48 protein-coding genes (1 of these 48 running past the window's edge) are annotated in these 57671 nt (G+C 45.7%); 23 read left to right on the top strand and 25 right to left on the bottom strand.

Features of this window, described 5'->3' with window-relative positions:
* Window positions 1–158 precede the first annotated feature (158 nt).
* Both DKW60_RS15895 and DKW60_RS15900 read right to left on the bottom strand, forming a co-directional pair.
* Entirely contained in the window at window positions 159–905 is a 747-nt protein-coding gene (locus DKW60_RS15895; RefSeq protein WP_109838650.1) for an SDR family oxidoreductase, read from the bottom strand.
* Window positions 906–1028: 123 nt separating this feature from the next.
* Entirely contained in the window at window positions 1029–2138 is a 1110-nt protein-coding gene (locus tag DKW60_RS15900; RefSeq protein ID WP_109838651.1) for a flavin monoamine oxidase family protein, read from the bottom strand.
* A gap of 134 nt (window positions 2139–2272) precedes the next feature.
* On the opposite strand from DKW60_RS15900, the gene DKW60_RS15905 reads away from it, so the two are divergent.
* On the top strand, window positions 2273–2935 hold the full coding sequence (locus tag DKW60_RS15905; RefSeq protein WP_109838652.1) for a cupin domain-containing protein: 663 nt from the start codon (window positions 2273–2275) through the stop codon (window positions 2933–2935).
* Between the two features lie 145 nt (window positions 2936–3080).
* Here DKW60_RS15905 and DKW60_RS15910 read toward each other — a convergent pair whose 3' ends face one another.
* From DKW60_RS15910 to DKW60_RS15930, 5 genes are all read right to left on the bottom strand, one after another.
* Window positions 3081–5300, bottom strand: coding sequence for a YgiQ family radical SAM protein (locus tag DKW60_RS15910; protein WP_109838653.1), 2220 nt, complete (start codon window positions 5298–5300; stop codon window positions 3081–3083).
* A gap of 28 nt (window positions 5301–5328) precedes the next feature.
* A complete protein-coding gene (locus DKW60_RS15915; protein ID WP_109838737.1) occupies window positions 5329–6552 on the bottom strand; it encodes an APC family permease in 1224 nt (407 codons plus the stop codon).
* 120 nt (window positions 6553–6672) lie between these two features.
* Window positions 6673–8847: a sensor domain-containing protein gene (locus tag DKW60_RS15920; protein WP_181389741.1), complete on the bottom strand. Its 2175-nt coding sequence runs from the start codon at window positions 8845–8847 to the stop codon at window positions 6673–6675.
* Window positions 8848–8849: 2 nt separating this feature from the next.
* Window positions 8850–9986: an FIST C-terminal domain-containing protein gene (locus DKW60_RS15925; protein ID WP_109838655.1), complete on the bottom strand. Its 1137-nt coding sequence runs from the start codon at window positions 9984–9986 to the stop codon at window positions 8850–8852.
* Window positions 9987–10131: 145 nt separating this feature from the next.
* Window positions 10132–11712, bottom strand: a complete 1581-nt coding sequence (locus tag DKW60_RS15930; RefSeq protein ID WP_109838656.1) for a SulP family inorganic anion transporter — start codon at window positions 11710–11712, stop codon at window positions 10132–10134.
* Window positions 11713–11932: 220 nt separating this feature from the next.
* On the opposite strand from DKW60_RS15930, the gene DKW60_RS15935 reads away from it, so the two are divergent.
* From DKW60_RS15935 to DKW60_RS15945, 3 genes are all read left to right on the top strand, one after another.
* Complete coding sequence (locus tag DKW60_RS15935; protein ID WP_181389742.1) at window positions 11933–12865, top strand: metal-dependent hydrolase; 933 nt, start codon at window positions 11933–11935, stop codon at window positions 12863–12865.
* A gap of 227 nt (window positions 12866–13092) precedes the next feature.
* A complete protein-coding gene (locus DKW60_RS15940; protein ID WP_181389743.1) occupies window positions 13093–14991 on the top strand; it encodes a hypothetical protein in 1899 nt (632 codons plus the stop codon).
* A 3-nt stretch (window positions 14992–14994) separates the two neighbouring features.
* Entirely contained in the window at window positions 14995–15342 is a 348-nt protein-coding gene (locus DKW60_RS15945) for an MGMT family protein (protein ID WP_219988789.1), read from the top strand.
* A 7-nt stretch (window positions 15343–15349) separates the two neighbouring features.
* On the opposite strand, the gene DKW60_RS15950 is transcribed toward DKW60_RS15945, so the two are convergent.
* The 8 genes from DKW60_RS15950 to fabD all read right to left on the bottom strand — a co-directional run bounded on the left by DKW60_RS15950 (window position 15350) and on the right by fabD (window position 21789).
* On the bottom strand, window positions 15350–15691 hold the full coding sequence (locus DKW60_RS15950) for a PilZ domain-containing protein (protein WP_109838658.1): 342 nt from the start codon (window positions 15689–15691) through the stop codon (window positions 15350–15352).
* 33 nt (window positions 15692–15724) lie between these two features.
* Complete coding sequence (gene holB / locus DKW60_RS15955; protein WP_109838659.1) at window positions 15725–16696, bottom strand: DNA polymerase III subunit delta'; 972 nt, start codon at window positions 16694–16696, stop codon at window positions 15725–15727.
* The gene (gene tmk / locus DKW60_RS15960) at window positions 16693–17334 is read right to left on the bottom strand and encodes a dTMP kinase (protein ID WP_109838660.1); all 642 of its coding nucleotides are present in this window, start codon (window positions 17332–17334) and stop codon (window positions 16693–16695) included. The genes holB and tmk overlap by 4 nt, the downstream gene beginning before the upstream one ends.
* A complete protein-coding gene (gene mltG, locus DKW60_RS15965; RefSeq protein WP_109838661.1) occupies window positions 17331–18368 on the bottom strand; it encodes an endolytic transglycosylase MltG in 1038 nt (345 codons plus the stop codon). The genes tmk and mltG overlap by 4 nt, the downstream gene beginning before the upstream one ends.
* A 33-nt stretch (window positions 18369–18401) precedes the next feature.
* Window positions 18402–19646, bottom strand: coding sequence for a beta-ketoacyl-ACP synthase II (gene fabF, locus DKW60_RS15970; protein WP_219988790.1), 1245 nt, complete (start codon window positions 19644–19646; stop codon window positions 18402–18404).
* Between the two features lie 127 nt (window positions 19647–19773).
* The gene (gene acpP / locus DKW60_RS15975) at window positions 19774–20010 is read right to left on the bottom strand and encodes an acyl carrier protein (RefSeq protein WP_109838662.1); all 237 of its coding nucleotides are present in this window, start codon (window positions 20008–20010) and stop codon (window positions 19774–19776) included.
* Between the two features lie 84 nt (window positions 20011–20094).
* A complete protein-coding gene (fabG, locus tag DKW60_RS15980; protein WP_146203501.1) occupies window positions 20095–20835 on the bottom strand; it encodes a 3-oxoacyl-ACP reductase FabG in 741 nt (246 codons plus the stop codon).
* 18 nt (window positions 20836–20853) lie between these two features.
* A complete protein-coding gene (gene fabD / locus DKW60_RS15985; RefSeq protein ID WP_109838664.1) occupies window positions 20854–21789 on the bottom strand; it encodes an ACP S-malonyltransferase in 936 nt (311 codons plus the stop codon).
* 231 nt (window positions 21790–22020) lie between these two features.
* Between fabD and infA the strand changes: the two genes are divergently transcribed.
* Window positions 22021–22239, top strand: coding sequence for a translation initiation factor IF-1 (infA, locus tag DKW60_RS15990; RefSeq protein WP_109838665.1), 219 nt, complete (start codon window positions 22021–22023; stop codon window positions 22237–22239).
* Window positions 22240–22350: 111 nt separating this feature from the next.
* Here the strand turns inward: infA and clpA are convergent, their stop codons facing one another.
* Genes clpA through icd form a run of 3 tightly spaced genes read right to left on the bottom strand, consistent with a single transcriptional unit; the run spans window position 22351 to window position 26256 of the window.
* Window positions 22351–24639, bottom strand: a complete 2289-nt coding sequence (gene clpA / locus DKW60_RS15995; RefSeq protein WP_109838666.1) for an ATP-dependent Clp protease ATP-binding subunit ClpA — start codon at window positions 24637–24639, stop codon at window positions 22351–22353.
* Between the two features lie 12 nt (window positions 24640–24651).
* The gene (gene clpS / locus DKW60_RS16000; protein ID WP_109838667.1) at window positions 24652–24972 is read right to left on the bottom strand and encodes an ATP-dependent Clp protease adapter ClpS; all 321 of its coding nucleotides are present in this window, start codon (window positions 24970–24972) and stop codon (window positions 24652–24654) included.
* A 27-nt stretch (window positions 24973–24999) separates the two neighbouring features.
* A complete protein-coding gene (gene icd, locus DKW60_RS16005) occupies window positions 25000–26256 on the bottom strand; it encodes an NADP-dependent isocitrate dehydrogenase (RefSeq protein ID WP_109838668.1) in 1257 nt (418 codons plus the stop codon).
* 218 nt (window positions 26257–26474) lie between these two features.
* Between icd and DKW60_RS16010 the strand changes: the two genes are divergently transcribed.
* Window positions 26475–27470, top strand: coding sequence for an adenosine kinase (locus tag DKW60_RS16010; protein ID WP_109838669.1), 996 nt, complete (start codon window positions 26475–26477; stop codon window positions 27468–27470).
* Window positions 27471–27486: 16 nt separating this feature from the next.
* Entirely contained in the window at window positions 27487–29520 is a 2034-nt protein-coding gene (gene metG / locus DKW60_RS16015; RefSeq protein WP_109838670.1) for a methionine--tRNA ligase, read from the top strand.
* A gap of 20 nt (window positions 29521–29540) precedes the next feature.
* Here metG and DKW60_RS16020 read toward each other — a convergent pair whose 3' ends face one another.
* On the bottom strand, window positions 29541–30176 hold the full coding sequence (locus DKW60_RS16020) for a DUF4124 domain-containing protein (RefSeq protein WP_109838671.1): 636 nt from the start codon (window positions 30174–30176) through the stop codon (window positions 29541–29543).
* 29 nt (window positions 30177–30205) lie between these two features.
* Window positions 30206–30799 carry a DUF4124 domain-containing protein gene (locus DKW60_RS16025; RefSeq protein ID WP_181389744.1) on the bottom strand — a complete coding sequence of 198 codons (594 nt, stop codon included), beginning with the start codon at window positions 30797–30799 and terminating at the stop codon, window positions 30206–30208.
* A 130-nt stretch (window positions 30800–30929) separates the two neighbouring features.
* Between DKW60_RS16025 and uvrB the strand changes: the two genes are divergently transcribed.
* The 11 genes from uvrB to DKW60_RS16080 all read left to right on the top strand — a co-directional run bounded on the left by uvrB (window position 30930) and on the right by DKW60_RS16080 (window position 43092).
* Window positions 30930–32942 (top strand): excinuclease ABC subunit UvrB, encoded by a 2013-nt coding sequence (uvrB, locus tag DKW60_RS16030; protein ID WP_109838673.1) that lies wholly within the window; start codon window positions 30930–30932, stop codon window positions 32940–32942.
* A gap of 141 nt (window positions 32943–33083) precedes the next feature.
* Window positions 33084–33674 (top strand): outer membrane beta-barrel protein, encoded by a 591-nt coding sequence (locus DKW60_RS16035; protein ID WP_109838674.1) that lies wholly within the window; start codon window positions 33084–33086, stop codon window positions 33672–33674.
* A 119-nt stretch (window positions 33675–33793) separates the two neighbouring features.
* Window positions 33794–34486 (top strand): ribulose-phosphate 3-epimerase, encoded by a 693-nt coding sequence (gene rpe, locus DKW60_RS16040; RefSeq protein WP_109838675.1) that lies wholly within the window; start codon window positions 33794–33796, stop codon window positions 34484–34486.
* A 170-nt stretch (window positions 34487–34656) separates the two neighbouring features.
* Window positions 34657–36156 carry an anthranilate synthase component I gene (gene trpE, locus DKW60_RS16045; protein WP_109838676.1) on the top strand — a complete coding sequence of 500 codons (1500 nt, stop codon included), beginning with the start codon at window positions 34657–34659 and terminating at the stop codon, window positions 36154–36156.
* Window positions 36153–36740 (top strand): anthranilate synthase component II, encoded by a 588-nt coding sequence (locus tag DKW60_RS16050; protein ID WP_109838677.1) that lies wholly within the window; start codon window positions 36153–36155, stop codon window positions 36738–36740. Before trpE ends, DKW60_RS16050 begins: the two co-directional genes overlap by 4 nt.
* On the top strand, window positions 36740–37180 hold the full coding sequence (locus DKW60_RS16055; RefSeq protein WP_109838678.1) for an RDD family protein: 441 nt from the start codon (window positions 36740–36742) through the stop codon (window positions 37178–37180). Before DKW60_RS16050 ends, DKW60_RS16055 begins: the two co-directional genes overlap by 1 nt.
* On the top strand, window positions 37180–37914 hold the full coding sequence (locus DKW60_RS16060) for a CPBP family intramembrane glutamic endopeptidase (protein WP_109838679.1): 735 nt from the start codon (window positions 37180–37182) through the stop codon (window positions 37912–37914). Before DKW60_RS16055 ends, DKW60_RS16060 begins: the two co-directional genes overlap by 1 nt.
* A gap of 48 nt (window positions 37915–37962) precedes the next feature.
* Window positions 37963–39432 (top strand): leucyl aminopeptidase, encoded by a 1470-nt coding sequence (locus tag DKW60_RS16065; protein WP_109838680.1) that lies wholly within the window; start codon window positions 37963–37965, stop codon window positions 39430–39432.
* Window positions 39429–39848 carry a DNA polymerase III subunit chi gene (locus DKW60_RS16070; RefSeq protein ID WP_109838681.1) on the top strand — a complete coding sequence of 140 codons (420 nt, stop codon included), beginning with the start codon at window positions 39429–39431 and terminating at the stop codon, window positions 39846–39848. The genes DKW60_RS16065 and DKW60_RS16070 overlap by 4 nt, the downstream gene beginning before the upstream one ends.
* A 12-nt stretch (window positions 39849–39860) precedes the next feature.
* The gene (locus DKW60_RS16075) at window positions 39861–40154 is read left to right on the top strand and encodes a hypothetical protein (RefSeq protein WP_109838682.1); all 294 of its coding nucleotides are present in this window, start codon (window positions 39861–39863) and stop codon (window positions 40152–40154) included.
* 154 nt (window positions 40155–40308) lie between these two features.
* Complete coding sequence (locus DKW60_RS16080) at window positions 40309–43092, top strand: valine--tRNA ligase (protein WP_109838683.1); 2784 nt, start codon at window positions 40309–40311, stop codon at window positions 43090–43092.
* Window positions 43093–43200: 108 nt separating this feature from the next.
* Here DKW60_RS16080 and DKW60_RS16085 read toward each other — a convergent pair whose 3' ends face one another.
* Window positions 43201–45588 (bottom strand): ankyrin repeat domain-containing protein kinase, encoded by a 2388-nt coding sequence (locus DKW60_RS16085; RefSeq protein WP_109838684.1) that lies wholly within the window; start codon window positions 45586–45588, stop codon window positions 43201–43203.
* 362 nt (window positions 45589–45950) lie between these two features.
* On the opposite strand from DKW60_RS16085, the gene DKW60_RS16090 reads away from it, so the two are divergent.
* From DKW60_RS16090 to dapC, 3 genes are all read left to right on the top strand, one after another.
* A complete protein-coding gene (locus DKW60_RS16090) occupies window positions 45951–47246 on the top strand; it encodes a DUF1800 domain-containing protein (RefSeq protein WP_109838685.1) in 1296 nt (431 codons plus the stop codon).
* Between the two features lie 17 nt (window positions 47247–47263).
* Window positions 47264–48424, top strand: coding sequence for a DUF1501 domain-containing protein (locus DKW60_RS16095; RefSeq protein WP_109838686.1), 1161 nt, complete (start codon window positions 47264–47266; stop codon window positions 48422–48424).
* 98 nt (window positions 48425–48522) lie between these two features.
* On the top strand, window positions 48523–49719 hold the full coding sequence (gene dapC / locus DKW60_RS16100; RefSeq protein WP_109838687.1) for a succinyldiaminopimelate transaminase: 1197 nt from the start codon (window positions 48523–48525) through the stop codon (window positions 49717–49719).
* Between the two features lie 132 nt (window positions 49720–49851).
* On the opposite strand, the gene DKW60_RS16105 is transcribed toward dapC, so the two are convergent.
* Entirely contained in the window at window positions 49852–52218 is a 2367-nt protein-coding gene (locus DKW60_RS16105) for a Tex family protein (protein WP_109838688.1), read from the bottom strand.
* A 69-nt stretch (window positions 52219–52287) separates the two neighbouring features.
* Here DKW60_RS16105 and DKW60_RS16110 point away from each other — a divergent pair, with 69 nt between their 5' ends.
* On the top strand, window positions 52288–52977 hold the full coding sequence (locus tag DKW60_RS16110) for a DUF599 domain-containing protein (RefSeq protein WP_109838689.1): 690 nt from the start codon (window positions 52288–52290) through the stop codon (window positions 52975–52977).
* Between the two features lie 53 nt (window positions 52978–53030).
* On the opposite strand, the gene DKW60_RS16115 is transcribed toward DKW60_RS16110, so the two are convergent.
* The 3 genes from DKW60_RS16115 to rnt form a co-directional block, all read right to left on the bottom strand.
* Window positions 53031–54692: a flotillin family protein gene (locus tag DKW60_RS16115; RefSeq protein WP_109838690.1), complete on the bottom strand. Its 1662-nt coding sequence runs from the start codon at window positions 54690–54692 to the stop codon at window positions 53031–53033.
* Window positions 54693–54812: 120 nt separating this feature from the next.
* Entirely contained in the window at window positions 54813–56135 is a 1323-nt protein-coding gene (locus DKW60_RS16120; RefSeq protein WP_109838691.1) for a replication-associated recombination protein A, read from the bottom strand.
* Window positions 56136–56138: 3 nt separating this feature from the next.
* On the bottom strand, window positions 56139–56768 hold the full coding sequence (rnt, locus tag DKW60_RS16125) for a ribonuclease T (protein ID WP_109838692.1): 630 nt from the start codon (window positions 56766–56768) through the stop codon (window positions 56139–56141).
* A 207-nt stretch (window positions 56769–56975) separates the two neighbouring features.
* Between rnt and aceE the strand changes: the two genes are divergently transcribed.
* Window positions 56976–57671, top strand: partial view of a pyruvate dehydrogenase (acetyl-transferring), homodimeric type gene (aceE, locus tag DKW60_RS16130; protein ID WP_109838693.1) — the 5' portion only. It continues 1968 nt past the right edge of the window; 696 of the gene's 2664 nt are visible here — the first part of the coding sequence; it begins with the start codon at window positions 56976–56978; its stop codon lies beyond the right edge, outside the window.

Genomic DNA, 57671 nt, shown 5'->3' on the forward strand with positions numbered 1-57671 from the left:
AAATTGTCGTGTACAGAGGTTGCCGCTAAACCGATACCTGATGTTCCACCAAAAACTAATGCTTTTTTACCACTGATTTCCATTTTAAAACTCCAAACGTTTATATGTGATTTTCTGTATATTTATGCTGTTGAATGCGTGATCAATAACGGCAAAGACTACCTGCCACCCGCCACTTCAATAAATGATCCCGTTGTATAAACTGACTTTTCTGATGCTAACCAAATAATTGCCTCAGCAACTTCTTCCGGCTCACCGCCACGTTTCATTGGCACGGCTTCTTTCACGCGATTCACCCGATCAGGCTCACCACCGCTGGCATGCATTTCCGTTTTAATAATCCCCGGGCGTACACCATTAACTCGGATACCGTGCTCAGCGACTTCTGCCGCTAAACCTATGGTCAAGGTATCAACCGCACCCTTGGACGCTGCGTAATCAATATACTCATTCGGTGCTCCAAGCCTTGCTGCAACCGATGATACATTAACAATCACGCCACCTTCGCCATGATGTTTTTTAGACATACGTTTGACCGCTTCACGGCAACACAGAAAAGTCCCTGTCACATTGGTTTGAAAGGTTTGATTAATACGCTCTGCATCCATCGTTTCGATACTCATTTGCTTGAGTAACATACCGGCATTATTCACCAATAAGCTAATCGGCCCGAGTTGTTCATCTATCAAAGAAAACAAGCAAATCACATCTTCTTCCTGTGAAATATCAGCTTTAATGGCGACCGCCTTTTTTCCCTTATTTTGAATTTTCTGTACCACTCTCATGGCAGACACTGCATCACTGCGGTAATTGATACAAATAGAGTAACCCTCTTCAGCAAGCTTATAAGCTGTTGCTGCGCCGATGCCTCTACTACCGCCTGTGACTAATGCTACTTTTGACATATAAAACCTTTAATTTGATGAGATATTCCGGCGAGTGAGTCAGTATATTAAACGCGAAGCGTCAATGCACTTAGCCAGAATTTTTCTTTATTAGTATTCTTTGTTTTCTGGTAATTTTTTGGATTAATTATTGCTCGAATTTAGTATCACCAGCGTATTGTGACTTGCTTCCAGTGCGCCTTCAAGATAGCCATTAAAACGAGTCCCGTTTGCTGCTGTTTCAGAGCCTGACCAAATCAATCGATGACCCCAGCTGGCTTCAGTGACTTGTTCAATATCATTGCTAGGGTGGGCAGTTAGCATTTTCTGATCTAAACTCGTCGCCGTAAGATCATCCTTCGCCCAGTCTTTAAAATAGACATCTAAAGGCTCGCTGGCAGCATCGCCAAACAGCCGCGTCAATTGCTGAATCGCCGCACTTCTTAACAACTCCTGATCACCCCGATTCGCTGCTGGAACACCCATAAACCCAAACAATGCGTAGGGTCCTCCTTGTTTCGGAGAAGCATCATGAATCTCATGCATGGGCCCTCGTTGACTAATACAGTCCCCGGAATAGCCCTGTTCCAACCAAAATGGTGTTTCATAAAACGCTAATAGCTTGGCATGACCTGCCATCCACGTTTTGATGTTATTCAACACATGCACCCTTTGTTCAGCAAACTCCGGCAGAAAGTCAATATGCGATAATGCGACCCTCGGTGGCGTTGCAATGACTACATGCTCACACTCGATTAACTGCTGTTCTCCGTCTATTGATACCTCCCCTTGCACTGCTTGACCCTGATATTTCAATTGCTTCACCCGCGCATCTAAAATCACAGATTCAATAGGCAGCTTTTCTTGCATAGCCGCAATGAGCTGTGCATTGCCACCCTGCAACCGATACGACCCCGCCATTGAAATACCATGGATACCGCGCTGAATGACACCCTGATCATTCTCGTAAATCGCATCACCGGATTCTTGCTGATAAAACACCGAATCAACAAGATCTAACTCATGTACCAGACGCTCAATGTGCTGTTGCCCGGGCCAAAACCAAGCTGGCCCCATATCGAAAGCAGGCTTCGCTGCGGAGTATTTTTCTTGCTGCCAGTTACGCGACAATATACGACCACCTAAGCGGTCTCTGGCTTCTAGCAAAATAAATCCAACACCCTGCAGGCTCAGTTGATAAGCGGTGTGCAACCCACTTAAACCACCACCCACTATCAGTACTTGTGTTTTCAAACAAACCTCAACTTAGGAATTCAGAATAATGTTACTCAGAAACTGCATGATAAATCACACATCAGGCATCCAATAGCGATATTATTCGCGTTTAATAGCATAACACTCAGATAAATATAGAAAGAGGTCGGAAAATGGATGTAAATGGTGATTTTTCAAAACGCGTCGTGCTACACAGTGATGATATTCCATGGGAAGACTCACCAATGGCAGGCGTCGAGCGTCGTCGCTTAGATAAAGTTGGTGATAACGACGTACGCGTAACCACCATCGTCCGCTATGCACCGGGCAGTCACTTCTCCACACACACCCATGACACTGGAGAAGAGTTCATTGTGCTGGAAGGCGTATTTGAAGACGACTATGGCCACTGGCCCGCTGGCTCCTACGTCAGAAACCCACCGACCTCACGTCACCAACCCGGTTCAAAAGACGGCTGTATCATCATGGTCAAACTTGGTCAGTTCGACATGGAAGACCGCACCTTCGTACACATCGATACCAACAAAATCGACAGCATCCCCGACAGAGATCGCGATGGTGTAAGAGTAACTCCCCTATACAAAGATCAATACGAGAATGTACGCATAGAACACTGGGAAGCAGGAGCTAATATTGAACTAATCGCAGAAGGTGGCGCTGAAATCTTTGTCCTCAATGGAAGTTGCCTGGAATCCGGCGATGAACTAACTAAAAACTCATGGCTACGCCTACCCTGCGGCTACCAAACAACCCTACAAGCCGGAAACCACGGCACAAAACTCTGGATCAAAACCAACCACCTAAGCAAGCTATAAACCAAAGCCCAAGCCCTAGAAAGCCAGCAGCCAAAAAGAACACCACTCTCAGCCCCCAAACCAGCAGTAGCCGATATTAACTCCGAAAATGTTCCCACCGCAGGTGGCATTGTCGGAGTTAATATCGGCTACTGTGACCCCAAAATCACCTTTTGCCAGCAGGCGCGCCACCCTTGCGCCCCTTACCACGGCCACCACGACCGCCCTTACCTTTAACCGGCCCTTTACTACCTTGCTTACCACGAATCCGGTGATGCAAATCACTACCACTTCCACCCGTGGATTTCGCACGAGGTTTAGACGGGTCCCAGGCAGGCACCAAATGCTGCTTGCCATTACCAATCAGTTCTTCACGTCCCATACGCTTTAACGCCTGACGGATTACTGGCCAGTTTTCCGGCGCATGATAACGCAGGAAGGCTTTATGCAAACGCCGTTGACCAGAGTCACGCACACTGCCCACATGCTCAGACTTAAGGCGGTCAACCTTCTTAAGCGGACTAATTTCAGTGTGGTACATAGCAGAAGCCAGCGCCATCGGAGTCGGCAGGAATGCCTGAACCTGATCCGGACGGAAATTACTTTTCTTCAGCCACAACGCCAGATTCAACATATCTTCATCCGTCGTCCCCGGATGTGCCGAGATGAAGTATGGAATCAAATATTGCTCTTTACCAGCCTCAGCAGAGTACTTATCAAACAACTGCTTAAAGCGGTCGTAAGTCCCAATCCCCGGTTTCATCATTTTTGATAAGGGCGCAGATTCCGTATGCTCCGGTGCAATTTTTAAGTAGCCACCCACATGATGCGTGACCAACTCCTTAACGTATTCTGGATCTTCAACCGCCAAGTCATAGCGCAGACCTGAAGCGATAAACACCCGCTTAATACCCGGCAATGCCCGCGCACGGCGATACACTTTAATCAGAGGTTTATGATTGGTATCCAGATTGCTACAAATGCCGGGGAATACACAGGATAGACGTCGACAAGAGGCTTCAATCTTAGGACTTTTACACGCAAGTCGATACATATTCGCCGTCGGGCCACCCAAGTCTGAAATGTTACCAGTGAAGCCCGGAACCGTATCCCGGATGGTTTCAACTTCACGAATAATCGAGTCTTCTGAGCGACTCTGGATAATTCGTCCTTCATGCTCCGTGATAGAACAGAAAGTGCAGCCACCAAAACAGCCACGCATAATATTCACAGAGAATTTGATCATATTGTAAGCGGGGTTAGTCGCATCACCATAAGCGCTGTGCGGCTTACGGGTATAAGGCAGTTCAAACACCTTATCAAACTCCGACATACTCAATGGGACTGGCGGTGGATTAAGCCATACATCACGCTTACCGTGGCGCTGGATCAAAGCACGAGCGTTACCCGGATTGGTTTCCAGATGAAATACGCGGGAGGTGTGTGCATACAGATATTTATCTTCGACTACCTGATCATAAGATGGCAAACGAATCACACTGGTTTCGCGGTCGATATTCTTTGGGCGATGATCAAAGAACACAACTTGCGCCGCACCCTCATTCTCTTTTTCGATCTTCGCCACAGCCTCTTTATTGCTTTTTTCGCAATCGTTTTGCTTTGTGGTGTCGATATAAGGATTCGCTTCCGGATGCTCCAATGACACTTCATCGTCAATGCTGGTAGAGTCAATGACCGTCCAACCTTCCGGAATACCCTGACGCATAAATGCTGTGCCGCGAATATCAGTGATCTCGGTGATTTTATCGCCACCGGCTAAACGATGTGCCACCTCAACAATCGCTCGCTCAGCATTTCCATACACCAGCAGGTCTGCTTTGGAATCTGGCAGAATGGAACGACGTACTTTTTCCGACCAATAATCATACTGAGCAATTCGGCGCAGACTGGCTTCAATACCACCGATAACTACCGGCACGCCTTTGTAGGCTTCTTTGGCACGCTGCGAATACACAATAGTTGCACGGTCCGGACGTTTACCCGCTTCACCATTTGGCGTATAAGCATCATCTGAACGACGTTTGCGATCAGAGGTATAGTGATTCACCATGGAATCCATGTTTCCGGAGGCTACCCCGAAAAACAAGTTAGGTTTCCCTAGGCGCTGGAAGTCCTCCACATTATGCCAATTCGGCTGCGCAATAATGCCAACCCGAAATCCCTGAGATTCCAACAGGCGGCCAATAATAGCCATACCAAAACTAGGGTGATCAACGTAGGCATCACCGGTCAAAATGATGATATCGCAGGAATCCCAGCCCAGAATATCCATTTCCTCACGGGTCATGGGGAGTTCTGTGGCAGGGCCAAACTTATGCGGCCAGTATTTACGGTGCGAGAAGATATCGCGAGCTTGAGTATTCATCGCGCGATTATAGCGGGTTCAGCTGGGCTTAAACAAATGAACTCGCTAAAAACCCTACACAAGTGATAAAGCCGAGTACCGGAACCCACAATCTCACCTGGAATATACCCTCCTCAGCCTTTTCTCCCCGTAACTTTATTCGGATCAGTGACAGGTTGATCAACGTAAAAACGGTTAGGGCAACTCGTGACGTCATCTCAGCCAATGAGTTAATCGGGAATACCAGTGCAAGCGCCAGAATAATCACAATGACGATCATGGTTGATACCACAGGGGTTTGTGTCCGGCGGCTGACTTTAGCAAACATAGCAGGCAAGCAACCCTGTTTACCCAAACCATAGAGAACCCGTGACGCCATAATCATCTGAATGATCACGCCATTTAAAGTCGCCACAATAGCGATCAGTGTAATGACTAAAGGTGAGGCGCCGGTAATACGTTCAAACAATAGACCCACCGGTGCATTTGAACCTGACAATTCGTCAATGGGTACCGTCAAAACCGCAATTGTAACAACCGCCACATAAACCAAGGTTGCGCCGATCAAGGTAAGAAAGATTGCCCATGGGATGGTTTTACTGGGGTTCTTGGTCTCTTCCGCCAGATTGACGATATCCTCAAAGCCAATGAACGCAAAAAAGGCCAATAAGCCTGCAGCTGAGATAGCGCCAAACGCTTCAAAATCCGTGAAAGACGGAATTACTTTCGGAATCTCCTGAACAATTTCAGGTTCATTCCAGAGTGCAGCAACAACAATCGCAACAAGACCGGCGACCTCAACAAAGGTAAATATCGCGGCGAAGGTCACTGACTCGGTGATTCCCCATAAAGCAATCAAACCCATACAGATAATTACCAACGCAATAATCACAGCATCGGGTAGATGAATAAGTGACTGAATATAACCCGCGCTGCCTATACTGACCGTTGCCGCGGAGATTAATCCGGAAGTCACCACTAGCAACCCAGTACCCAACGCCAGTAACGGTGATCGCAAACCATTGCGAATATAGGCTGCCTCCCCCGCACTTACCGGAAACCGTGCCGATAACTCAGCCATGGATGCCGCACTGAATATCATCACAAAGGCCGCCAACACAAAAGATAACGGAGCATAAATACCGGCTTTACCCGCTGTTGCACCAATCAGCACATAGATACCCGCACCGATCGTCACTCCCAGACCATAAAGCACCACCAGTGGCAACGACAATGAACGGCGTAATTCTGTATTTTGTGAGGATTGAGTCATTCGCATTTACCCGCATAGCTTAATGTACAGGTTCATTATGCGATGTTGAGCAGTGTCAGCGTTGACCTAGGTCATGCGTAAGTGGAATAGGTTCTGGGGATTTGCTGAATTTCCAGGGAGTTATGCCAGCTCCAGTGTTTGCTCATGCAGCGGCTGTGGTTGACTCAGACAATACCCCTGAGCAAAATCAGCACCCAACTGCGTTACTTTATCCAGAATATCCGTATCACTCACATACTCAGCGACGGTTGAGATATTCATGGCATTAGCAGCTGAAATAATGGATTGAACCACAATAGCATCGATTTCATTGTGACAAATATCACGAATAAATGAGCCATCAATCTTTAAATATTTAACCGGCAGATTCTTCAAATAACCAAAAGATGATACGCCAGTTCCAAAGTCATCCAAGGCGAAACAAACGCCGAGATAATTAAGCTTTTCCATAAATTCAATGCATTGAGTGAGATTAGTAATCGCCGATGTCTCTGTAATCTCCAGACAAATCAGACTCGCTTCTGCAGGATATTCTGAAATAACATTGAATAGCTTGGCACGACTATTAGCCGCACTTAACGTGACGCCAGAGATATTGACGTTGAGCATGTAGTCTTTGTTTTGGCGTAAATATTTCAGCGTATTTTCCAGCACCCAAAGGTCTATCTCACTCACCTTGCCGCTACGTTCAGCCGTTGGCAGGAAGGCATTCGGTGGAATTAATTTCCCTTGGTTCTGAATTCTAAGCAGAATTTCCAAATGCGGTTTTCTGTTTGAATCAGTGATAGGCATAATCGCTTGTTTATACAAGACGAACCGGAAATCCTGATCACTATCGGTCAAAGCGCGATTGATGCAATGTAAGTAGTTCATATGCCCTTCGCGACTACCTTGCTGGCTCTGACTGTTCTCAGCAAGTGTTACCTGATTACGTCCGTTCTCCTTAGACATCAAACACGCTTCATCAGCACGCAGGAAAACAGCATCCGCATCCGTATCTTCCATTTTGATCTCGGTAACACCAAGACTAATACCAATTGTGAAAATGCTGCCTTCCCAGCTAAACCTGAGTCGATCAATTCTTTTACGAATACGCTCGGCTATTTTAAGCGCTACTTCAATCTTGCAATGATTGAGAATGACACAAAACTCATCGCCACCAACCCGAGCAATCACATCGTTTTTGCGTATTTCGTGTTGCATCAAAGAAGTCACTTGCTGGAGCAATGCATCTCCGGCCGGATGCCCACCAAGATCGTTCACATGCTTGAAGCGATCAAGATCCATACAGATCAAGGCAGAGCTAAGATAGCGTTTAGAGCCCACCAAAGCACTCATTTTGTCCTCAAAACCACGTCGGTTATAAGCCTGAGTGAGTGGGTCATGGCTCGCGCGCCATTTCAGTTTCTGCTCTAGTTCATAAGCCTCGGTAATGTCAGTAAAAGTGCACACATAATAGGTATTGTCACTTTTTAAAGTGTCCAATAGCTTAGACATATTTTGAACATTTAACCGCACCACGTGCATACGGTTGTCAGTGGTAGATAGTATGACAGGTTTTTCGTAAAACCACTGCCCGTCACCTTCACAGGTTTCTACAATTTCACGCGTTATATCCTGCGAGTTCTCATGGTCAAGTATGCGGAAGTATTGGGTAAAATGCTGACTTCGTCCGCTCTTATCGTTAATTGCCAACAAGCGTCGACCAGTAGGGTTTACAAAATAAACCATTCCTTCAGCATCCAGTACCAAGACGCAGTCATTGATTGCATTCAATATGTGTTCCAGCTTATTTTTTTCTGCTTTGAGGTTTTCAGAGATGGTTTTAATCTGATGGCGCTGCTGCTCGTTCAGCAGAAACAACATTCTGTCGACATAAATTTGGCCAAACCGGGAGATCGGGGCGTTCATTGCCGTTATCAGACCCTCATCAAACGCTTTGGTTGTTCGCTCCAATATCATGAAGCCAAGGTTCTTAACCTTGTAACAATACCAATAACAATTACCCACTATTCGTTCTTCCAGAAAGCCGTTTGATTCCGGAATCTCAGCATCAAGATACTGCGCTAAATGAGGGTGTGACTCTATCTGCGGAGCCATAATAGGAATACGGTGTTGCTGCTCGATCAGCCCGACTGCCTTATTTTCTTTTTGCAGAATATAAATACACCGCAGATTCAATGCTTTAATAGCACGCATTGTAAACCGCTCACAAATCTCTTGAGGATCAGAGGATGAGCCCAAAGCCATGAACAACTCATGTTGTAGCATGACCAGGCGGTGGGTGTTATTCATCGCTACGCGCATAAATTTGTCACTACCAAAGACATGCTATGTAAACGTGCCAGCCCGGTTTCATTGCTGGCGATTTCTCCGAGTGAGGAAACGCCAATGATTCGGTCGGTATGGCCAATTCGATCGGATAATATATTGAGTTCCTCATTACTCTTATCACTCATATGAACACGCCGCCCTATGCAACTGAATATCACTGTCAAACTATGAGGTGACTCCGTGTCAGGATTAAACTCCCAGTCACTATCTTTGACGTACTTCAGCAAACTATCTTGTTCGCCCTTCAGTATGAATATATTCGAAAACTCCGGGATATCACCAATAAACTCAAATTCATCTGTCTTATCATCATACTTGAGAATATCACGAACGATCATATCCTCATCATATGGCTGAATACCAATAGGATGCTCCTGCAACATCTTTTGCAAAGAATAGCCACTTTCAACATCATCCATACTGTCGCGAATAATTCCCTCGAAGTAGGATGCGATCGGCTGATAATCCAAGGTCTTGATACGATTTTTTTCTGCATCCGTCACTAAGTGAGGGCCTGATAAAACCGACCAACCATGCCCCACCCGCGTTTGTTGCACATACGGTAAACGCACAATTTGTATCGCATCTGTCACTAAACCGTGATTTGTAATCACGCTGGGATCAGAACACTCTTCAGAGTACGCTGAACCTGCCCCCGCATACTGTGTAATCTGACCATTTCGATAATACAATGCATCAAGCGTTGCTTCGGCGGCTCTGGTTTTTGCATTTGAGAAGACCAAGCTACTGGTGCGCTGGTTAGTATCGGGTAAGGCGAGATCACCTTTATATAATGAGGAACCAGATGCACTTACCTCTTCAAAGGTTTCAACAGGTAAATCATCAAACCACAGCACTGCGATAATTGCATTATTATAGTACTTGCTGTGGTAAATCACTTCCGGAAATATTCCACCTGATACAGTGACCGGCATTCTTTGCAGGAAACTATTCATTTCATCATAAGTATGCGGATATAGCGCTGCTACCAACAGCGTTACGCTTTTCACACCTATTTGTTCGATATCTTTGAGTTGATGTTCAAAACTGGCTAATGATTGCGAGTCACAATCAAACAGGATTTCAGGTGCTTGATTCATATTATTATGATAGTAATTTTTAGTCGTACTTTATCCTATGAATCATGTTCTTGTTTAAAAAGTCGATCGATGGTCATGTAAAAAGGCAGTCAACTTTTCACAGTTAACTGCCTTAAAACAATGCATCGCATATTAAAGGAGCGAACTAGTGACCAGCGGACACCTTTTTGCTGCGAGCTTCATAGGCATCAATCTCAGCAGCGGTTAAACCGGCCGCAATCGAATAAACCGGATCTTCAAGTACATTCACTTCCACCATGTCACCTGCTTTCTTCAGCAATAAACGACACTCGGGGCTGAGGTGTACCAGATGCAAACGCTTACCTGCTCTCTCATAACGCTCAGCTAATTGATCAACGGCCTCTAGTGCAGAGTGATCAGCAACACGTGAACGCTTGAAATCAATAATCACATCTTGTGCATCCTCTTTCGGCTGGAACAACTCCTGAAAGTTATGCACTGAGGCAAAAAAGATTGGACCAATCAATTCATAGACAGTGTTACCACCATCATTGGTGTATTTCTGTACCCGAATCTTTTTAGCGTGATCCCAGGCAAACACCAGCGCAGACAATATTACACCCAGAATAACGGCTACCGCCAAGTCAGCCAGTACGGTGGTCAGCATAACAATAGCGGTGATAATCAATTCAATATGAGGCACACGTCCGAACAATCGTAAGCTAGACCACTTGAAGGTTCCGATCACTACCATGAACATCACACCAATCAGAACAGCAATTGGAATTTGCTCAATCAGTGGTGCACCCAATAAGATGATTGCAAGCAATGCCAACGCAGCGGTGATACCCGATAAACGACCAGAACCACCCGAGTTGATGTTAATGATACTCTGACCGACCATCGCGCAACCACCCATTCCTCCGAACAGACCTGTCACGAAGTTTGCCAAGCCTTGCGCCATACTCTCACGATTCGCTTGTCCACGCGTTTCTGTCAGCGCATCAACCAGATTCAATGTCAGCAAACTTTCGATCAAACCTACCAGCGCCATAATCACCGCATAAGGCAGAATAATCATAAAGGTTTCCCACGTTAGCGGGACGGTTGGAATGTGGAATGTCGGTAAATCACCCGCTACAGAAGCAATATCACCTACGGTACGTGTTTCGACGTTAAATAAGATAACCACCAGACTCAGCGCAATAATCGCTACCAATGTTGACGGTACAGCTGTCGTGAATTTTGGTAAGAAGTGAATAATCGCCATGGTTGCGGCAACCAGCACCAACATGATAATCAGAGGGGTTCCTTCAATCCATGTGCTTGTGCCGTCTTCTCCAATGATTTGGAATTGTTTTAGCTGCGCAAGGAAAATCACTAACGCCAAACCATTAACAAAACCCAGAAAGACCGGATACGGCACCAGACGAATGAATTTACCAAGCTGTAACATGCCGAACAGTATCTGCAAAATACCCATCAGGATCACGGCCGCAAACAAGTATTCAACACCGTGTTGAGCGACTAAACTGACTAGTACCACCGCGATTGCACCTGTTGCACCGGAAATCATACCGGGACGACCACCAAATACTGAGGTGATCAAACCAATAATGAATGCAGCATAAAGACCCAACAAGGGATGAACTTGCGCAACCAATGCAAAGGCGACCGCTTCAGGCACCAAGGCTAGCGCCACGGTTAGACCAGAAAGCACATCATCTTTCGGGCTTTTGGGAGAGAGTTGTTTTAAAAAGGACATCAGACTAAGTGGCTTAGAAATAAAGCTGGGAATTCTTACACATCCACTAATGTACTGCTATGTTTTAATTCAAGAATATTATGAATGGCGCTAAAGAATATTGTGCATTGATCTTCTGAGAAGAAACTTTAAACTACTCACTAAATCATGCATGCTCACTACGGCTGGACAAGCCTGAATAAGTCAGCGGCGATATAACAAGAATCACAAAGGAGATATCTTGGATTCTGTATCACAAGTTGTTTTGGGCGCAGCCTGCTGTCATGCCGTCGCAGGGCGTCAATTAGGAAGAAAGGCGCTCGTACTTGGAGCCGCGCTTGGCACGCTTCCTGATCTGGATGTGTTAATCAAATATGGCAATGCGGTGGCTAATTTCACCTACCACCGGGGCTTTAGTCACTCATTACTGGTACTTACTTTAATCAGCCCGGTCATTATGTTACTGCTGCGGCGATTCAGTGCTTTTAGAGTGATTAGCCAATCCAGACTACTACTAGCCGTGTTTCTCGCCCTAATTACTCATCCTATTCTCGATAGTTTTACTGTTTACGGTACGCAACTGTTTTGGCCGCTACCTAAAGTGCCTGAATCATGGGCCAGCATTTTTATTATCGACCCCCTGTACACTGTTCCGTTACTGATCACCGGACTGTGGGTGTTATTTAAAAAACCTAAACTAGCTAAGCTGAGTGTCATCGGCCTGATCATCAGCAGTGGCTACTTAACGTGGAGTATGTACGCCAAAGTTACGGTGGAACGTTATGTCCATCAGGAACTGAAACGACAAAACATTCCATACCAACAAGTCAAAGTCACTCCGGAACGTTATAACACCCTATTCTGGCGTGTCATTGTCATGGATGAACAATATTATTATGAGTCTCGCGCCAATGCCCTGCGACGAGCAGGGCCGCTGAGCTTTAATGCTTACACTCACAACAAGCATTGGCTACAGAATATTCCTAATAATTGGGCAGCGAACCGTTTGGCCTGGTTTACAGGCGGTTTCTATAAACTAAGTGACCGGCAGAACATGTTAGTGGTTAGTGATTTAAGAATGGGTTCAGAGGGTTTTTCTATCTTTGAATTTGCCGTCGCTGATATGAATAACTTGCATGAGCCATTTTGGCCACGCAATGCACCACGTCGCTGAATTAAATTGATTGTAAATCATTTATTTTGTGTATTTTTAATGCACATAAGACTTCTTAATCTATATCATGAGTCGCCTAATAGGTTGACAGCTTATAAAAACCTGAATATATAGGTATCCAACCCCGTGTTTTCTATCCTACTCCCAACAATCGGTAGGATAGCGAACAGCAAGTATGATGAACGCCAGAAGCTGCAAGACTTCAGGCTAACTGTAAAATCATTATCATGAAAATAATTCGTATAAACCTCCGCGCAGTCATCGCGCTGGCAGTGCTTTTTAGTGTGAGCCTTTCATCACAAGCGTTTACCGGTAACCGTACCTCCCCACTGGGAATCAACACCAACGAAACCATGGATATGGATTCGAGTGTGCCGTTTATAAACCTGTTCAAACTAGCCCTCCCTTTTGAAGAAGCGCGTCCATGGATTACAAAAGGCAACATTGAGTACGATGAAAACGGCTGGCCTAAACGACTAAATGGTGGTGTTGCTGGTACTCGTTTCATCGGAGGTTATCCGGCCAACAGTATCCCAAGCACGGTTTATTCTGTGTTTTACAAAGGTCAGGGAAAGATTCGTTATGGCGTGAATGCCAGACTGGTGCGCAGACTTCCCGGACGTGATCTTATCGAAATACGCCCGGGGAAAGACAAGAAAATCAGCGCCTCTTTAACAATCGTTGAATCCAACCCAAACAATTACATCCGTGATATCAGCATCGTCATGCCGGGCGGTATCTGCAAAGGTAACCCATTCCGTAAAGTAAAAACTAAAAAGGATTGCGGACCAAATAACCCTTTCATGTCATTTGCCCAACACCATGAAGATATTATCTTCAATCCTGACTATTTGAATTTCATGAAGGACTTCCGGGTTATTCGCCTGATGAATATGTCTGGAATCACCCGTAATCCACTTGGTGTCTGGGAAAACCGTCCTACCCTGTCCAAAGCAACTTGGGGTGGTAAAGAAGGGGTTCGCGGTGCACCACTGGAAGCGATGGTTAAACTAGCGAATTTGACGGGTGCTGATCCGTGGTTCAACCTACCTCATCGCGCGAATAATGAATTTGTAAAAAAGTATGCTGAGTACGTCAGTGAGCACTTACGTCCTGAGCTAAAAGCCTATATCGAATACAGCAATGAAACCTGGAACGGTGTTTTCTCACAGACCCATCACATGCAAAAGATGGGGCAACGTTTAGGGTTGGACGCAAATAAAATTTATGGTGGCTTTAAATACTATTCAAAACGTAGTGTAGAAATTTTTAAGATCTGGGAAGAAGCTTTTCAGGGCAATAATCGTTTGGTTCGTGTGATGGGGGGGATGACGACCAACCTACCGATGTCGCACATGGTATTGGGTTATGAAGAAGCCTTCAAACATACCGATGCGTTAGCGATTGCTCCTTACTTCCATGCCAGTCAGAAAGCTCAAAAGCGTATCAATAGCGTTGATGAGGTATTCGCCTTATTGAGCTCTCCAAGCAACCGTTACTCTGTACCACGCACTCTTGCAATCGTAGAGCAACAAAACCGTATCGCCGCCCAGTATGGTACAGATCTAATCGCCTATGAAGGTGGACAACATTTGGTCGCCTACAAGACTCACAGCATTGAAGATGAATCTAATCGCTATTTGATTCAGGCGAATAAAGATGAGCGTATGTCCAAGATGTACTATGAGTTTCTGGAGGGGTGGAAAAAGAAAGGCGGAAAGTTATTTATTGCTTTCTCTGCACCGCGCCATTACAACTGGATTGGTAGCTGGGGAATTAAGGAACACATCGGTCAAAAAGCCGAGGATGCTCCCAAATACCGTGCACTCATGTATTTCCAGAAAAAGAATAAGTGCTGGTGGTACGCTTGCTCTCGCGCAGGCCACGTTGCCCGCAAGAGTAAACCCAGTTATAACCCTGGTGCGTATGTGATGAATCGCCGCTTTAAACCGGGTAAGCCAGTGCTGGCTAAGCCTGCTGCTAAACCAACGTTTGTCAAAGCCGGTTTGTCCTTAACAGAAAAGCCTGTGATGCAACGAGCGGGCTGGAGCAACCCAACGCGTGCTGAGTCGCAAGCAATTCAGGAATTATTTAATGACCCAAGTGCACCGAACGCATGGGAATAATCGGTGAGTCTGTTTCAGGCTAAATTTGATACGGCTATATGGGATGTGGTTTCATCAATCCCCTATGGTCAGTTCATGAGCTATGGCCAAGTGGCGAAGGCAGCTGGCTATCCCAGACACGCCAGAATGGTAAGCCGCGCGATGAGCCGAAGTGATAAAAAGCTGCCGTGGCACCGCGTTATTAAATCTGATGGCACACTTGCCTTTCCTGCCGACAGTGACTATTACCAACAACAAAAAGCATCTTTGATGTCGGAGGGTGTTGTGCTTTTGAACGGTAAAGTAATACCTCCTGATAATGATGAACCTGAGGATTTAGATGCTTTGATTTGGGGGGCGGACTCCCTTTAATATGGCCTTAGTAAGTGTGGTAGATCGACGGTTTTTGCGCTAAGTCACCCAATATCGTTTCTAAGGTACGGCGCACATTATCTTTAGTTCGGCCAGTGAATTGCACACCGACGCCTTGTCCTTGCGACTGTCGTGGAGACATCCAAACCACTTTTCCGGGTATTGCAAACTTCTTTGATAAGGCTTCTATCTTCACTGACAAAATAACGGTATCACCCAGTTTAAATTCCTGATCTGTGATCGCATACAAGCCCCCCCCTCTAATAAAAGGCATATAATTCGCATGCAGGGCAGTTTTGTCTCGTAGCGAAACAGCAATGACGTTGCGAACTGCTTGTTGTTTTTCCATGATTTGTGCCTGATCTTATTATTATTTTGGACTTTATTTAGACAAAGCCTGACGTTGCCATAAAAGTAGCATGTTTTCTGTAAATAGCAGAGCGTTTAACGACGTATGGGCATGTGATTTTAACTCCATCAAGCCTTCGCGCAGTTGCCACAAACCTGCCTGAGAGCCGTTTAAGTGTTTCGCCAGGTGAGGACTAATCGCATCTACCGCCTCACCCTCAGGAAGATGTAATCGACGAATCATGGCATCTACCCACTGAAGCTGCCAATCCAGCAATTCGTGTTTAGCCGTCTTTTCCCAGTTCTTGGCGGCGCCAACCAGCGATAAACTACCACGAAGCATTTTTAATACATCAGCAGCAAACTGTTTGCGCATTGCCAAACGATCTTCGGAATCCAACATCGTTGCCAACAAAGGCTTACCAGATGCTGCAAGCAATAGCTCATCTGCCGGGTGCTCAAGTGACTGAGTGTTCAACCACTCCAATGCCTGAGCCTGACTCGGTTGAGGTAAATGCAATACCTGACAACGGCTGCGTATAGTCGGGATGAGCTCAGAGGGATTTGAACTCACCAGCAATAACACTGTTCTCTCCGGTGGCTCTTCAAGTGTTTTCAGCAGACTATTCGCTGCATTGATATTAAGGCGTTCAACAGGCGAAATGATCGCCACTCTACTTTCCTGATAACTACGGCTGAGGTAGACAAACTCATTCAAAGTGCGTATCTGATCGACAACAATTTGTGTCTTCTTCTCGGCTAACTGTACCGAGGTAAAGTCAGGGTGAGAGTTGGCTTCAAATAAATGGCAGCTTTTGCACTCATTACACGCCATTTGCGTATGCTCATCACGCGAGTCACACATCAGCGACTTAGCAAAACTACGTGCAAAATCGAACTTACCGCAGTGTTCGGGGCCGGCAAGCAATATCGCATGGGGCATGTGATCATTGCCGATCGTTCGGGAAATTGACTCCCAAACAGCTTGCTGCCAAGTGTATATCACCCAACTGACTCCAACAGTGTCTCCACTGCACGACTCAACTGTGCCTGCACATTATCTAGTGACTGCGAGGCATCCACCACAGTGAAGCGATCAGGTTCATGCTCTGCGCGCTGCAGGTAACATAGACGTATTCGCTCGAAAAACTCAACCTGCTCCTGCTCAATTCGATCAGCAGCACTTCGGGCTTTTGCTCTGGACAAACCAATCTCAACAGGAAGGTCGAATAAGTAAGTTTGATCCACACGAAAATCACCTAAAACCCATGCTTCCAGTTCGCGAATTCGTGACTGATCAATCTGGCGACCACCACCTTGATAAGCAAAACTGGCATCCGTGAAGCGATCACACAATACCCATTGGCCGGCTTCCAAGGCGGGTAATATTTTATGCTGGTAATGTTCTGCTCTCGCAGCAAACATGAGTAACAACTCAGTGTCTGAGTGCATCGCTGGTAAGTCGGGATTTAGCAATACCTCACGTATACGCTCACCCACTTCAGTGCCGCCGGGTTCACGGGATATCACAACGTCTTTGCCCGTCGCTTCAATTAATGACTTAGCATGTTGAAGATTACTGGTTTTGCCAGCACCCTCAACACCTTCAAACGTCAGAAACAGACCGCGTTGACGCCCACTCATTTATCACCCTGATACGCTTTAGCGTTACCACGTAACTGGTATTTGATAACGGCTTTACGATGATCGCGATAAGTATTTGTGAAGTGTGACGTACCGTCACCTCGCGCAACGAAGTAAAGCGCCTTGGAGGGTTCAGGATGCATAACCGCCTGAATCGCTTCAGCACTTGGCGTTGAGATTGGCGTTGGTGTTAATCCATGGCGTGTATAGGTATTGTAAGGCGTAGGACGCCTCAGATCAGACTTTCTGATATTTCCTTTAAAACGGTCACCCATACCATAGATCACAGTAGGGTCAGTCTGTAACATCATGCCTTTACGAATTCTGTTTTGAAACACTTGTGCAATCAGTGGACGTTCTTCGGGGACACCGGTTTCTTTCTCAACAATAGACGCCAAAATTAATGCTTCATAAGGATTTTTCAGAGGTACAACAGAGTCACGCTTTTCCCACTCAGCTTGTAGGAACTGCTTCATGGCTTTGTGACTTCGCTTTAAAAAATCGACATCGGTTGTACCACGAGGATAGTTATAAGTATCCGGAAAGAACCATCCTTCCGGGTTTTTCTCATCCGAGCCTATCTTGGCCATGATATTTTCATACTTGTAATCATCTGGCGTCAGCGTTTTTACCAGATTAGGATCAGCCTGGAGCTTCTTAGCCAGCTCTTTGAAGGTAAACCCCTCCACAATCGTGGTGTTGTAGCTAATGGTCTTACCGGACGTAAAACGATCCAATAAGTCCTGAGGCCCCATACCAGGCTCAATGGCAAATTCACCCGCCTTAATTTTATTTTCTTGTTTGGTGATTTTTGCCAGTAACTGAAACTGCCAGGCAGGCTTGATAATGCTTTGTGCTTCAAGATCAGCAGCAACTCGTCTGATATTGCTGCCTTTCTTGATTTCAAAAATTTCAGGAGCTGATTCCGAAACCTTTTGTTTGGTGAATTGCTCGTACTGAACAAAACCATAGCCGCCAACAGCCAGGGCTGAGAGCAGTAAAAATAAAAATAAAGTAGTAAATACTGTTTTCATTGCTCCGCCTTTACTGGGCTAATGGTGAGTCGATCAAATTTTCTTAAAGACCAATGTGCCGTTCGTGCCACCAAAACCAAATGAATTGCTCATCGCAACATCTACTTTGGCCTCACGAGCAGTATTGGCAACATAATCCAGATCACACGCCGGATCAGGGTTATCAAGATTAATAGTCGGTGGCAGAATCTGATCACGAACAGCAAGAACACTGAACACCGCCTCAATCCCACCGGCTGCTCCGAGCAAGTGGCCTGTCATTGACTTAGTTGAACTCACCGCAACATTATTGGCATGATCACCCAAAGCACGCTTAAGTGCCATTGTTTCAGCAACATCGCCTGCTGGTGTCGAAGTACCGTGAGCATTGATGTAATCCACATCTTCAGGATTCAAGCCTGCATCACGTAGTGCATTCGTCATACAACGCGCAGCACCCTCGCCATCCTTAGAGGGTGAGGTCATATGGAAGGCATCACTACTCATACCAAAGCCAACGAGTTCACAATAGATCTCCGCGCCACGAGCTTTGGCTGTTTCATATTCTTCCAGCACCAAAATACCGGCACCGTCACCTAATACAAAACCGTCACGATCAGCATCCCATGGGCGACTTGCTGCTTCAGGATCATCATTACGAGTCGATAAGGCGCGTGCCGCTGCAAAACCACCAATACCTAACGGCGTCGTTGCCATTTCGGCACCACCGGCCAACATAACATCAGCATCTCCATAAGCGATCATACGGGCTGCATCTCCGATACTGTGAGTCGCAGTCGCACAGGCTGACACTGGTGACATATTGTGATTTCTAAGTCCATGCATAATAGATAGATTACCTGCTACCATATTGACAATACTGCTTGGGACGAAGAAAGGTGAAATCTTTCGTGGGCCATTTTTCAGGTATGCCTCACAGTTTTTTTCAATCGTTCCGATACCACCGATACCAGAACCAACGATCACACCAATTCCATCAGCATTGTCTTCTGTGACGACAATACCTGAGTCATTCAATGCATCAGTACCTGCGCCAATACCGTAATGGATAAACGGGTCCATTTTGCGCAGATCTTTTGGTTTCATGTATTCAGTCGCGTCAAAGTCAGTCACATTCCCAGCAATTTGCACACTGAATTCGCTGGCATCAAACAGATCCGGACTAATTCGATTGATACCGCTTTTACCGGCGACAATATTATCCCACGCTGTTTTAATTTTGGAACCAACAGGAGAAACAATTCCCAGTCCCGTTACCACTACACGACGTTTTGACACGATGATACTTCCTTTACTGCTATAGGATTACCGATGAGTGAATCGATAATCGAAATATTTTTCGTTTTTCAATTACACAAAGACCGCAGTTTATGTGCAATAAACTGCGGTCTTAACGAATCTTGAATTAACCCTGCTGTGCAACAACGTAATCGATTGCCAACTGTACAGTAGTAATCTTTTCCGCTTCTTCGTCAGGGATTTCGGTACCGAATTCTTCTTCTAGTGCCATAACCAGCTCAACGGTATCCAGTGAATCCGCGCCAAGGTCATCAACGAAAGATGCAGTGTTTACAACTTCAGCTTCATCAACACCTAATTGCTCAACAACTACATTTTTGACGCGCTTTTCAATATCACTCATGATATTTTTTCCTCAATTAAAAAAATATAATATGCATACTATCAATATAAAAATCAAGTACACAAGTTTTGTAGCAAGACGGCATTATGCCATGTGCATGCCACCGTTAATATGCAAGGTTTCACCCGTTACATAATTACCCATTTCTGAAGCTAAAAACAACACTGCATTGGCAATGTCGTCAGGTTGCCCCAACTGTCCTAATGGAATTGTCGAAGACATCGCATCTCGCTGTTCTTCTGACAAAGCTTTAGTCATATCTGTATCAATAAAACCAGGAGCGACTACATTTGCAGTAATACCTCGTGAACCGACTTCTCTTGCCAAAGACTTTGAGAAACCGACAATACCCGCTTTCGCTGCAGCATAGTTACACTGACCGGGATTACCTGTAGCACCCACCACTGAGGCAATTGAAATAATTCTTCCATAACGTGCTTTCATCATTCCACGCAAACACGCTTTACTAAGGCGGAACACGGAACTCAGATTCGTGTTGATAATATCATCCCACTCATCATCTTTCATACGCATTAACAAGTTGTCACGCGTAATACCGGCGTTGTTTACTAATACCTGTACCGCGCCATATTCATCAGTAATCACCTTCAGCAAACTTGCAATCGAATCTGCATCAGATACATCCAGTACTTTACCAGCGCCTTTAATACCGGCCTCAGCAAAGTAAGCCGAAATAGCTTCAGCCCCAGACTCAGAGGTTGCAGTTCCGACAACAATTGCACCTGACTGGCCGAGCTTCTCAGCAATCGCACGACCAATACCGCGGCTTGCACCCGTGACCAATGCAATTTTTCCGTCTAGCATAGTTTCAAAATTCATGTCTTATCCTTTCGCCGCCGTTAATGCTTTCTCTAATGACGCCATATCATTAATTGTTAAATTACCCAGTTTGCGATTAATTCTTCGGTTAAGACCGAACAGCACCTTTCCCGGTCCAAACTCAATAATGGTGTCAGCGCCGTGGGATTCAAGCGCATGAATGGTCTCTACCCAACGAACCGGCTTATACAGCTGCTCTGCAACTGTCGTTTTCATTGACTCCTCACTACCACAAGTATCAGCACTAACGTTGTGTAGCACCGGAATGTCAGACTTTGCGAAGTTAGCTTGCGCGAGCGCTTCAGCCATATCTGCTGAGATTTCTTTTAACATACTACAATGAGACGGTACGCTCATCGCCAACTTAATCGCCCGCTTTGCCCCCATTTCACTCAGAACCTGCATAGCACGATCAACAGCATCTGACTCTCCACCGATAACTGTTTGCTCTGGTGAATTAAAGTTTACAGCCTCAACGATTTGGCCATTCGCAGCTTTTGCGCAACCTTCAATAACAGCCTCAGCGTCCAAGCCCAAAATGGCAGCCATACCGCCCTTTCCTTCTGGTACTGCTTGTTGCATCAGCGATGAGCGGATACCGACTAATTTTACCGTTGTCGCGTAATCAATGGTGCCACTAGCAACCAAAGCACTGTACTCACCTAAACTGTGACCGGCAGTCGCTGTCGGCATCGACCCATCTTGTGACAACCAAACGCGCCATGTTGCAACACCCGCAGCAAGCATTAGTGGTTGAGTGATCATGGTTTGGCTCAGTAGCTCTTCAGGGCCAGCGGTAACAATTTGCCAGAGGTCTTGCTCCAGAACATCAGAGGCCTGATCAAATGTTTCCTTAACAATAGGGAAATGGAATGCTAAATCATCCATCATACCCAACGACTGAGAGCCCTGACCGGGAAATACTGCTGCAAAATTCATGTACTTGCACACCTGAACCAAATTAATTGCTGCGGATAATACCGCCCATAATGCAATATATCCAATAGCGCGCTCAGGGGAATTAGCAACTAACCTTATATTTAACTATTTGCGTCTTATAGTTAACTAATTAATCATAAATAAACCGCCATTCGATGAAAAATGACTTGTTTAATCAATCAGGTGAGGGATAATACTGCGCTTGAATGCTAAGTAAGATTATTGGAACACATGGCTAAAGAAGAAAATATTGAAATGGAAGGTACGGTCATCGAGACTTTACCAAACACAACATTCCGGGTTGAACTGGAAAACGGACACGTTGTGAATGCTCACATATCCGGACGTATGCGTAAGAACTATATTCGTATACTGACTGGTGACACGGTGACTGTTCAGCTAACACCGTACGACCTAACGAAGGGTAGAATTACCTACCGTAGTAAATAATAAGCTGCGCCCTTATCGGGCATCACAGGCTTATTGATTCACCGAATACATAAAAGGCGGTACTTAATGTAATAAGTACCGCCTTTTTGCGTGCTTCTATTTTATCAAACGTTAAGCAGGCTCAGCCTCTTTCTCGAACTCAAGCGATAACTTATCGTCCTTGACCGTGACTTTAACAACGCCACCCTTTACAAGATGACCGAATAAGATTTCATCAGCCAGTGGGCGCTTGATATTTTCCTGAATAACACGCTCCATAGGACGTGCACCCATTTTGATATCATAGCCTTTATCAGCCAACCAACGCTTCGCCTTATCATCAACCACCAGACTAACCTGCTTCTCATCAAGCTGAGTTTCAAGACGAATCAGGAACTTATCAACAATTGAGGTAATCACCGACTCTGGCAGCGGATTAAACTGCACGATAGCATCCAAGCGATTCCGGAATTCCGGTGTAAAGGCATTTTCAATCGCCTTACTGGTATCCATCGAATGATCTTGCTGCGTAAAGCCCATAGAACTACGACTGATATCCTGCGCACCAGCATTACTGGTCATAATCAATATGACATTACGGAAGTCAACGCTACGCCCGTTACTATCTGTCAGCGCCCCGTTATCCATTACCTGAAGTAACAGATTGAAGACATCCGGGTGCGCTTTTTCAACCTCGTCCAATAACAGAACAGCATGTGGGTTCTTATTAACGGCATCCGTTAACAGACCACCTTCGTCATAGCCAACATAGCCCGGAGGCGCACCAATTAAACGAGAAACAGTATGACGCTCCATGTACTCAGACATATCGAAACGCAGTAATTTAATACCTAAGTGTTCAGACAGCTGCTTGGTAACCTCAGTTTTACCAACCCCCGTAGGGCCGGCAAACAAGAAGGAACCGATCGGCTTTCCATCATCACGCAGACCAGAACGCGCCATTTTGATTGCGGTAACGATCTGCTTGATGGACTCATCCTGACCAAATACAACACGTTGTAAATTAGTCTCAAGACTCTTCAGTACGTCCATATCAGAACTTGAAACAGCCTTCGGTGGAATACGCGCAATTTTCGCAACGATGGTCTCAACATCACCCACAGAAATCGTTTTCTTACGCGTCGCTTTTGGCTGAAGCTGGCGATTAGCTCCGGCTTCATCAATCACGTCAATTGCCTTATCCGGCAAGCGACGATCAGTAATATAACGAGCTGATAACTCAACTGCGGACTCAAGTGCAGGCATGGTGTATTTCACATCATGATGCTCTTCAAAGCGCGACTTAAGCCCTTTCAGAATCTTTATCGTCTCAGGCACACTAGGCTCATTCACATCAATTTTCTGGAACCGACGCGCCAACGCACGATCCTTCTCAAAAATGCTGTGATACTCCTGATAAGTAGTTGATCCCATGCACTTCAATTCACCTGACGCTAGTACCGGCTTGATCAGGTTTGATGCATCCATGGTTCCACCAGAGGTAGCACCTGCACCGATGATTATGTGTATTTCATCAACAAACAGAACCGCATGATCTTCATCACGAATCTGATTCAGAACTGCTTTTAAACGCTTCTCAAAGTCACCGCGATATTTTGTACCAGCAACCAAAGCACCCAAGTCTAGCGAGTAAATCGTCGCATCAGCTAATACCTCAGGTACTTCGCCATCAACAATACGCTTAGCTAAGCCTTCTGCGATGGCAGTTTTACCAACACCTGCCTCACCGACTAATAAAGGGTTATTCTTACGACGACGACAAAGCACCTGAACCGTGCGCTCGACTTCTTCATCACGACCAATCAGAGGGTCAATTTTGCCCTCTTCAGCCATTTGATTCAGATTACTAGCGAAGCGCTCCAAAGGACTTGCTTTAGACTCGTCCTCAACAAATTCGCTTTCTTCATTATTGGTTTCAGAACCTGACTCTTCTTCATCAATAGATAAACTATCGAACGAGATATCATCATCCTTCTGAATACCGTGAGAAATATAGTTTACAAGGTCGAGACGTGTCATTTCCTGACGCGCCAGATAATAAACAGCGTGTGACTCAGTCTCACCGAAGATAGCAACCAGTATACTGTCACCAGTTACTTCTTCTTTGGATGAAGCCTGCACATGGTAAACAGCACGCTGCAACACACGCTGAAAACCAATGGTCGGACGACTTTCGCGACCGTCATCTTCAACTAATATGGGTGTGCTTTCTTCAATATGTCCCTCCAGCTCTTGCTGAAGCATAGGAATATTCACACCACATGCGCGCAGCGTTTCCGCCGCAGAAGGGTTCCTTGTCATGGATAGCAGCAAATGCTCAACAGTCACAAACTCGTGATGTTTTTCATTCGCTTCCCTGAACAGGCTGTTTATAGAGTATTCAACTTCCGGACTCAGCATTACTTAGTCTCCTTAGGCCTCTTCCATAGTACATAACAAGGGGTGCTGGGATTGACGAGCATGCTCGTTAACCATTACGACCTTTGTTTCCGCGATCTCTCTGGTGAAAGTTCCACAGACACCCTTGCCTTTTTGGTGCACATTCAGCATGACGCGTGTAGCAGACTCATGATCCAGATTAAAGAACACCATTAGTACCTCGACAACGAATTCCATTGGAGTGAAATCGTCGTTGATAAGTATAACGCTATATCGTTTTGGTTCTTTGACTTCTGGGCGGGATTCCTCTACCGCCAAACCAGAATCGTGATCTATTTCATGCTCGTTCGCCATGTTACTCCCAGCCTTCCTTCTTATTTATCACATGTTTTCAATGATGCGATCACCGAACTCATCGGTAGTCTGGACTTGTGCGTCGTCCATTTCATTAGCAAAATCGAAGGTTACTGTTTTTGCAGAAATAGCACCAGAAATACCTTTAACTATAAGGTCAGCCGCTTCCATCCAACCCATGTGACGAAGCATCATTTCTGCAGAAAGAATAATTGACCCCGGATTAGCTTTATTCTGACCTGCAATCATTGGTGCAGTTCCATGAGTTGCCTCAAATACACCGATGGTGTCAGACAGGTTAGCTCCCGGCGCGATACCGATACCACCAACCTGAGCCGCAAGTGCATCAGAAATATAATCACCATTTAGGTTTAGTGTAGCAACTACTGAATAGTTTTCAGGGTAAAGCAAAATATTTTGTAAGAATGCATCAGCAATCACATCATTCAGGATAATATCTTCACCTGTGTTCGGGTTTTTGAATGATAACCAAGGACCACCATCTAATTCTGTTGCACCAAACTCCTTACGTGCAACATCAATACCCCAAGTCTTAAAGCCACCTTCAGTGAACTTCATAATGTTACCCTTATGTACGATCGTTACCACCTTACGGTTGTTATCGATTGCATACTGAAGTGCTTTACGCACCAAACGCTCTGTTCCCTCACGAGAAACCGGCTTTACACCAATACCCGTTGTTTCAGGGAAACGAATCTTTGTCACACCCATTTCATCCTGAAGGAAGCTGATCATCTTTTCAGCTTCTGGTGATCCCTGCTCCCACTCAATCCCTGCATAGATATCTTCTGAGTTTTCACGGAAGATAACCATATCCGTCTTTTCAGGCTCTTTTACCGGGCTTGGTGTTCCTTCGTAGTAACGTACCGGACGCAGGCAAGTGTAAAGATCCAATGTCTGACGCAACGTTACGTTTAAAGAACGCATACCGCCACCGACAGGTGTTGTTAGCGGACCTTTAATAGAGACAACATAGTCCTTAACAACATCAATTGTCTCTTCCGGCAGCCACACATCGCCACCATATAGTGAGTTGGCTTTTTCACCCGCGTAGATCTCCATCCACTGGATTGCACGGTCTGTGCCATAAGCCTTGCTTACAGCAGCATCCACAACCTTTTGCATCACTGGCGTGACATCTGCACCGATACCATCACCCTCAACGAATGGGATAATTGGCATGTCAGGGACATTCAGAGAGTAGTCTGCATTCGTTGTGATTTTTTCCCCATTCGCAGGGACGGTAATATGCTGAAAGCTCATTATAGGCTCCAAAAATAATATTCAGTAAATTTATGTAGTTTGGCTACATCAAGTAGCAGTGATCGGCATTGTATCAAGAATAGCCCGAATAATTATCTGTTTTATTAATATAGATCGTTTGATATTCGATTAGCCATAATCACAAAAGTAATCGTTTATCTAATTTTATAATGCTTTAATATATGCCCCCATTCAATAATTTCAATAGAGAATCACAAATGACTTATCACGTTTATGGTATTGGCAACGCACTTGTCGATATGGAGTTCGAGGTTGCTGAAACCTTTTTGCAGGACAACAACATCGAAAAAGGCTTGATGACGCTGATCGATGAGCAGCAGCAGCAAGCACTCTCCAAGAGCCTGACTGAGTCATATGGCGTGACAAAGCGTACTGGTGGTGGCTCTGCAGCAAACAGTATTGTTGCGATAAGCCAGCTTGGTGGCAATGCATTTTATGCCTGTAAAGTTGCCGATGATGAAGGCGGTAATTTCTATATGAATGACCTTCACAAGGCAGGTGTTACTACTCGTCTCGAGCAGGTTAAGCATGACGGTATCACCGGCAAATGTATGGTTATGGTGACGCCAGATGCAGAGCGCACCATGAATACTTTTTTAGGGATTACCACTGACTTCTCTGTAAGTGAACTACATTTTGAAGATCTGAAACAGGCAGAATACATTTATATAGAAGGCTACCTGGTAACATCTGATGTCTCTCGAGCAGCAGCAATAGAAGCACGTAAAGTAGCTGCTGATAATAACGTAAAGACAGCAATGACGTTCTCAGACCCATCAATGGTGACCTACTTCCGCGATGGTGTGGCAGAAATTATCGGTGATGGTGTAGATATTCTTTTCAGTAATGAAGAAGAAGCAACAATATTCACTGGTAAAGACAATCTGGATGACGCAATCGCTGACCTTAAAGCACTGTGTGGCACATTGGTACTGACACTGGGCAGCAAAGGCGCGATGATTATTAAAGACAATGATGAGCGCATCGCCATTGACCCTGTAGCAACCACTGCAGTTGACACCAATGGCGCGGGCGATATGTTTGCAGGTGCTTACCTGTATGGCGCTACTCACGGCTTTAGCGACTTACAATCTGGCAATCTGGCCAGTGAAGCAGCCTCTATTATTGTGTCTCGTTTTGGAACACGTCTTGAAGCCGACGAACAACAGCACCTGATCAAAAAATACTGCTGAAACAACGGATATTGAAATGACTCGTAAAATTCTCGTCACCAGCGCACTACCTTATGCAAACGGCCCGATTCACATCGGCCACATGGTTGAATACATTCAAACGGACATCTGGGCCAGGTTCCAGCGTCACCGTGGTAATAGTTGCTATTATGTCTGTGCTGATGATGCACATGGCACGCCGATTATGCTACGCGCCCAGCAAGAAGGTATTGAGCCTCAGGAACTGATTGATAAGGTCAATCAGGAGCATCAGGCGGATTTTGCGGGTTTCAATATCAGCTTTGACAACTACTACACCACACACTCTGAAGAAAACCGAACTTTCTCCGAAGCCATCTATTGTGCTGCTAAAGATGCAGGCCACATTGCTACCCGGGTGATTAAGCAAGCATACGACCCAGAAGCAGAAATGTTTTTACCAGATCGCTTTATTAAAGGTGACTGTCCAAACTGCGGTTCATCTGATCAATATGGTGACAACTGTGAAGTGTGCGGTGCGACCTATTCAACCACAGAAATAAAAAATGCCTACTCTGTTGTGACGGGCGCAACACCTATCGAGAAAGACAGTGAACATTACTTCTTTAAGCTGGGTGATTTCACTGACTTTTTATCGGAATGGCTTGCCAGCGGTTCTGTGCAAAAAGAAATCGTTAATAAGATGAAAGAGTGGGTCGATGATGGCTTGGCTGACTGGGATATCTCACGTGATGCACCCTACTGGGGTTTCAAGATACCCGGTACTGAAGACAAATACTTCTATGTATGGCTGGATGCACCGATTGGCTACCTTGCTTCATTTAAGAACCTTTGTGACAGAACGGGTGAGAGTTTTGATGACTACTGGGCAGAAAGCTCTGATGCTGAGGTGTATCATTTCATCGGTAAAGATATCGCATACTTCCACACGCTGTTCTGGCCTGCGCAACTAAAAGCTGGTGGTTATCGCTTACCGACAGGGGTGAATTGTCACGGCTTCCTAAAAGTAAATGGCGAGAAAATGTCTAAATCTCGCGGTACGTTTGTGCAAGCAAGCGTGTTCCTTAAACACCTGCCTGCTGAGCAGCTGCGTTATTACTTCGCCTCAAAGCTCAACAATACAATCGATGACATCGACCTTAATCTTGCTGACTTCCAGCAGCGCTCTAATAGCGATCTGGTCGGCAAAGTGGTCAATATTGCTTCTCGCTGTGCCGGCTTTATCAATAAGCGTTTTGATAATACGTTATCCGCTGAACTACCGGATCCTGCGCTATATGCAAAATTCGCAGCAGCCAGTGAGGAAATTGCTGAAAGCTACGAGACACGTCAATACAGCAGAGCAATGCGTCAAATCATGGCATTAGCAGATTTGGCTAATCAGTACATTGACGACAACAAGCCTTGGGTATTGATCAAAGACGAAGACACTTTTGGTCAGGTACAGGGCATCTGCACGCAAGGCATTAATATGTTCCGTGCGCTACTGAGCTACCTTAAGCCTGTTTTACCTGAGCTAGCAGAAAAGTCTGAAGCTTTCCTCAATGCCGGTGAGTTGGTGTGGGACTCTGTACAAACGCCATTGTTGAACCATGAAGTGACAAAGTTCAAACCATTAATGACACGCATTGAAGAAACGCAAATCGATGCGATGCTTGATGAAAACAAGCAAGTACTGGAAGCCATCCAGGCTGCTGCCGATAAACCTGCGCTGAGTGAGCATCTAGTCAACGACCCGATCAAACCAGAAATCACGTATGAGGATTTCGATAAGATCGATTTACGTATTGCCTTAATTGAAAGTGCTGAGGCGGTCAAGGGTGCTGATAAATTGTTGCGGCTAGTGCTGGATATCGGCGGCGAGAAACGTCAGGTATTTGCAGGGATTAAGTCAGCCTACGAGCCAGAGACTCTCATTGGTAAACAAACGGTGATGGTAGCCAATCTGGCACCACGAAAGATGCGCTTTGGGATGTCGGAAGGCATGGTTTTAGCGGCAGGACCAGGTGGTAGCGACTTGTTCGTACTACACCCTGATGATGGTGCTCAACCCGGAATGCGCGCTAAATAATAATGTCTTTGGCGAAGAAGTCAGTTGTCCGAAGCTGACTTCTTCTCTTCGCCCGTTAACTGTGTATAACGGAGCAAATCTTTCTTGAACCGCTCTTCAATTTTGGTTCGTTCAATCTGATTATCGGTGATAGCCTGTTGATAGATATGAAGATTATCGAGAATATCATCGATCTTCATGCCCAATAAGTTTTTATCATTAGGATTGAGCATTCGCTCATGACGTGCTTCCAGCTTTTCCAGTGACTCGGACAGTTTTTTATGTCTTGCCTGTAGAATTGCAATCCCACCATCTGCCATCTCCAGCTTACTTTGGTAAACCATCTCCAGCTCTTCAAGACTACTAAACATAGAGCGAAGCTGTGTATCGCGCATTTCCTGCAGGTCAGCTTCATGCTGTTCTTCTTTTAGCTTTTTCTGAATCTCGATATCTCTGGCCGCTTTTTCAATTCTTTCCTTTCGCGCCGCCGCAGACTCAACCTTCTCTTTCGTTAGGCCACTTTTGTACAACTTCACATGCCCGTTCTGAGCGTATGCCGGCGGAATTCTATCGCCATAGTGAACCTTTCCATGCTCATCCACCCAGCGATATAAGCCGGAGTAAACAGCGGTACTCCAAACGAATGCGAGTAAGACTAGTGAATAATGTGTTTTCATTTTTTATTATTTTTCTTAAGCGCTAAAATTTAACGATCAGCTCTGGTGAGCTTATCAAACCGGGTTAACGTTTCACGGTATTGATCGAGCATGATTTCACGGTCAGACTGATTGATTTTAATCGCCTTACGATACTCCTGCAGACTTTCATGGGTGTTCTCAATTTGCATACTTAAAGTCAGACGTGACATTTCTTCCTTCGTAGACTTGCGCTGCTTTGATAAGCGAACCAACTTCTGACTCAGGCTCTCATCCCTTGCCGATAAAATTCCGATACTCTGGTCTAGTAGAGACAGTTTCTTTTGATAAGCAGCAATGATTTCATCACGATTTTCATAAGTCGCTAACAACTGATCATCCTGACGCTTCTGCTCTTCTTCTGCCAGTTTTGCTTCGGTTTTTTCTTCTTCCAACGCAACTTCTTTCTGCTCTTCCTGCTTTTTCTGTTTTAGTTCTTCTGCAGAAACAACTCGTTGCGACTCCACACCATTCTTGTTCAGCGATGTGTGGCCCTTTTGAGCCATAGACGGCGGTACTTTATCGGAGAAATGCACTTTGCCATTCTCATCAACCCAACGGTACAGGCTTGCCTGAGCAACGCTACTGGTCAAAAGAAGAGTCAAAGCAATTAGCTTAATTGAAGTCATGATATTGGGGGTTATAATTGTTAGTATTGCTTTCAATCCTAACACAGAGTCCGCGAGGATCATTTCATTTCCGACGAATGTATGAGCCTGGCCAGAGCATGCGAATATGGCAACAGAATTCAAGATACATACTGACTACAAGCCTGCCGGAGACCAGCCGACAGCCATTGCATCGCTGGTTGAAGGGCTCAATGACGGACTGCTGCATCAAACATTACTCGGGGTCACCGGCTCCGGAAAAACCTTCACCATTGCCAATATCATTGAACAGACTCAGCGTCCGACGATATTAATGGCACACAATAAAACGCTAGCCGCACAGCTCTATGGTGAGATGAAAGAGTTTTTTCCTGACAATGCTGTGGAATATTTCGTTTCCTATTATGACTACTACCAACCAGAGGCTTATGTGCCCTCCTCTGGTGTCTATATTGAAAAAGATGCCTCGGTAAACGATCACATCGAACAAATGCGTCTGTCCGCGACTAAGGCGATGATTGAACGCCGTGACGTCATCATCGTGGCGACCGTATCAGCCATCTATGGTTTGGGTAATCCGGAATCCTATCTGAAAATGATGTTACATCTCGACCGGGGTGAGCAGATTGATCAACGTAGCATCTTGAGACGACTTGCTGAATTACAATACTCGCGTAACGACATTGAGCTGTCACGTGGTACTTATAGAGTACGTGGCGAAGTGATTGATGTGCATCCCGCTGACTCAGATTTGGAAGCGGTACGTATCGAGCTGTTTGACGATGAAGTAGAGCAACTCAGTTATTTTGACCCACTGACGGGTGAAGTCTTGAGAAAAGTTCCCAGACTCACTATTTACCCTAAGACCCATTATGTAACACCTCGCGACACATTGCTCGAGGCCGTTGATAAAATTAAAGACGAGCTGCGCGAGCGTTTACAAAACCTGAGAGATAATGGTCGATTGGTTGAAGCGCAACGCCTTCAGGAACGTACGCTGTACGATATCGAAATGATTATGGAAGTCGGCTATTGCTCGGGCATTGAAAACTACTCTCGGTATTTGTCGGGAAGACCCGCAGGCGCGCCACCGCCCTGTTTATTTGACTACCTACCACCCAATGCGTTGGTCGTCATCGATGAATCACACGCTACTGTTCCACAAATCGGTGCCATGTATAAGGGTGACCGTTCGCGAAAGAATAATTTGGTGGACTATGGTTTCCGGCTACCGTCTGCTCTGGATAATCGACCGCTACAATTCGAAGAATTTGAACGACTCATCCCGCAAGCGATTCATGTATCTGCGACACCGGGGAATTATGAAAATGAGCATAGCGACAATGTGGCCGAGCAAGTGGTGCGCCCTACCGGTCTGATCGACCCAACGGTTGAAATCCGCCCCGTCGCCTCTCAGGTTGATGACGTGATGTCAGAAATCACCTTGCGTGCAGCGAAGAACGAACGAGTATTGATTACGACACTGACGAAGCGGATGGCTGAAGACCTGACAGATTACTTAATGGATCATGACATTAGGGTGCGATACCTACATTCTGATATCGACACCGTTGAACGTGTGGAAATTATTCGTGACTTACGACTCGGTGAGTTCGATGCGTTGGTGGGTATCAACTTACTCCGTGAGGGTTTGGATATGCCTGAGGTGAGTTTAGTCGCGATCTTAGATGCTGATAAAGAAGGCTTCTTACGTTCGGAGCGTTCGTTGATCCAAACCATCGGTCGTGCCGCCCGAAATGCTCAGGGACAGGCTATTTTATATGCTGATCGCATTACTAACTCCATGCAGGCCGCTTTAGATGAGACGGAACGACGTCGTACTAAACAAATCGCTCATAATGAAGAATACGGCATCACCCCCAAGACTATTAAGAAGCGCATCGCCGACATCATGGAAGGTGCCTACAGTCAAGGTAGCTCAAGAAAACGAGGCGAGCGAACCCGTAAAGTGGCTGAGCCAGCAGCAGATTACCATTCATTGACACCTGACAAAGCGGTCAAAATGATGGCTAAGCTAGAAAAAGAAATGTTTGAACAAGCTAAAAATCTGGAGTTTGAGGCCGCCGCCAAGACTCGTGATGAAATTGCCAAGCTTCGTGAGCAGGCACTGATCCAATAAAAACTACGATTAGTGGTCGATCCGTTTATCCAAGTTATATTTACATCACAAGAGGTTGGTTTATTATTCAGATTCTGGCAACGACCAGAGCTGGTATAAATAAAACAACAACAATAACCCCTTACAATTGGATCCCCGACCATGAAAACAATTACTAAAATTGGTTTAGCTTCTGCTTTATTTCCTCTATTAACAGCACTTCCTGCACACGCCGGATTATTTGATAATTCTGGTAGCGAAGGTGGTGATTTCTTTGAAGATGTATTCTTCGGTGGCGCATTCGGCCAATCAGAGCTCGACGGCTTCTGTGGCACAGCAGGTGATTGCAACAATGAAGACACATCCTGGAAAGTTTATGGTGGTTACAAAATCAACGATATGCTTGACGCTGAAGTAAGCTATACCAGCATTGGCGACATCAACCGCACCACAGATGCAGGCACTGAAACTTCAGAAATTTCTGCTCTGGCTATCAACGCTGTTGGTACATACGATGTAAATGACTCAGTACAGGCACTGGGTAAAATTGGTGCTGCAAGCTGGAGTGCTGATAACTCTGACAATGACGAAGATGGTATCAGCCTGACCTACGGCTTTGGTGCCAAAGTTCGCATGAACGAAAACATGAAGATTCGTGCAGAGTGGGAAAACATCTCAGATGTTAAGACTGCCGGAGACCGTGAAAGTGATGTAACAACAATGAGCTTGGGTATTGAGTTAGATACTCTGTAAGCAATCATCTAATAGTTCAGTATCAAAGGCAGCCCTCGGGTTGCCTTTTTTGTTTTCAGCGATGCAATGATTCAGCATTTCTAGTACATTAGCCTCTTTTAAAATCTTCAGGCTAAAACATGGCACGCCAGACCGATCTGATCTCACCTTCTATTCTTTCTGCTGACTTTGCTCGCTTGGGCGAAGAAGTTGATAACGTATTACGTTCTGGTGCAGACATGGTGCACTTTGATGTAATGGACAACCACTACGTACCAAATCTGACTATTGGCCCGTTGGTGTGTGAAGCATTGCGCAAACATGGTGTAACCGCGGATATAGATGTTCACCTCATGGTTAAGCCGGTGGACCGCATCATTCCGGATTTTGCTAATGCCGGCGCCAGCTACATCACGTTTCACCCGGAAAGCTCTGAGCACGTCGATCGCAGTTTGCAACTGATTCGTAGCTTGGGATGTAAGTCGGGCTTAGTGTTTAATCCAGCTACACCACTGGATGTACTGGATTATGTGATGGACAAGGTGGACATGATTCTGCTGATGTCAGTGAATCCGGGCTTTGGTGGTCAACAGTTCATTCCCGGCACACTACAAAAACTCAAGCAAGCGCGTAAGCGCATCGATGACTCTGGCTTAGACATCCGTCTTGAAATCGATGGTGGCGTGAAAGCAGATAATATCGCAGAGATTAAGGCCGCTGGTGCTGATACCTTCGTGGCAGGCTCTGCTATTTTTGGCGCCGCGAATCAGGATGACCCGAACCATTATGATTCCATCTGCAAAGCCTTCCGCGAACAGCTGGCTAGCGTATAATCACAGGGCATTTTTGAACGTGACATCATTGATCGGAAAAGTTAGACTCATGAGCAATCAACTCAATACTTATATCATGTTATTAAATCTGTACAAACATTGGCGATGGTGAAGCTCCCTTAATACGGCCGGATCACCCACAGTTATATGTTTTTTACAGGTTTATACACATGTTAAAAGAGACTTTTCAGGCTTGCATCGCGCAAGGTTATCAGCGTGTACCACTCGTTCGCGAAGTATTGGCAGACCTCGATACGCCACTCAGCACTTACCTCAAATTGGCCAATGGCCCATACTCCTATCTGTTTGAATCTGTTCAGGGCGGAGAAAAATGGGGTCGCTACTCAATTATAGGCTTGCCTTGTAACGAGACAATCCATATCCGTGAGAATACGGTTGAGATACGACTCAATGATGAGGTCACCGAATCATTTCAGGTAGACGATCCACTGGCATGGGTGGAAGAGAAACAAACTGCCTGTAAAATCCCTGACGTACCTGAACTACCTCGCTTCACCGGTGGATTAGTTGGTTATTTTGGTTACGAAACCATCGGTTATATCGAACCAAAACTAGCTAAACTAAAAAATGCTGACCCGATCGATACACCAGACATTTTACTAATGGTATCCAATGAGGTAGTGGTGTTTGATAACCTCAGTGGCAAACTCTATCTGATCGTTCATGCGGATGCTGATGGTTATGATTCTGCTCAGCAACGTCTTACAGAACTCCACCAACAGCTACGTGAGCCTTTCAGCTACCCGCTTGACCGCCCTGTCTCGCAGCAGGAAGTTACCGAATCAGATTTTGTCTCTGAATTCACTGAAGAAAAGTTTAAAGAAGCCGTTAGTGAAGCACGCGAGTACATCTGTAGTGGTGACATCATGCAGGTTGTGTTGTCACAGCGTCTAAGTATTCCATTTAAGGCGCGCGCACTGGATCTATATCGCACACTGCGTAGCCTGAATCCATCACCTTATATGTACTTCCTGCAATTGAGCAGCTTCCAGATTGTTGGCTCCTCACCTGAGATTTTAGTGCGGCTAGAAGATGATGAAGTCACGGTCAGACCCATTGCAGGTACACGACGTCGTGGCAAGGATGACGAGCAAGATCTGAAATTAGAAAAAGAGTTATTAGCTGACCCCAAAGAACTGGCAGAACATCTGATGTTGATTGATCTGGGTCGCAATGATGCCGGGCGTGTTAGTGAGATTGGTAGCGTACAACTCACCGAAAAAATGTGTGTTGAGCGTTACTCACACGTAATGCACATCGTGTCGAATGTGACGGGTGATCTCAAAAAAGGCATGAGTGCGATGGATGTGCTACGCGCAACCTTCCCTGCTGGCACCGTTAGTGGCGCACCTAAGATACGTGCGATGGAAATCATTGCCGAGCTTGAGCCGACAAAGCGTGGCGTCTATTCCGGCGCGGTCGGTTACTTATCATGGAACGGTAATATGGATACCGCTATCGCGATCCGAACTGCGGTTATTAAGGATGAAACACTCCACATTCAGGCAGGCGCAGGCATTGTTTATGACTCCGTGCCACAATCTGAGTGGGACGAAACCATGAATAAGGCACGCGCGATATTTACCGCTGTCGCTGAAGTCAGCAATGGCCTTGATAATCTTGACCGTGACCAAGGAGCAACAGCATGATTTTAATGATTGATAACTATGACTCCTTCACCTACAACCTTGTACAGTATCTGGGCGAGTTAGGCGCTGATGTTGAAGTGCATCGTAATGACCAGATTACGATTAATGATATTAAGGAAATGGCACCGGAGCGCATTATGCTCTCTCCCGGGCCTTGTACTCCTTCTGAAGCAGGCGTTTCTTTGGAAACGATTCATGAGTTTGCAGGCAAAATACCATTATTTGGTGTATGTCTCGGTCATCAGGCTATCGGTCAGGCATTTGGCGGAAATGTGATTCGGGCAGCTGAGATCATGCATGGTAAAACGTCACCGATACATCACCTCGATGTGGGCGTTTTTTCAGGCCTGTCAAATCCCTTTACAGCCACCCGTTACCACTCATTGGTGATTGAAAAAAGCAGCCTTCCTGACTGTCTTGAAATCACTGCCTGGACCGAAAAACCAGATGGTACTATTGATGAAATTATGGGTGTCAGACATAAGACACTGGATGTGGAGGGTGTACAGTTTCATCCGGAATCAATCCTCAGTGAACATGGCCATGACATGCTGAAGAATTTCTTAACTGCAGAGCCACGCTAATGATTGAAGACTTCAAAGCCGCAAGTTTTATGAAGCGCCTAGGTGCCATGTTTTACGACTTCATGCTTGCCTTATCTTTCGTGATGGTCGTTGGTTTCTTTAGCATGGTTGTCGTCATGACGATCTTTAGTATAGACAGTGTTGAAGCCGGCAGCCCGGTTGCTAAAATGTTCTTTCCATACTTGTTGTTCCTGAGTTTTGTTTTTTACGGTTGGTTCTGGACGCATGGCGGCCAAACATTAGGCATGAGAGCGTGGAAGCTGAAACTGGTTGGTGAAACGAATATCCGAATTACATGGGGCCAGGCATTTTTCCGTTTTTGCTATGCCATTATCAGCTGGATACCGCTGGGTGCTGGCTACCTATGGATGATTGTCGATAAGAAGAAACAGACCTGGCACGACAAAGTGTCACGTACCTATATTGCCGATCTGAAGTAATGCAGACGCCGGATTCACCACAACCCGCTATTACCCTGTTCCAGACATTATCATTGGGACTGCTGGTGCTGGTGGTCTATATCTTTCTTCAGAGTTCCTTATTGCAACACTTTGCCAGAGCTCAACTGGGCAACGCAGCAGACGCCAAAGCAATGACAGACACTATGAAGTCACTGGTGTATGACGCCAGAGTACTGAGCTATCTGGAAATTATCAGCGGTACCTTAACAACCCTGTTCATCGTCTTGCTGGTTCACCTGCGAAATGTATCACCCGTTGAACATCTAAAGCTCTACCGCTTTCAAAAGAGAGACTTACTGAGTTGGTTGGCGGTGTTAGCCGCATTCACCATTCTGTTGGCATTGGTTTCGTCAGTGCTGTCTCCTGAAAGCTCGGACTTTATGCAGCGCATATGGGATAGCACAGACAATATTATTCTGCTCATTATCGCAATCGTCATCGTGGCACCCATCTTTGAAGAAACACTATTTCGTGGCTTTCTGTTTACCGGTATTCAGCAAAGTCATTTAGGAACTGGTGTTGCGATTGGTTTTACATCAGCAACCTGGGCAATTATCCACACACAATACGGCGCATTTGATCTGATCAGTATTTTTATACTCGGTATTGTATTGTCTGCTTCACGCATTGCCAGCGGCTCATTACTCGTTCCTATCATTCTGCATGGAACATTTAACTTTTTTGCGATCCTGGAAATGGCCATGTTCTCGTAAAACGTGGCACAATAAAACACACTAACAACAATCTAAAATGGAAGCTTCATGAATTATTCGACTATTAGTAACCTTCCCGCACCTCAGGCTGAAGGTGATTGCTTATTTCTCGCTGTCTATCAAGACAAACAATTATCTGATGCGGCAGATGCTGTTGATCAAGCATCACAGGGTGCTATTACGAATTGCTTAAGCTTCGATGATTTTACAGGTAAAGCTGGTGAAACACAGATGCTTTATCAAGCTGATGGCATTAATGCGAAGCGTATTTTGCTCGTTGGTGTGGGTGAAAAAGAGTCGTTTGATGCGTTCGCGGTGAACAAAGCCACTAAGACTGCACTAAAAAGCTTATCCAATCAGTCCATCGGCACGATTTATAGCTACCTTGCTGATGATCTGGCTGACCAAGCCGGTGCAACGATTGCTCAAGGTGTATTAGCCGCTTCTGACAGCAACTACAAATTCACACTTCACAAGTCAGATCACAATGCTGAAGTTCCGTCGCAAACACTGACTTTCGCCTTTAGCAGTGACGTAGACGGTTTAGACGAGGCGCTTAATCACGCCAGCGGTATGGCCTTAGGTTGTGAATTATCGCGTGATCTGTCGAACCAGCCGGGTAATGTGGCTACGCCTTCCTACTTGGCTGAAACAGCAATGGATATGGCAAAGACATTTAGCTCACTAAACGTTGAAGTGCTTGAAGAAGCCGATATGGAAAAGCTTGGTATGGGTTCTTTCATGTCTGTGAGTAAAGGAAGTGATCAGCCCGGTAAAATGGTGATCATTCAATATAAAGGCGCTGCAGATGACCAGGCGCCGGTTGCTCTTGTCGGTAAAGGTGTGACTTTTGATACCGGTGGTATTTCATTAAAGCCTGGCGCAAGCATGGATGAAATGAAGTTCGACATGGTCGGTGCTGCCAGCGTACTCGGTACCATCAAAGCCTGTGCTGAAATGAAACTACCAATTAACGTTGTTGGTGTGCTGGCTGCTGCTGAAAACATGCCAAGCTCACGCGCAACTAAGCCGGGTGATATCGTTAAGTCAATGTCTGGCAAAACGATCGAAGTGCTGAATACAGATGCGGAAGGCCGCTTAGTGCTGTGTGACGCCCTAACCTACGTCGGCAAATACGAGCCGCGTTTGGTGATTGATATCGCTACACTAACAGGTGCGTGCATTGTGGCATTGGGTCACGAGATCTGCGCGGTATTAGCGAATGATCAATCACTGGCTGATGAGATTATGGCATCCGGCAAAAGCATTGGTGATCAGGCATGGCAGTTACCAATGAATGATGACTATCAAAAATTACTGAAAAGCGCACATGCAGATATCGGTAACATCGGTGGTAAGTCAGCAGGTACCATAACGGCGGCTTGCTTCCTTGGACACTTCACTAAAGATTACCGCTGGGCTCACTTAGACATTGCCGGAACCGCATGGCAAGGCAAAGATGCAACCGGCCGCCCTGTCCCGCTTCTTACCCAATTCTTGATCGATCAGGTGAAATGACAGAAATTAGTTTTTACGTCGGTAAAAATAACACCTTGCGCGACAGGCTTATCTTAGCCTGCCGCGTTACTCAAAAAGCGTTTGATAAAGGCTATCATGTTCATATCCATACTGACTCTGAGAGTACTTCGCGTCAGCTGGATGATCTGCTATGGACATGGCACCCTAGCAGCTTCATTCCTCATGCATTAGCCGACAATGCCGATCAGGAACGCGTAATCATTGCGCATGATTTTGAACCAAATCAAAACTGTGACTACTTAATTAATCTATCGAATGAGCAACCCAAGTTTTTTTCCCGATTCGAGAGAATGGGAGAGATTCTTGATCAAACCCCCGATATTTTGACCGATGGTCGCAAAAGATATGCCTATTATCGAGATAGGGGGTATACTTTGAAGTACTACCAATTATAAGGAATTACAGAGATGTCGACTCCCCCATCGAAATCATCTGGCTATATCCCTGTTGTATCGGACCTTGTTGTGCCTGGTAATCCCCGACTCAGACAACAATCGAAGGCGTCCGGAAACAGTAGCTACGTAGATGCACTCAACTCAAGAATTGACGAACTAGAATCCGCCATCGGACAAGATACAATGGGTTCGCAAAGTCGCGCCTATGCCATCCGTGAAGAAGCAAACCGAGGGAGAATTCCTCCCCGCAAAAAGATCAAAGGTAAGCACAAAAAAGAACCGGAAGATTTCAAAGAACTTTCGTAAAAAAGCGATTATTTCGCCATTGCTCGTTTTTAATGAATATTAAAAAATCCGTTTTCTGAAATTGCAATGTGTGACATGTGAATAAGCAGTGCCGTTAAGCCGTGATTCGGGCTATAATTCGCCCCTTTCAAGATGACTATCAGACTGTATTCGCATGGATAAAACGTATAACCCACAGGACATTGAGCAACGTTGGTACCAGCACTGGGAATCTCAGGGCTATTTTCAACCAGCAGGCGAAGGCGACCCATACTGCATCATGATTCCGCCACCTAATGTGACGGGAACGCTGCACATGGGTCATGCATTCCAGGATACCATTATGGATTCGCTGATTCGTTATCACCGTATGAAAGGTGATAATACGCTTTGGCAACCAGGTACCGACCATGCGGGTATCGCCACACAAATGGTGGTGGAACGTCAGCTCAACGCTGCCGGACAAACACGCCACGATCTTGGACGCGAAGATTTTGTTAAACGTGTCTGGGAGTGGAAAGAAGAATCTGGCGGTACGATCACGCAGCAGTTGCGTCGTTTAGGCGCGTCACCAGACTGGTCACGCGAACGCTTCACTATGGACGATGGCTTATCAGAAGCCGTCGGCGATGTATTTGAGCGTCTATACGATGAAGGTCTGATTTATCGTGGCAAGCGTTTGGTCAACTGGGATACAGTTCTACACACTGCCCTTTCTGACCTTGAAGTACTCAACGAAGAAGAAAATGGTCACATGTGGCACTTCCGCTACCCACTGGCGGATGAGCAAGGCAACGCCACTGATGAACACTTAATCGTTGCAACCACCCGACCAGAAACCATGCTGGGTGATACCGGTGTTGCAGTTCATCCTGAAGATTCTCGTTATCAGCACCTGATCGGTAAGTTCATAAAGCTTCCGTTAGTGGGTCGTCTGATTCCAATTGTTGGCGATGATTATGCTGATCCTGAAAAAGGGACGGGTTGTGTAAAGATCACTCCTGCTCATGACTTTAATGACTATGAAGTCGGTAAGCGTCATGACCTTGAAATGATTAACATCTTCACTGACAGTGCTGAGATCAACGACGATTGCCCACTGGAATACCGTGGTTTAGATCGTTTTGAAGCCCGTAAAGTGATTGTTGCTGATCTGGACAAACTGGGGCTGCTCGATGAGATCAAAGACCACACTCTCATGGTACCGCGTGGCGATCGCTCCGGCACCGTTGTTGAGCCGTACCTGACAGATCAGTGGTATGTAAAAATCACGCCATTGGCAGAGCCTGCTATCGAAGCAGTTGAAACCGGCCGTATTAAGTTCGTTCCTGACAACTACAAAAACATGTACTACAGCTGGATGAATGATATTCAGGACTGGTGTATTTCCCGTCAATTGTGGTGGGGACATCGTATTCCGGCTTGGTATGACGATTCTGGCAAAGTTTATGTGGGTAAAACAGCTGACATCGTTCGCGAAAAATACAACTTAGCCGCTGATACGACGCTTAGACAAGATGATGATGTATTGGATACCTGGTTCTCATCTGCCCTATGGCCCTTCTCTACTTTAGGCTGGCCTGATCAAACGGACGCCCTCAAGACTTGGTATCCAACTAATGTATTGGTGACCGGCTTTGATATTATATTCTTCTGGGTTGCCAGAATGATTATGTTTGGCCTCAAATTTATGGATGGCGAAGTACCGTTCAAAGAGGTCTATATTCATGGCTTGGTGCGTGATGCCGAAGGCCAGAAAATGTCTAAATCCAAAGGTAATGTCATTGACCCATTGGATGTCATTCAAGGTATCAGCCTGCCTGATTTGCTGGAAAAACGTACCAGCAACCTGATGCAAGATCATAAGAAAGACAGTATTGCGAAAGCGACTAAGCGCCAATTCCCTGAGGGTATTCCGGCATTTGGTACCGATGCATTGCGCTTTACCTTTGCTGCGCTGGCCTCAACAGGCCGTGATGTGCGTTTTGACCTGCAACGAATCGAAGGCTACCGTAACTTCTGTAATAAGCTTTGGAATGCCGCACGCTATGTGATGATGCAGACTGAAGACAAAGATATCGGTCTTAACAACCCGGATCGTGAGCTATCTCAGGCAGATCGCTGGATTGTGTCACGCCTTCAAAGTACAGCGACGGAAGTTGCAGAGCACTTTGAAAAGTATCGCTTTGATCTTGCGGCCAAGGCACTTTATGAATTCACATGGCATGAGTATTGCGATTGGTATTTAGAGCTATCCAAACCTGTTCTGTTTGCAGATGATGTGAGTGATGCCGCAAAGCATGGTACGCGACATACACTTGTAAGTGTGTTTGAGTCTATCTTACGCCTGCTGCACCCAATCATGCCATACATCACCGAAGAGATTTGGCAGTCAATCAAATCTCTGCTTGAAATTAATCACGACACGATCATGCTGCAATCCTATCCTGAAGCGGATGCAACATTGATTGATGAAGCAGCACAGCAAGGTATGGAATGGGCACAGCAGTTCATTATAGGCATTCGTAAGATTCGTTCGGAAATGGATATCAAGCCGGGTAAAACACTCCCTGTACTGCTGAATAACTGGTCTGATACTGATCAGCAGCAGTTTGAGCAATATTCTCGAGAAATCCTGTCACTAGCTAAGATTAAATCGGTTGAATGGTTAAATAGTGATTCAGATGCACCAGACTCAGCCACCGCTTTAGTTGGAGAAATGCAGATTCTGATTCCTCTGGCCGGGCTGATTGATAAGGATGCGGAAACAGCGCGTCTGACTCGCGAAATTGAGAAAATCAATAAGCAGCTGCAAGGTGTAATGGGGCGCTTAAACAATCCGGCATTTACTGACAAAGCACCGGCTAATGTTGTCGCTCAGGTTCAGAAACAAGCGGATGAGCAACAGGTCGCTTTGGAGCAATTGCAACAGCAATTAGCGAAGATCGAATCAATGTAAATCTATCGCTGCTTTCAAAAAAAGCCCGACAGGTCATCCTCTGCCGGGCTTTTTTGATGATGAATTTTTTACATCATGCGCATGTATAGCATGTGTAAAATGTGATGATTAACGAGTCGTCACCCCACCTCGGGTTTTCAGGTAATCAACCACTTTGCTTTTCTTCTGCGCAATTGCCATATCTAAAGCTGTCTGACCATCTGCTGCCTTGGCGTTGACTCTCGCACCCTTGGCAATCAGCAGCTTACTCATATTCAAGTGTCCACTGCGCGCCGCAATATGCAATAGCGTCCAGCGATTACTTTGAGCAACGTTAGGATCAACTCCCACTGCCATACACGATTTTACAAATGTAAGATTTCCTGCCGCTGCCTCACGATGTATTTTACCACCTACCGTGCAATCATCAGTGACCGCTTTTATCCTTGCCATTTCCTTCTTTTTGAATGCCTGAAGACGTTGGCGTTCCTGAAGCTGCGACTGAAGTGTGCTGTTATTACCAGAGTTAGGTGCACCATTAGGTTGACTAGTGCCAACAGACGTTTCGATTGGCATCGCCTGACCTTGACTGCCTACTGCGATTACCTGACTTGAGTCCTGATCACTTTCTGCAGTAGCACTATCTTGGTTAGCATCCGCTTGACCATTGGTATTACTTCTGACAGTATCATTACTATTCTTAGCCGCCTCAGCCTCTGCCTTCTCTTTCGCAGCCTTGGCAGCTACAGCTGCTCTTCTGGCCTCTGCTTCTCTGGATCTGACCAAAGCCTGAGCCCTGAGGAGCTCCTGATTGATCCGTTGCTGATCAGCGCTCTGTTCATCTTCACCAGCTAGATCAGTTTGCTCTGTTGGTGGTTGCTCCTCCTCCGTACTTGCCTCATTCACTGCTTCAGTATTGGCAATTGCCACCTCGTTATTAATAGCAACCACATTGATGGCAGTAGCTGTACTTGCTGTCTCTTGCGTATTAGCCGCTTTTTTCTGAGCTGCCAAAAAATCTTGCTCACCCGCATTGACTGCTTTATTGACGAGCGCGGCCAGCCCCGCAAGGTCTTGTACACTGGGTTTAACAGGAGACTCAGGGGGAGTTGTTGAATTGGATGCTACCTCAGCATCGAGAGCAGCATCTTCTCCAGACTGTGTCAGTTGCTGATGGGCTAATAGCGCCTCTTTTTGAATCAAGCTCTTCAGCTCGTTACTGTCGGCGGGATCAACTTTTGTGGCCGACGCACTCTGCTCGACATCCGCTTTAGCAGTCGTGGAATTATCAGACTCACCTGAGGCTGTAGCCGCAGACGACGTTGTAGCCACATCATCAACCGCCTTAACATTGGAAGCAGGAGTTGTTTCGATTACTGTCACTGGAACTGCCGCGATGTCTGCAGCAGAAGATGCTGCACTATCACGACTACTGGTCGAAGTAATCTGGTCAGCATTGTTTTGACTAATTACGGTATACGCCACTGCTGCAGATGCCAGAAGTAAACCACCTAACAGCATCAATCCTTTCTTGCTTCTGGCTCCCGTGTTCTCTTTTCGAATAGAGGTGATGATTGGCTCAGCAGGTACCTCTTCCGTTTGCTCAGCCGTCTGTTTGAGAGCAGGTTTTAGAGCCACAACTTTAGACGATGACGCCGTTATCGCTGGCACAACCACTGACTGAAGCTCCTGAAGTTGTGAAATAAATTCACGACATGAATTGAATCGTTTACTCGGGTTACGAGATAACGCTTTAGCCAGTACGTCAGAGACTTCAGGAAGATCCGGACGGTGCTCTGTCAGAGGGTCAGCAATCAGTGTTGCAACATGCATACGGTAGTCATCACCACTGTTCATGTTAGTGAATGGCTGAACTCCGGATAATGATTCATAAACCAATGTAGCCAGCAAATATTGATCGTAATTTGGTGTGTAGAAGCTTTTTAAATATTCCGGCGCCAGATGGCCTGCTACATCAAGCGTGCTGATCGCATTCTTAAACTTGCCCATTCTTTGCAAGGAAAATTCGGTAATGAAGTCGCCCAATAGCACCTGTTGAGTACTAACATACACACTGTCAGGACGAACGTTACTATGAATGTAATCTGCATCGTGCAGCTCATCCAGCGACACAGCCAATGGGGCTGCCCAATCTAAGACAGACTCAACAGAAACCGTTTGTTTATCACTGATCTGCTTTTGAAAAAGCGTCTTAAGTGAGTCATGAGTGATGTTGGGCAGCACTGCAAAAGGCTGTGACTCATACAAGCCATTATCCAACACCTTAACAACGCCACTGATACGGGCCGCCGCCAGATTATCGCAGGCATCTTTGAAGGCACTGGCAAATCCGGGCAGGATCAGCAATTCAATTCGGGGAAAAGACAATACAACCAATCGGTTACTCTGGTTAGCATCTTCCGCAAGGTAACAACAATTAAGGGTATTATCTGAGATTCTTTTTTGTATTTGATAGCGTCGTTCGATAACTGCGCCTGGTGTTATTGCTTTCTGCATGCTCCGTCCTTGATATGCATTAAAACGAGGTCGAGATTAACATATATTAATTAAAGATCTCTAAACGGTAACCCAAAAAACCATTAATTATTGTTAGTATCTCCCGAGCTTTGAGAGAGCTGCCTGGTAAATATTATTACTAATGACATCGATTTGTTTTATTTAGGGATGAAACAATGCTGTTTGAGTTGTAAGTGGTCATTGATATCAGGTCCCGAGCATAACCTATAAATTAACTTGATTAGCTTTTACCAAGAGAGTAATTAGTATGTACAAAATAATTTGTCTATATTCTCGGTGAACTAATCCAAACTGTTATTGTCATACCCTGCAATAACAAAAATAATGCGAGTACATCTTCAATGGGGAAACTAGGACTTTTCAAAGCCCGTCATCTGGTATCCAGAACCAGTATAGGGGCCGAGTGGGAGACTATTCAGCGCTATAAAAATTTAAACATGCGCGATGCGATAATCCACACACTAAATGCCGTCAACTATGAAACACCAAGGATGCCTCAAACATCCGCTTGGAGTAAAACGTTGGGCAATCGTAATTCCATGGCGCGACAACGTAACATGCAGCGCATGGCTAAGACTGAAGGCAAGGCAATTCAGAACTGGTGGGCAAATCATATGCTGACCACCAAATCTCCGTTTCTGGAACGCATGACTTTGTTTTGGCATAACCACTTCCCGTCAAATATTGATGGCACCAAGCAGCCGAGTGCGCTTCTGGAGCAAAACCAGACTCTGCGCCGTCATGCACTGGGTAACTATGGCAACCTGTTATTTGCTATCTCTAAAGACCCTGCAATGCTGCTTTACCTTGACGGCTACAAAAACGTCAAAGAAGACCCTAACGAAAACTTTGCCCGTGAACTATTGGAACTGTTCACTTTAGGCGGCACGCACTACTACTCAGAGCGCGACATCAAAGAAGCTGCCAGAGCCTTCACCGGCTGGAGCATTGATGATCGCACGGGTAAATACCGCTTCCGCCCGGAGCTACATGACAGAGGAATCAAAACCTTCATGGGTAAGCGCGGTAATTTCACGGGTGAAGATATTCTTAAGATTTTGCTAAAGCATCCACGAACGGCTGAAACAATTGCAGAAAAGATGTGGTCTGAGTTTATTAACACCTCCCGACCAAATCCTGGCTATACCCGTCAGTGGGCGCAGATATTCCGTAATTCTAATTACGATATCAAAACGCTACTAATGGCGGTACTTGGTAGTGATGCTTTCTGGCATCCATCTAATATGGGTGGTCTGATTAAGTCTCCTGTCGAGCTCACTATCGGTACGATGCGAGCACTACCATATCGCTTACGCACCAATAATTTATCGCACAATCTCTCCCTCATGGGGCAGTCGCTATTTGCTCACCCTAGTGTTAAAGGCTGGGATGGTGGTGAAAGCTGGATTAGCACGCAATCATTAATGCGTCGTAGCGGTATTTTAACCAATCTAACACGCGGCAATTTGCGCAAAACGAATGATGCGAGAATGATGCAGCACATGCCAAATTGTAGCGATGAAGAATTAATTACCTGGCTGTTACCGGTAACTCCACTCAATCCATTACCGACTGAGCCAGGGCGACAACGCCTGGTTCGTGCACTGGTTTTGGACCCTGCTTACCAAGTTAGTTAATAGTCGAGGAAATTATTATGGATCGTCGTGATTTTTTAAAGTATTCAGGTTTAATTTCAGCGGCTGGTTTCGTTCCGGAGATGGCCTTCTCTGCAACTGGCAGAAGCCCTGAAAAAATTGTCGTTTTAGTAGAGCTAAAAGGTGGAAATGATGGTTTCAACACACTCGTTCCTTATATGGACGATGCGTATAAGAAACTTCGCCCGACTCTCAAGATAGACGAAAGAAAAGTCCTAAAACTAGGACAAGGCGATATGGGTATGCACCCTCGCCTGCAACAATTAATGAAAATTTGGGAACAAGGTGACATGGCCTGGGTTCAGGGCATTGGATACCCTCGTGGCGTGCTGTCACATTTCCGTTCCATGGACATTTGGGACTCCGGTTCTAACGCCAACCAATTTTTAGACGATGGCTGGTTAACGCATGTATTGCCACGTGTTAAGCAAGGGCTTCACGGTATCAGTGTTAGCAACGACGGCGGTAGCCTCGGACCTTTGCACAGCGCACGACTCAACAGCGTTAGCATGCAAAGCCCTCACATGTTCGTTAAGCAGTCAAAATCAATCAAGAATATCACCCCCGTGAATTCCACACCGGCCCTTGCGCATCTGACACAGACACAAAACCAGCTTTATGAAGTTGGTCTGCAGCTTCGTGAAAAAATGACACGAAGCCTGCGCAATCAAAAGAGAAGCAGAAGCAAGGGCGTGCTGGGTCATAGTCTTGAGTCAGTTGCGCAAATGATTATTGCCGGTATCGACTCCCCTGTTTACAAAGTAACTCAGGGTGGATTTGATATGCACTCCGGTCAGGTTGGCCGACACAACAACGTGCTATATCAGGTTGATCATGCCCTATCACGCTTTGCAAATACCATGAAACAAAATGGTCTTTGGGACAAAGTCGTGGTTGTGACTTACTCTGAATTTGGTCGACGCGCTGCTGAAAATCGCGGTGGCGGTACTGACCATGGTACGGCGTCAGCACAATTTGTAATGGGTGGTGGAATCCGCGGTGGTCTATATGGTCGACACCCCAATATGAACCAGCTTGATGCGAATGGTAATGTGGCACATACCACAGACTTCCGTCAGGTATATGCAACCTTGGCTCAGCGGATCTGGCGTCAAAACCAGCATCCCTGGCAAGGTCACCAAACCATACCGTTTATTTAAACCCTACGTTTAAGAGTGCTGTCTTCGGACGGCACTTTTTTTGGGTAAAAGAAATAGCAGTTAGGCTATAATCACACTTTTGCTATTTCCCTCAGACCATGAATTCAGACCTGCAACGGCTACAGCCTTATCCTTTCGAAAAACTCGCAATTCTTAAACAAGGTGTTCAGCCGAATCCTGAATTGTCACCACTATCACTATCAATTGGTGAGCCCAAACACCCAACACCGGCCATTATTCTCGACAGCCTGAAAGACAGTATTTCACAGATTGCACAATACCCCGGCACTAAGGGCATACCAGCACTGCGGGAAGCTATCGCTGATTGGCTAATCAAACGTTTTAATCTTCCTGAAAAAGGTGTTAATCCAGACACTCAAATACTACCGGTCAATGGTACTCGTGAAGCACTATTTGCAATTACTCAATGTCTGATTGAACGCAAACCTAATGCTAAAGTGTTGATGCCAAATCCGTTTTATCAGATTTATGAAGGGGCGACGTTGTTGGCAGGTGCTACACCCGTATATTTGCCATCTCTGGAAGAGAATAATTTCCTTCCCGACTTAGACGCGGTTGACGAAAAAACATGGCAGGATTGTCAGTTATTCTTCTTATGCACACCGGACAACCCAACAGGTGCTGTCACACCTATTAGCGAAATCAAAAAACTACTAGCACTCGCTGAAAAATATGACTTTGTTATTGCATCCGACGAGTGCTATTCAGAAATCTACTTAGATGAATCAAGCCCACCACCGGGATTACTTCAGGTGGCTGCGAGTGTCGGTAATACAGATTATAACCGCTGCTTAGTATTCCATAGCTTATCTAAACGCTCCAATGCACCGGGCCTACGCTCTGGTTTTGTTGCTGGTGATGCAGAGATTTTGAAATCCTTTTTGCTGTATCGCACTTATCACGGCTGCGCAATGCCGCCTCATACCCAGACCACTAGTATCGTGGCATGGGGTGATGAAACACACGTACAGGAAAACCGCCGGCTTTATCGCGAAAAATTCAAAGCCGTGCTGGAGATATTGTCGCCAGTCATGGAAATTCCTCAACCTCAGGCCAGCTTCTATCTTTGGGCTAAAACGCCGATTGATGATGTCAGCTTTACCCGTGATATTTTCGAACGAGAGAACCTGAATGTGGTTCCGGGCAGCTACTTATCCAGAGAAGTAGATGGACTTAACCCTGGTGCGGACAGAATTCGCTTAGCCTTAGTGGCTGAGCCTGCTCAATGTATTGAAGCTGCTCAGAGAATCAAACATTTCATAGAATCACTCTGAGCTTGAGGGCACTGATTAAGCTGGCGGCAAACACCGCCAAACCTTGATCTAGTCAATTCAATAGCACACAAAACCGCGGTAGGTATTGTAACTACCGCGGTTTCTTATTTGGGCGAACTCATTATCGAAGTGTTACTTACCTTTCTTTGCGTTAGCAAATGCCTCAGCAAACGCATTGTTTACCGGCGCATTATTGCTACCTGAACCCTGTGAACTCTGACCGCTACCTTGTCTTTTAGGCTTATTCGAATGAGTGCGAGAAGATTTATTCTGGTTCGGTTTATTCTGACCGGACTTCTTAGAGGTCATAGCTTCTGATTCCAATGGATCATCAAGGCGTAAACTCAGCGCAATCCGCTTACGCTCCAAATCAACTTCCATCACCTTCACTTTCACAATTTCACCAGCCTTGACCACTTCATGCGGGTCTTTGATGAATTTGTCCGACATCGCTGAAATATGCACTAAGCCATCCTGATGCACACCGATATCAACAAAAGCTCCGAAATGTGTGACATTACTGACTGTACCTTCCAGAATCATTCCCGGCTTCAGGTCCGAAACCTTTTCAACACCTTCTTTAAACACAGCGGCTTTAAACTCAGGACGAGGATCACGACCAGGCTTATCCAGTTCAGAAATAATGTCGGTTACAGTTGGTAAACCAAACTTCTCATCGATGTATTTCTCAGCTTGCAGTTTCGACAAGTTCTGCTTATTACCCAGCAACTGCTTAATATCACACTGAGTATCTGCCAGCATACGCTGAACCACTGAATAAGACTCCGGATGTACTGCTGAGGCATCCAGTGGGTTATCCGAATTGCGAATGCGTATGAAACCAGCAGCTTGTTCAAATGCTTTCTCACCCAAACGCGGGACTTTTTTCAATTGCTTGCGATTGGTAAACGCACCGTTTTCATCACGATACGCCACAATGTTATGCGCAATGGTTTTATTCAAACCTGCCACATGACTCAATACCGCAGCAGACGCTGTATTTGCCTCTACACCTACTGAATTCACACAATCCTCAACGACAGAGTCCAGATTCTTCGCTAGTTGTGTTTGATTCACATCGTGCTGATACTGACCAACACCAATCGACTTAGGGTCAATCTTAACAAGCTCCGCCAGTGGGTCTTGTAACCGGCGCGCTATAGAAATAGCCCCCCGAATCGTCACATCCAGCTCTGGGAATTCAGCAGCGGCAATTTCTGAAGCAGAATATACCGATGCACCTGCCTCACTCACCATGATTTTCTGTAAGCCAAGATCAGGGTGTTTTTTGATCAACTCAGCACAGAGACGATCAGTCTCACGCGATGCCGTACCATTACCAATTGCCAATAAATTAACATTATGTTTAGCAGCCATCTTCGCGAGCAGAGCAATCGACTCGTCCCACTGATTGCGTGGCTGGTGAGGGAATATCGCCATTGAGTCCAGATACTTACCAGTACTATCGATGACAGCAACTTTCACACCAGTTCTGAGACCAGGATCCAGTCCCATCGTTGCTTTCTGTCCTGCCGGTGCTGCCAGTAATAAGTCTTTTAAGTTTTGCCCAAATACATGAATTGCCTCAACTTCTGCTGCCTGACGAATTTCTGCTAATAGCTCAGTTTCCATTTTCAGCTGTAGCTTTATCTTCCAGGTCCAGCGCACCACTTCATTGAGCCAGTCATCTGCCTTACGGCCTTGCGACTGAATACCATTACGCTTGGCAATTTTAAATTCACAGGGATGAGTATCAGAGCCATCATCCGGCGCATCCACTTTTAGCTGCAAGAAACCTTCATTACGCCCCCGAAGCATCGCCAGAACACGATGAGAAGGCATTTTCTTCAGTTGATCTGTATTATCAAAATAGTCACTAAACTTAGCCGCTTCCTGCTCTTTTCCGGGAACAACCGTCGACTTTAATTCACCTTGATCACCCATATACTGACGAATATCCGCCAGCAGATCTGCATCCTCAGCAAAACGCTCCATCAGAATGTATTTGGCACCATCAAGTACGCCTTTAGTGGCTTCAAACGCTTGTTTGAAATCTGCTGAGTCGTTGATGTATTTGGCTGCTTCCACTTCGGGGTCAAGGCTTGGGTCTTGTAGCAAGGCTTCAGCTAAAGGCTCTATTCCTGCTTCAATCGCGATTTGGCCTTTGGTCCTTCGCTTTTGCTTAAATGGTAAATAAAGATCTTCCAGACGTGTTTTACTGTCAGCTTCTAAAATATCCTTCTTCAAAGCAGGCGTTAGCTTGTCTTGCTCATCGATGAGTTTAATAATTGCATCACGTCGCGATTCCAACTCACGAAGGTAGCCCAGTCGTTCCAGCAGAAGGCGCATTTGGCCATCATCAAGACCGCCTGTCACCTCTTTGCGATATCGGGAAATAAACGGTACTGTAGCCCCCTCATCTAATAATGCCACTGCTGCAGTGACTTGCTGAGTGTTGACATTGAGTTCATTTGCGATACGTTCTGCAATAGCGATCATAAGCTTATTTTTTAATGATTTTGGAGCGGTGCATTATGATCAATTCTCGGCAGTGATTAAAGGTCTTTTATGCAACTAAACAACCTCTCACTTTCACTACTCGATATCTTTGCGCTCGTGTGGTTTTTACTATGCTGGATAGGCTATAGCCACTACGTAAATAACAACCCCAGATCATTGATGTCGAAGATGCGGGAGTGGCGTGCGCGCTGGTCGCTAAGCATGTTAAGGCGTGATAATCGCATCGTGGATTCGCAAGTCATCACCGGACTTAATAATGTGGTGACATTCTTTTGTTCCACCTCAATCTTCATCACTGCCGGTTTATTTGCAGCCATGGGTGCATCAGAACAAATAGTCATGATCGTCAATCAGCTCTCCTTCATGCAGTCTACTAACATAGCGACTGTAGAAATGAAGATAGGCTTACTGATCGTCATTTTGGTCTACTCGTTTTTTAAATTTGGCTGGGCAATCAAGCAACACTCATACAGCGCTGTTGTGATGGCAGCCGTTCCAGACGCTAAAACAGCAGACCTGCGAAAAGACGCGCAACAAGCAGAGTTAATGGGAAAACTCAGTAGCTTGGGGGCTGAGCATTTTAACGATGGAATACGTGCGTATTATTTTGCACTGGCCACGATCAGCTGGTTTATCCACCCACTGATTTACATCGCTATTATCACTTGGGTTGTACTGGTATTACATCGACGTGACTTTCGGTCAAAGCTTTTGAAGCACCTGACCGAGGTATCATAGAACAGTATTTACTGGCAAAGACTACAAAGCCTAACCCACCTACAGGCGAGTGCTTATTTCGGCGTATCTTCGTGATCCTCAGCAGCGTCATCCACCTCGCCAAAGCTGAAGAAACTGGAGGACTCAGTGTCCTGATCAGCCAGAGCTGCCTCACCAATACTCTCTTTAGCACGAGAGACCTGACCAAGCTCCGGTGTGGACTTATTCGACTCTGGTTTCATTTCACGCTGCAAACTTTTAGTTAAATCCTTTATGCCAGAACCATTTAGACCGATTTCATTAAGTAAAGACTCGACCATTGGAGCCTGAGCGCGATAACGCAACGCACTATCAACAACTTGATCCGCAAGACTACCACCGCCATTGCTGCCTCCGGAACCACCTGATCCGGCAGAAGCACCGCCACCGCCTGATCCACCAGCCGCACCACCGCGTCCAATAACATTTGAGAAACCATCGACCTGCATAATCTTAATACCGTCGATATTCTCTAATGGTTTAACACTTTCACGAATAATATCAGGTAATTGAGAAACTATTTGAGACTTAACTTGCATTGCTATTTGCTTATCAGAAAGCATATTAGCCGCTTCGTTTAATGCAGTTTTTCCTTTCGCCTCGACTTCAAAACGTACTTTGGCAGCACCCGCCTCACGCACCTCTGCATCTGCCTGAGCAGCTGCAAATATTTTTTGGCGCTCTGCCTCTTTCTCAGCGCTGATGACTTCAACTAAACGGGTCCGCTCAGCTTGCGCCTTCTCTTGTGCAGTCACAATCTCTTCTTTCTTTGCAGCAGCAGCAGCTTTCACTTCATCAGTGATAATCCAACTTTCGGCGACCGACTTTTCAGCAGCAGCCAGCGCCAAGCTTTGTTGACGGCGAATTTCTTCCAGCTCCACTTCAGTACGAATTCGGGCTTCTTCGATTTGCAAATCCGTCTTAAACTTTGCTTCAGCAATTTTCATCTGTTGTTGCTGATCAGCGACCGCTTCCTGTTCTTCTAAATTCAGCTGTTTGTTATGCGCCGCTAAGTCACCCTCTTTAATGGCAACCTTCTTATTATTCTCAACTTCGTTTTGTCTTTTTTCGTTCTCAGCGATTTTTTCCATGACGTAAGTTCGACCCTGTACGTCGAATGCATTCTCAGCATCAAAATAGTCAAGGCTTGCCTGATTGAGCTGAGTCAATGCGACAGATTCCAACATTAAACCCATTTTTGATAAATCCGTCTTAACACCTTCTTCGACATTCAGGCCGAACTCTTTGCGCTTATCGTTCAGATCTTCCAGATCCATCAAGACTGCAGCACGTCGCAATGCGTCGTCACAACGACCTTCTACCTGCTCTTTCAGTGCTTCGGAGTCCATGGTCTTTGAACCCAGCGTTTGCGCGGCTCTTGAGATAGATTCCTTTACTGGCTCAACACGAAGAAAGAACTCTGAATTAACATTGATTTTGATACGATCACGCGTTCTCAGTGACTTTTCATTACTTCGACTAATGACGATTTTCAGCGTCTTCATATTGACATCAATCTTGTCATGAAGCACAGGGAATACGAAACCACCGCTGTCCATGAAAACTTTTTCACCACCGAAACCTGTGCGTACAAAAGATTTTTCCTTTGTTGAACGGGTGAAGAAAAGAAAAAAAGCTAAGATCAGCAGTATCAATATGACCAGAAAAACAATACTAATAATGACAGTGATATTCATAAGTTTAACGCCCAATTTAATCGCATTGATCCAAAATCCAACAACATATCAGAACCTTGAGTATCAATTATTTGAACAGTTTACCAGTAACTCGTCATAATCTACAGTAAGAGCAATCATTCAACGCTTTTTAGCGCGGGCCGCTTCGTCCCGCTCGCGAAGTGCGTTCAATTTATCGCGAATTTTTATCTCCAGACCACGCGCTACTGGCTCATAATACCGACGTCCTTCCAGCGGCTCTGGCAAATAAGTCTCACCTGCCGCATAAGCATCTTCCTCATTATGGGCATATCGATAGCCATCCCCAAATCCCATGCCCTTCATTAGCTGGGTCGGTGCATTGCGTAGATGCATCGGCACATCATGACTACCTGAAATAGCAGCATCATCCCGGGCTTGATTATAGGCGGTGTATGCGGCATTACTTTTGGGCGCGACGGCTAAGTAAAGCACAGCCTGTGCCAGAGCCAATTCTCCCTCGGGGCTTCCAAGCCGGTCATAAGTATTCCAGGCATCCAAAGATAATGACAACGCCCTCGGGTCGGCGTTACCAACCTCTTCACTGGCCATTCGAACGATACGCCGTGCAATATAGTGTGGATCACAACCCCCATCTAACATTCGGCAAAACCAGTACAACGCACCATCCGGGTTGCTACCGCGCACTGACTTATGTAATGCGGAAATTTGCTCGTAGAACAAATCACCCTTTTTATCAAACCGGTTAGTGTTCTCGCTGGCTAATTCCCGTATAACCGCATCTGAGATCACAGGATGTGCTTGACCCTGCTTTGTCTCAGCGAGATCTGCCGCAATCTCTAACCAATTCAAAGCACGTCTTGCATCACCATCAGCGGCAGAGGCAATATTTTCAATCACAGAATCAGATACTTGCAGACTTAGTTTACCCAAGCCATTAACGTCATCCATCAATGCTCTACGAATAACACTCTGTATTTCCTCTGAAGTAAGTGAGCGCAACACATAGGTGCGCACACGAGACAGTAAAGCATTGTTCAGTTCGAAGGATGGGTTTTCCGTAGTAGCGCCAATAAACACGAATGTGCCATTTTCTATGTGAGGTAGAAACGCATCTTGTTGTGCTTTATTAAACCGATGCACCTCATCGACAAATAGCACAGAGGCTTTTTGCGTCATATCAAAGTGCTGACGTGCATGATCCACTGCCAAACGAATATCTTTAACACCTGACAATACCGCTGACAATGTCTGAAAAGCAGCACCACTATAATTGGCAATTAATCGGGCTAAAGTGGTTTTACCTGTTCCGGGTGGGCCCCAAAACAACATGGAATGTAAGCGATCCTGATCTATAGCTGCACGCAACGGCTTACCTTGCGCCAGTAGATGTGACTGTCCCGCATAATCGTCCAGTGTTTCCGGACGCATTCGGTCTGCAAGCGGCTGAAACGGCGAGCTCATGAATCAGTCCGGTACGTTAGCACGCCACTTATTCATTATATGACAGAACAGATCAGCCGTTTTCTCAGCGTCATAAACCGCGGAATGGGCTTCTGAAGCATCCCAGTCAAATCCCGCTCTTTTTACTGAACGTGCCAACACAGTCTGCTGGAAAGCCATCGCAGCCAAAGTTACAGTGTCAAAGGTACTGAAGGGATGAAACGGGTTTCGCTTCTGACCAAGGCGCTCAACCGCAGCGTTCAGGAAGTTCAGGTCAAAAGCTGCATTATGCCCCACTAACACCGCGCGGTTGCATTCATTCAGTTTAACTTCCTGCCGGACAGCTTTAAACATTTCATTTACCGCAACACTTTCATCAACCGCTATTTGCTGACGAAACGGTTGAAATGGGTCAATTCCATTTACTTCTAGTGATTTTGGGTCTAAGTTAGACCCTTCAAATGGCTCCACATGCCAGCTCAGTGTCTTTAGTCGATGCAAGTCGCCCTGCTCATCGCGACGTAAAAAAACGGCAGCCACTTCCAGCAATGCATCGGTTTTGTGGTTGAAACCACCTGTCTCAAGGTCAATGACCACTGGCAAAAAGCCTCTGAAACGCCCTCCTAGAGGGTAAATTTGGGATTCTTCAGTCATTTAGGAATCTTACAGTAATGAAAAATAAATTAACACCGCATTAAGATTTAAATCATCGTTAAAGAAAATGTATAAACGACTTTAATTTTATTTTACGTCGCTAAGTAATTGTTTTACAAATTGTTATTTTTTGATTGATTTTAACTACCCAAAAAATTAAATCACTGTTATCCTAAGCCACACATACACCAGAGGAGAGACCTTACTATGTCGATCAATAACCCTGATCTGGATATTGACCCACAAGAAACGACCGACTGGACCGAATCTATTTCGGCGATAATTGAAGCAGAAGGCGTGCAACGTGCTCATTTTATTATTGAAAAATTGATATCAACCGCACGAGTCAACGGCGCTAACTTACCTTACTCGTCGAACACCGCATACATCAATACCATCCCGCCTCACCTTGAAGCCCCAATTCCGGGTGATCAGGCGATTGAGAGCCGAATTCGTACATACATACGCTGGAACGCTGCAGCGATGGTGGTACGCGCTAACCGAAAGGCATCTGAGCTAGGTGGTCACATCGCATCGTTCGCTTCGTCTGCAACGCTTTATGACGTGGGTTTTAACCACTTCTGGAAAGCACCTTCTGCAGAGAACGGTGGTGACTTGATTTACTACCAAGGCCATATTACACCGGGTATTTACGCTCGCTCTTTCTTAGAAGGTCGCATCACGACTGAAGAAATGGATAAATTCCGTCAGGAAAGTAATGGCGGTGGTCTGTCCTCATACCCTCACCCGTGGTTAATGCCTGATTACTGGCAGTTCCCGACAGTATCAATGGGTCTTGGCCCGATTAAGTCAATCTATCAAGCCCGCTTCATGCGATACCTACATTTACGAGGTTTGGCAAATACTGAGAATCGTCGCGTCTGGGCATTCCTTGGCGATGGT

It is taken from the genome of Leucothrix pacifica, from assembly GCF_003172875.1.
GTDB classification, from domain to species: domain Bacteria; phylum Pseudomonadota; class Gammaproteobacteria; order Thiotrichales; family Thiotrichaceae; genus Leucothrix; species Leucothrix pacifica.

Bases quoted from the DNA above. Each gene is read 5' to 3' on its own strand.
- DKW60_RS16055 (WP_109838678.1), top strand. From the start codon at position 36,740: ATGATTGAAGACTTCAAAGCCGCAAGTTTTATGAAGCGCCTAGGTGCC.
- DKW60_RS15910 (WP_109838653.1), bottom strand. From the start codon at position 5,300: ATGAATACTCAAGCTCGCGATATCTTCTCGCACCGTAAATACTGGCCG.
- DKW60_RS16115 (WP_109838690.1), bottom strand. From the start codon at position 54,692: ATGAATATCACTGTCATTATTAGTATTGTTTTTCTGGTCATATTGATA.
- DKW60_RS16070 (WP_109838681.1), top strand. From the start codon at position 39,429: ATGACAGAAATTAGTTTTTACGTCGGTAAAAATAACACCTTGCGCGAC.
- DKW60_RS15895 (WP_109838650.1), bottom strand. From the start codon at position 905: ATGTCAAAAGTAGCATTAGTCACAGGCGGTAGTAGAGGCATCGGCGCA.
- clpA (WP_109838666.1), bottom strand. From the start codon at position 24,639: ATGCTGAGTCCGGAAGTTGAATACTCTATAAACAGCCTGTTCAGGGAA.
- DKW60_RS16090 (WP_109838685.1), top strand. From the start codon at position 45,951: ATGGGGAAACTAGGACTTTTCAAAGCCCGTCATCTGGTATCCAGAACC.
- DKW60_RS15925 (WP_109838655.1), bottom strand. From the start codon at position 9,986: ATGAATCAAGCACCTGAAATCCTGTTTGATTGTGACTCGCAATCATTA.
- DKW60_RS16035 (WP_109838674.1), top strand. From the start codon at position 33,084: ATGAAAACAATTACTAAAATTGGTTTAGCTTCTGCTTTATTTCCTCTA.
- DKW60_RS15940 (WP_181389743.1), top strand. From the start codon at position 13,093: ATGAAAATAATTCGTATAAACCTCCGCGCAGTCATCGCGCTGGCAGTG.
- clpS (WP_109838667.1), bottom strand. From the start codon at position 24,972: ATGGCGAACGAGCATGAAATAGATCACGATTCTGGTTTGGCGGTAGAG.
- DKW60_RS16110 (WP_109838689.1), top strand. From the start codon at position 52,288: ATGCAACTAAACAACCTCTCACTTTCACTACTCGATATCTTTGCGCTC.
- fabG (WP_146203501.1), bottom strand. From the start codon at position 20,835: ATGCTAGACGGAAAAATTGCATTGGTCACGGGTGCAAGCCGCGGTATT.
- DKW60_RS16050 (WP_109838677.1), top strand. From the start codon at position 36,153: ATGATTTTAATGATTGATAACTATGACTCCTTCACCTACAACCTTGTA.
- uvrB (WP_109838673.1), top strand. From the start codon at position 30,930: ATGGCAACAGAATTCAAGATACATACTGACTACAAGCCTGCCGGAGAC.
- DKW60_RS16060 (WP_109838679.1), top strand. From the start codon at position 37,180: ATGCAGACGCCGGATTCACCACAACCCGCTATTACCCTGTTCCAGACA.
- DKW60_RS15905 (WP_109838652.1), top strand. From the start codon at position 2,273: ATGGATGTAAATGGTGATTTTTCAAAACGCGTCGTGCTACACAGTGAT.
- DKW60_RS16080 (WP_109838683.1), top strand. From the start codon at position 40,309: ATGGATAAAACGTATAACCCACAGGACATTGAGCAACGTTGGTACCAG.
- DKW60_RS15950 (WP_109838658.1), bottom strand. From the start codon at position 15,691: ATGGAAAAACAACAAGCAGTTCGCAACGTCATTGCTGTTTCGCTACGA.
- trpE (WP_109838676.1), top strand. From the start codon at position 34,657: ATGTTAAAAGAGACTTTTCAGGCTTGCATCGCGCAAGGTTATCAGCGT.
- tmk (WP_109838660.1), bottom strand. From the start codon at position 17,334: ATGAGTGGGCGTCAACGCGGTCTGTTTCTGACGTTTGAAGGTGTTGAG.
- DKW60_RS16020 (WP_109838671.1), bottom strand. From the start codon at position 30,176: ATGAAAACACATTATTCACTAGTCTTACTCGCATTCGTTTGGAGTACC.
- DKW60_RS16010 (WP_109838669.1), top strand. From the start codon at position 26,475: ATGACTTATCACGTTTATGGTATTGGCAACGCACTTGTCGATATGGAG.
- metG (WP_109838670.1), top strand. From the start codon at position 27,487: ATGACTCGTAAAATTCTCGTCACCAGCGCACTACCTTATGCAAACGGC.
- DKW60_RS16065 (WP_109838680.1), top strand. From the start codon at position 37,963: ATGAATTATTCGACTATTAGTAACCTTCCCGCACCTCAGGCTGAAGGT.
- DKW60_RS15920 (WP_181389741.1), bottom strand. From the start codon at position 8,847: ATGAATAACACCCACCGCCTGGTCATGCTACAACATGAGTTGTTCATG.
- acpP (WP_109838662.1), bottom strand. From the start codon at position 20,010: ATGAGTGATATTGAAAAGCGCGTCAAAAATGTAGTTGTTGAGCAATTA.
- DKW60_RS16095 (WP_109838686.1), top strand. From the start codon at position 47,264: ATGGATCGTCGTGATTTTTTAAAGTATTCAGGTTTAATTTCAGCGGCT.
- infA (WP_109838665.1), top strand. From the start codon at position 22,021: ATGGCTAAAGAAGAAAATATTGAAATGGAAGGTACGGTCATCGAGACT.
- DKW60_RS15930 (WP_109838656.1), bottom strand. From the start codon at position 11,712: ATGTCCTTTTTAAAACAACTCTCTCCCAAAAGCCCGAAAGATGATGTG.
- rpe (WP_109838675.1), top strand. From the start codon at position 33,794: ATGGCACGCCAGACCGATCTGATCTCACCTTCTATTCTTTCTGCTGAC.
- mltG (WP_109838661.1), bottom strand. From the start codon at position 18,368: ATGAAAACAGTATTTACTACTTTATTTTTATTTTTACTGCTCTCAGCC.
- DKW60_RS16120 (WP_109838691.1), bottom strand. From the start codon at position 56,135: ATGAGCTCGCCGTTTCAGCCGCTTGCAGACCGAATGCGTCCGGAAACA.
- icd (WP_109838668.1), bottom strand. From the start codon at position 26,256: ATGAGCTTTCAGCATATTACCGTCCCTGCGAATGGGGAAAAAATCACA.
- dapC (WP_109838687.1), top strand. From the start codon at position 48,523: ATGAATTCAGACCTGCAACGGCTACAGCCTTATCCTTTCGAAAAACTC.
- DKW60_RS16075 (WP_109838682.1), top strand. From the start codon at position 39,861: ATGTCGACTCCCCCATCGAAATCATCTGGCTATATCCCTGTTGTATCG.
- DKW60_RS16085 (WP_109838684.1), bottom strand. From the start codon at position 45,588: ATGCAGAAAGCAATAACACCAGGCGCAGTTATCGAACGACGCTATCAA.
- DKW60_RS16105 (WP_109838688.1), bottom strand. From the start codon at position 52,218: ATGATCGCTATTGCAGAACGTATCGCAAATGAACTCAATGTCAACACT.
- DKW60_RS15915 (WP_109838737.1), bottom strand. From the start codon at position 6,552: ATGACTCAATCCTCACAAAATACAGAATTACGCCGTTCATTGTCGTTG.
- fabD (WP_109838664.1), bottom strand. From the start codon at position 21,789: ATGAATTTTGCAGCAGTATTTCCCGGTCAGGGCTCTCAGTCGTTGGGT.
- rnt (WP_109838692.1), bottom strand. From the start codon at position 56,768: ATGACTGAAGAATCCCAAATTTACCCTCTAGGAGGGCGTTTCAGAGGC.